45 protein-coding genes and 2 tRNA genes (1 of these 47 running past the window's edge) are annotated in these 57,671 nt (G+C 62.3%); 25 read left to right on the top strand and 22 right to left on the bottom strand.

From position 1 onward, the window contains the following. Together ACR3XE_RS00235 and ACR3XE_RS00230 are read left to right on the top strand one after the other, a co-directional pair. Positions 1–693: the 3' portion of an acyl-CoA dehydrogenase family protein gene (locus ACR3XE_RS00235; protein ID WP_473699550.1), read on the top strand. The gene continues 474 nt to the left of window position 1, outside the view; 693 of the gene's 1,167 nt are visible here — the last part of the coding sequence; its start codon lies off the left edge, out of view; its stop codon occupies positions 691–693. Positions 694–702: 9 nt separating this feature from the next. Then, positions 703–2,268, top strand: a complete 1,566-nt coding sequence (locus ACR3XE_RS00230) for an AMP-binding protein (protein WP_473699551.1) — start codon at positions 703–705, stop codon at positions 2,266–2,268. Here the strand turns inward: ACR3XE_RS00230 and ACR3XE_RS00225 are convergent. Next, positions 2,238–2,882, bottom strand: coding sequence for a TetR/AcrR family transcriptional regulator (locus ACR3XE_RS00225; protein ID WP_473699552.1), 645 nt, complete (start codon positions 2,880–2,882; stop codon positions 2,238–2,240). The two genes, ACR3XE_RS00230 and ACR3XE_RS00225, sit on opposite strands and share 31 nt — an antisense overlap. 115 nt (positions 2,883–2,997) lie before the next feature. Further along, positions 2,998–5,355 carry a TonB-dependent receptor gene (locus ACR3XE_RS00220; protein WP_473699553.1) on the bottom strand — a complete coding sequence of 786 codons (2,358 nt, stop codon included), beginning with the start codon at positions 5,353–5,355 and terminating at the stop codon, positions 2,998–3,000. Positions 5,356–5,458: 103 nt separating this feature from the next. Here ACR3XE_RS00220 and ACR3XE_RS00215 point away from each other — a divergent pair, with 103 nt between their 5' ends. From ACR3XE_RS00215 to ACR3XE_RS00185, 7 genes are all read left to right on the top strand, one after another. Beyond that, the gene (locus tag ACR3XE_RS00215; protein WP_486185821.1) at positions 5,459–6,577 is read left to right on the top strand and encodes a CaiB/BaiF CoA transferase family protein; all 1,119 of its coding nucleotides are present in this window, start codon (positions 5,459–5,461) and stop codon (positions 6,575–6,577) included. A 9-nt stretch (positions 6,578–6,586) separates the two neighbouring features. Continuing rightward, positions 6,587–8,140 carry a long-chain-fatty-acid--CoA ligase gene (locus tag ACR3XE_RS00210; RefSeq protein ID WP_486185820.1) on the top strand — a complete coding sequence of 518 codons (1,554 nt, stop codon included), beginning with the start codon at positions 6,587–6,589 and terminating at the stop codon, positions 8,138–8,140. Further along, a complete protein-coding gene (locus ACR3XE_RS00205; RefSeq protein WP_473699557.1) occupies positions 8,121–8,930 on the top strand; it encodes an SDR family NAD(P)-dependent oxidoreductase in 810 nt (269 codons plus the stop codon). Before ACR3XE_RS00210 ends, ACR3XE_RS00205 begins: the two co-directional genes overlap by 20 nt. Continuing rightward, the gene (locus tag ACR3XE_RS00200) at positions 8,927–9,754 is read left to right on the top strand and encodes a mycofactocin-coupled SDR family oxidoreductase (RefSeq protein ID WP_473699558.1); all 828 of its coding nucleotides are present in this window, start codon (positions 8,927–8,929) and stop codon (positions 9,752–9,754) included. Before ACR3XE_RS00205 ends, ACR3XE_RS00200 begins: the two co-directional genes overlap by 4 nt. Before the next feature lie 10 nt (positions 9,755–9,764). Then, positions 9,765–11,834 carry a 3-hydroxyacyl-CoA dehydrogenase NAD-binding domain-containing protein gene (locus ACR3XE_RS00195; RefSeq protein ID WP_486185819.1) on the top strand — a complete coding sequence of 690 codons (2,070 nt, stop codon included), beginning with the start codon at positions 9,765–9,767 and terminating at the stop codon, positions 11,832–11,834. A gap of 11 nt (positions 11,835–11,845) precedes the next feature. Further along, positions 11,846–13,045: a thiolase family protein gene (locus ACR3XE_RS00190; RefSeq protein ID WP_473699561.1), complete on the top strand. Its 1,200-nt coding sequence runs from the start codon at positions 11,846–11,848 to the stop codon at positions 13,043–13,045. Positions 13,046–13,504: 459 nt separating this feature from the next. Continuing rightward, positions 13,505–13,741, top strand: a complete 237-nt coding sequence (locus ACR3XE_RS00185) for a transposase (protein ID WP_473699562.1) — start codon at positions 13,505–13,507, stop codon at positions 13,739–13,741. A 302-nt stretch (positions 13,742–14,043) separates the two neighbouring features. Here the strand turns inward: ACR3XE_RS00185 and ACR3XE_RS00180 are convergent, their stop codons facing one another. Then, positions 14,044–14,883 carry a tyrosine-type recombinase/integrase gene (locus tag ACR3XE_RS00180; RefSeq protein ID WP_473699563.1) on the bottom strand — a complete coding sequence of 280 codons (840 nt, stop codon included), beginning with the start codon at positions 14,881–14,883 and terminating at the stop codon, positions 14,044–14,046. 162 nt (positions 14,884–15,045) lie between these two features. Beyond that, positions 15,046–15,121: transfer RNA gene (locus ACR3XE_RS00175), tRNA-Thr, on the bottom strand. A 202-nt stretch (positions 15,122–15,323) separates the two neighbouring features. Between ACR3XE_RS00175 and ACR3XE_RS00170 the strand changes: the two genes are divergently transcribed. From ACR3XE_RS00170 to ACR3XE_RS00160, 3 genes are all read left to right on the top strand, one after another. Next, entirely contained in the window at positions 15,324–16,721 is a 1,398-nt protein-coding gene (locus ACR3XE_RS00170; protein ID WP_473699564.1) for a PAS domain-containing protein, read from the top strand. A gap of 202 nt (positions 16,722–16,923) precedes the next feature. Next, complete coding sequence (locus ACR3XE_RS00165) at positions 16,924–21,636, top strand: NAD-glutamate dehydrogenase (protein WP_486185818.1); 4,713 nt, start codon at positions 16,924–16,926, stop codon at positions 21,634–21,636. Between the two features lie 5 nt (positions 21,637–21,641). Then, positions 21,642–22,514: an ATP-grasp domain-containing protein gene (locus tag ACR3XE_RS00160; RefSeq protein WP_473699566.1), complete on the top strand. Its 873-nt coding sequence runs from the start codon at positions 21,642–21,644 to the stop codon at positions 22,512–22,514. Here ACR3XE_RS00160 and ACR3XE_RS00155 read toward each other — a convergent pair. From ACR3XE_RS00155 to ACR3XE_RS00140, 4 genes are all read right to left on the bottom strand, one after another. Continuing rightward, complete coding sequence (locus ACR3XE_RS00155) at positions 22,511–22,756, bottom strand: ribbon-helix-helix domain-containing protein (protein WP_473699567.1); 246 nt, start codon at positions 22,754–22,756, stop codon at positions 22,511–22,513. The genes ACR3XE_RS00160 and ACR3XE_RS00155 overlap by 4 nt on opposite strands. Before the next feature lie 111 nt (positions 22,757–22,867). After that, positions 22,868–23,590, bottom strand: a complete 723-nt coding sequence (gene phbB, locus ACR3XE_RS00150) for an acetoacetyl-CoA reductase (protein ID WP_473699568.1) — start codon at positions 23,588–23,590, stop codon at positions 22,868–22,870. Between the two features lie 105 nt (positions 23,591–23,695). Next, positions 23,696–25,249, bottom strand: coding sequence for a DUF1963 domain-containing protein (locus tag ACR3XE_RS00145; RefSeq protein ID WP_473699569.1), 1,554 nt, complete (start codon positions 25,247–25,249; stop codon positions 23,696–23,698). A gap of 146 nt (positions 25,250–25,395) precedes the next feature. Continuing rightward, complete coding sequence (locus ACR3XE_RS00140) at positions 25,396–25,878, bottom strand: peroxiredoxin (protein WP_473699570.1); 483 nt, start codon at positions 25,876–25,878, stop codon at positions 25,396–25,398. A 133-nt stretch (positions 25,879–26,011) separates the two neighbouring features. Here ACR3XE_RS00140 and ACR3XE_RS00135 point away from each other — a divergent pair, with 133 nt between their 5' ends. The 9 genes from ACR3XE_RS00135 (at position 26,012) to trxA (ending at position 39,709) form a co-directional block, all read left to right on the top strand. Continuing rightward, entirely contained in the window at positions 26,012–26,575 is a 564-nt protein-coding gene (locus ACR3XE_RS00135; protein WP_473699571.1) for a YqgE/AlgH family protein, read from the top strand. Between the two features lie 177 nt (positions 26,576–26,752). Then, the gene (ahcY, locus tag ACR3XE_RS00130) at positions 26,753–28,159 is read left to right on the top strand and encodes an adenosylhomocysteinase (protein WP_473699572.1); all 1,407 of its coding nucleotides are present in this window, start codon (positions 26,753–26,755) and stop codon (positions 28,157–28,159) included. A gap of 183 nt (positions 28,160–28,342) precedes the next feature. After that, a complete protein-coding gene (locus tag ACR3XE_RS00125; RefSeq protein ID WP_473699573.1) occupies positions 28,343–30,706 on the top strand; it encodes a sensor histidine kinase in 2,364 nt (787 codons plus the stop codon). Between the two features lie 11 nt (positions 30,707–30,717). Beyond that, positions 30,718–31,152 (top strand): tRNA (adenosine(37)-N6)-threonylcarbamoyltransferase complex ATPase subunit type 1 TsaE, encoded by a 435-nt coding sequence (gene tsaE, locus ACR3XE_RS00120; RefSeq protein ID WP_473699574.1) that lies wholly within the window; start codon positions 30,718–30,720, stop codon positions 31,150–31,152. Beyond that, the gene (locus ACR3XE_RS00115) at positions 31,152–32,129 is read left to right on the top strand and encodes an aminoglycoside phosphotransferase family protein (RefSeq protein WP_473700279.1); all 978 of its coding nucleotides are present in this window, start codon (positions 31,152–31,154) and stop codon (positions 32,127–32,129) included. Before tsaE ends, ACR3XE_RS00115 begins: the two co-directional genes overlap by 1 nt. Then, positions 32,126–32,860, top strand: a complete 735-nt coding sequence (locus tag ACR3XE_RS00110) for a nucleotidyltransferase family protein (RefSeq protein WP_473699575.1) — start codon at positions 32,126–32,128, stop codon at positions 32,858–32,860. The genes ACR3XE_RS00115 and ACR3XE_RS00110 overlap by 4 nt, the downstream gene beginning before the upstream one ends. Further along, positions 32,850–35,855, top strand: coding sequence for a double-strand break repair protein AddB (gene addB / locus ACR3XE_RS00105; protein WP_486185817.1), 3,006 nt, complete (start codon positions 32,850–32,852; stop codon positions 35,853–35,855). The genes ACR3XE_RS00110 and addB overlap by 11 nt, the downstream gene beginning before the upstream one ends. Further along, the gene (addA, locus tag ACR3XE_RS00100; RefSeq protein WP_473699578.1) at positions 35,852–39,334 is read left to right on the top strand and encodes a double-strand break repair helicase AddA; all 3,483 of its coding nucleotides are present in this window, start codon (positions 35,852–35,854) and stop codon (positions 39,332–39,334) included. Before addB ends, addA begins: the two co-directional genes overlap by 4 nt. Before the next feature lie 54 nt (positions 39,335–39,388). After that, positions 39,389–39,709, top strand: a complete 321-nt coding sequence (trxA, locus tag ACR3XE_RS00095; RefSeq protein WP_473699579.1) for a thioredoxin TrxA — start codon at positions 39,389–39,391, stop codon at positions 39,707–39,709. A 120-nt stretch (positions 39,710–39,829) separates the two neighbouring features. On the opposite strand, the gene ACR3XE_RS00090 is transcribed toward trxA, so the two are convergent. The 11 genes from ACR3XE_RS00090 to ACR3XE_RS00040 form a co-directional block, all read right to left on the bottom strand. Next, a complete protein-coding gene (locus ACR3XE_RS00090; RefSeq protein WP_473700280.1) occupies positions 39,830–40,468 on the bottom strand; it encodes a YqaA family protein in 639 nt (212 codons plus the stop codon). Between the two features lie 38 nt (positions 40,469–40,506). After that, entirely contained in the window at positions 40,507–42,099 is a 1,593-nt protein-coding gene (gene purH / locus ACR3XE_RS00085) for a bifunctional phosphoribosylaminoimidazolecarboxamide formyltransferase/IMP cyclohydrolase (RefSeq protein ID WP_473699580.1), read from the bottom strand. 101 nt (positions 42,100–42,200) lie between these two features. Continuing rightward, positions 42,201–43,964: a heparinase II/III family protein gene (locus tag ACR3XE_RS00080; protein WP_486186031.1), complete on the bottom strand. Its 1,764-nt coding sequence runs from the start codon at positions 43,962–43,964 to the stop codon at positions 42,201–42,203. An 8-nt stretch (positions 43,965–43,972) separates the two neighbouring features. Next, positions 43,973–44,659 (bottom strand): ribulose-phosphate 3-epimerase, encoded by a 687-nt coding sequence (rpe, locus tag ACR3XE_RS00075; protein ID WP_473699581.1) that lies wholly within the window; start codon positions 44,657–44,659, stop codon positions 43,973–43,975. A gap of 96 nt (positions 44,660–44,755) precedes the next feature. Further along, entirely contained in the window at positions 44,756–44,962 is a 207-nt protein-coding gene (locus ACR3XE_RS00070; RefSeq protein ID WP_473699582.1) for a type II toxin-antitoxin system antitoxin, read from the bottom strand. 21 nt (positions 44,963–44,983) lie between these two features. Continuing rightward, a complete protein-coding gene (locus ACR3XE_RS00065; protein ID WP_473699583.1) occupies positions 44,984–45,886 on the bottom strand; it encodes an SPFH domain-containing protein in 903 nt (300 codons plus the stop codon). A gap of 75 nt (positions 45,887–45,961) precedes the next feature. Further along, entirely contained in the window at positions 45,962–46,870 is a 909-nt protein-coding gene (locus ACR3XE_RS00060; protein WP_473699584.1) for a haloalkane dehalogenase, read from the bottom strand. 113 nt (positions 46,871–46,983) lie between these two features. Further along, a complete protein-coding gene (locus ACR3XE_RS00055; RefSeq protein WP_473699585.1) occupies positions 46,984–47,322 on the bottom strand; it encodes an accessory factor UbiK family protein in 339 nt (112 codons plus the stop codon). A 38-nt stretch (positions 47,323–47,360) separates the two neighbouring features. Next, complete coding sequence (locus ACR3XE_RS00050; protein WP_473699586.1) at positions 47,361–47,909, bottom strand: TspO/MBR family protein; 549 nt, start codon at positions 47,907–47,909, stop codon at positions 47,361–47,363. A 63-nt stretch (positions 47,910–47,972) separates the two neighbouring features. Continuing rightward, entirely contained in the window at positions 47,973–48,713 is a 741-nt protein-coding gene (locus tag ACR3XE_RS00045) for a TlyA family RNA methyltransferase (protein WP_473699587.1), read from the bottom strand. Continuing rightward, positions 48,713–50,779 carry a protein-disulfide reductase DsbD family protein gene (locus ACR3XE_RS00040; RefSeq protein ID WP_473699588.1) on the bottom strand — a complete coding sequence of 689 codons (2,067 nt, stop codon included), beginning with the start codon at positions 50,777–50,779 and terminating at the stop codon, positions 48,713–48,715. Before ACR3XE_RS00040 ends, ACR3XE_RS00045 begins: the two co-directional genes overlap by 1 nt. 141 nt (positions 50,780–50,920) lie before the next feature. On the opposite strand from ACR3XE_RS00040, the gene ACR3XE_RS00035 reads away from it, so the two are divergent. Both ACR3XE_RS00035 and proC read left to right on the top strand, forming a co-directional pair. Further along, positions 50,921–52,546, top strand: coding sequence for an alkaline phosphatase family protein (locus ACR3XE_RS00035; RefSeq protein ID WP_473700281.1), 1,626 nt, complete (start codon positions 50,921–50,923; stop codon positions 52,544–52,546). Positions 52,547–52,574: 28 nt separating this feature from the next. Further along, on the top strand, positions 52,575–53,417 hold the full coding sequence (gene proC, locus ACR3XE_RS00030) for a pyrroline-5-carboxylate reductase (protein WP_473699589.1): 843 nt from the start codon (positions 52,575–52,577) through the stop codon (positions 53,415–53,417). Positions 53,418–53,433: 16 nt separating this feature from the next. Here the strand turns inward: proC and ACR3XE_RS00025 are convergent, their stop codons facing one another. Continuing rightward, on the bottom strand, positions 53,434–53,946 hold the full coding sequence (locus tag ACR3XE_RS00025; protein WP_473699590.1) for a MarR family winged helix-turn-helix transcriptional regulator: 513 nt from the start codon (positions 53,944–53,946) through the stop codon (positions 53,434–53,436). Between the two features lie 82 nt (positions 53,947–54,028). On the opposite strand from ACR3XE_RS00025, the gene ACR3XE_RS00020 reads away from it, so the two are divergent. Both ACR3XE_RS00020 and ACR3XE_RS00015 read left to right on the top strand, forming a co-directional pair. Next, positions 54,029–55,114, top strand: coding sequence for a branched-chain amino acid aminotransferase (locus ACR3XE_RS00020; RefSeq protein WP_473699591.1), 1,086 nt, complete (start codon positions 54,029–54,031; stop codon positions 55,112–55,114). A gap of 84 nt (positions 55,115–55,198) precedes the next feature. Then, positions 55,199–55,273 (top strand) — tRNA-Gln (locus ACR3XE_RS00015). Positions 55,274–55,434: 161 nt separating this feature from the next. Here ACR3XE_RS00015 and ACR3XE_RS00010 read toward each other — a convergent pair. Continuing rightward, positions 55,435–56,319 carry an HpcH/HpaI aldolase/citrate lyase family protein gene (locus ACR3XE_RS00010; protein ID WP_473699592.1) on the bottom strand — a complete coding sequence of 295 codons (885 nt, stop codon included), beginning with the start codon at positions 56,317–56,319 and terminating at the stop codon, positions 55,435–55,437. Positions 56,320–56,404: 85 nt separating this feature from the next. Beyond that, positions 56,405–57,661 (bottom strand): acetyl-CoA C-acetyltransferase, encoded by a 1,257-nt coding sequence (locus ACR3XE_RS00005; protein WP_473699593.1) that lies wholly within the window; start codon positions 57,659–57,661, stop codon positions 56,405–56,407. Positions 57,662–57,671 lie beyond the last annotated feature (10 nt).

Genomic DNA, 57,671 nt, shown 5'->3' with positions numbered 1-57,671 from the left:
ACCAAGGCGCTTGATTCCGAGAAGATGATCCTCGTCACGCGCACGTCCCCGCGCGAGGAATGCACCAAGCCCACCGACGGGATCACTCTTTTCCTGATCGATATCGACCGAAAGAAGATGGCGATCCGCCCGATCGACAAGATGGGCCGCAACGCGGTCGCCTCGACCGAAGTGTTTATCGACGATCTTGAAGTGCCCGAATCCGCCCGCATCGGGGATGAGGGTAAAGGCTTCCGCTACCTGCTCGACGGGCTCAATCCCGAGCGTATCCTGTTGGCACATGAGTCGCTCGGCATCGGCTATGCCGCTCTACGCCGCGCGGTTCAGTACGCAAACGAACGCGTTGTTTTCGAACGCCCCATCGGCGCAAACCAGGCCATCCAGCATCCGCTGGCGCAGGCCTATGCCAACCTCCAGGCCGCTGAGCTGCTGGCGCGCAAGGCCGCATGGCTTTATGATCGCGGTGATCCGTGCGGTGCGGAGGCGAACATGGCGAAGCTGCTGTGCGCCGACGCGGCGTTTTTCGCCGCGGACCGGGCCGTCCAGACCCTCGGCGGGCTGGGCTACGCGAGCGAATATGACGTCGAACGCTATTTCAGGGAAGCACGTCTGATGCGCATTGCCCCCATCAGTCAGGAAATGGCGTTAAATTATATCGCGCAGCAAGTCGTCGGATTGCCACGTTCCTACTAAGGTTAAACGATGACAGGCACGCTAATCGAGAGAATCGCGCGTCACGATCCCGAGCGCGCCGCTCTGATCGTGACGCATCCGCAGGGTGACCAATACGTATCCTATGGCCGCCTGCTGGATGCGGTGGAGCGCTGGGCAGGTTGGCTCGCCGGCAAGGGGCTAAAACCGGGAGCGCGGATCGGGGTCTGGCTGCCCAATGTCGCCGCGTGGCCGATCCTTGAGCTTGCCGCTGCGCGCTGCGGGCTGATCGTAGCGCCAGTCAACACGCGCTGGCGCGCAACCGAGATCACCCATCTGCTCAAGCGGACCGAACCTTCGCTAGTGATCCATCCAAGCGAGTTCCAGGACATCGACTTTGGCGGGATTCTGGCCGAGATGTCCGAAGGATCAATGCCGACAGAAACATTGGCACTCAATTCCACGGCCATCGATCCTCCCGCCGGGGAGACCGCACACGTAGCTGACGATCTCGGCGACCGCTTGCTCAACCTGCTTGCAACCAGCGGTTCGACCGGGGAGCCGAAATTCGCGAGCCACACCCAGTCGGGACTCGTAATCCGCTTTACCGCCGCCGCCGAACGCTTTGCCATCTCCGCGGGTGACCCGGTGCTGTGCGCGCTGCCAATGTGCGGCATATGGGGCCTCGGAATCACGCTGGCGACGCTTATGACTGGTGGCACGGCGGTCCTGATGCCGGTGTTCGATGCAGACGAGGCCGCGACTTCGCTCGATCGGCTGAAGGTCGCTCACGTCCACGGCGGCGACAATCTGGTGCTGGCGATCGTTCAGTCGGAGAAGCTCGCCAGAGGCGTACTCCCGAACTGGACGACCTGCTATTTCGGCGCATTTACAGGCCGCGATCCCACTGATGTCATAGCCGCAGTCGAGCCGTGCGGCGGATCGGGCTTGCGAGCGGCGCAGGCCTATGGCTCGTCCGAAGGGCTGGCCTTCGTCGCAGGCTGCGGGCCCGATGCGCCGCTCGAAGACCGGCGAAATGCCGGCGGCCCGCTACTCGACGAGGCGACGCAGGCACGGCTGATCGATCCGCAATCGGGCGCGATCGCGGCGCCGGGCGAGCGAGGCGAGATCCAGCTGCGCGGGTCCACGGTGACGGCAGGCTTTTTTGGCGATGACCTGGCGAGCGCGCAGTTACGCACCGAGGATGGCTGGCTAAGGACGGGCGACCTTGGTGAGCGGACCGAGGAGGGCTTTCGATTCATCGCCCGTATGGGCGATGCGCTGAGACTGCGCGGCACTCTGGTCGACCCCGCTGAGATCGAGGCATCGCTGTGCGATCACCCTGCTGTGGCAGAGGCGCATGTCGTAGGCGCGCAAGACCTCGAACGCGGCGACGTTGCCGTCGCCTTCGTCAGGACGGAAGCCGGAAGCGCCATGTCGGAGGACGACCTGCGCAGCTTCGTGCGGAGCAGGCTGGCGAGTTACAAAGTGCCCGAACGGGTTGTGCTCGACGCGGATATCCCGGTCACGGTCAGTGCGAATGCAACGAAAGTGCGTAAGGATGTACTGCGCGAGATGGCAGGGTCCTATTTGGCCAGTACACCGCCAACTACGTAATTGACAATCGTATCCGCAATGGCGGATCGATCCTCATCAGTCGTCTCGGGCCGGTCGACATACCACATGGTCGTCCAGTTGAGCGACCCAAGCAGCGGCTTGGCGAGAAGTTTGGGGTCGTTCTGGCGAATGGTCCCCTCATCCATTCCCTGACGCAGCGCATCGACGAAGAGAGTTTCGTAACTGCGACGGACCTTCGAAATCTCGACCATAAAATCCTGCTGCTTCTCGTTTACGAACAGGTCTGTCGTGGAAAGCAGCGTGACACGTGTGAATGCCAGATTTTCCATCACGATCAAGGCGTGACGACGCGCCATCCTGCGCAGCGCGTCGATAGGGTCGCTCGCAGCTTGGCGCTCCGCCGAAACCTGCGCAAACATCATGTCCAGCACCTGACGGTGAATATCCATGAGGATATCCGCCTTACTACGATAGTAGTGATAAATCCGGCCCTTGGTCGCCCCCATTTGGTCGGCTATCTCATCTATCGAAGCGCGGGCATAGCCAAGGCGCATGAACGCGTCGGTCGCCGCGGCAAGGATTTCCAGCCGGCCTTCCTCGTTGCGATTAGGCCTTGCCCGCGTCGCACGGTCCTTTTTTACCGGCCCTGACATATACATCCCATTCTGATCGCTTCCCCTGACACCCTCTTAACGCCCGTTTCCAGCAGACTAAAGGTCGGTGAGCCGACATCCACCCGATGGGAGGACGTCGGCCCGTATCGCAGGATCAGAACTTGAAGGCGATTTCTGCCCCGTAGGTGCGCGGTGCGCCGAAGCGGGAGACCTCGTCTTTGAGCGCGTAGTTCACGTTCACGCGATACTCCGCGTCGGTCAGGTTTCGTGCCCAGAGGGCCGCGGTCCACCGGTTGTCGAAGGTGTAGGAAAGCCGCGCATCGAGCAGGCCGTAGGGATCTTCGAACTGCGCATTGGTCGGGAACCAGTAGGTCTTCCCCTTGCCCGTGTAGTTGGTGCGGAACTTCAGCTCGTCGTTGTCGCCTACCGGCACCGTGTACTGGAAGCCGACGTTGAACTGGTACTTGGGCGTGCGTTGCAGGAACTTGCCCGTATTGTCGTTCCCCAGCGAGTCGGTGAACTCCAGGTACTTGGTGTTGAGCAGTGTCAGGCTGCCGAACAGCTCGAGGCCGTTGAACGGGATCACCTGCCCTTCAAGCTCAACCCCGCGAATGCGGGCGTCCGCCGCATTGTCGGTCACGCTGCACAGGCAGTTGCTGTCGGTCTGGGTGACCTGCAGATCGTTGTAGTCCATCTGGAACACGGCGAGGTTGAGGCGCGCGCGCCGGTTCATGAACTCCAGCTTCGCGCCAAGTTCGTAGTTGTTGACCGTTTCCGGATCGTAGCTGATCGCGGCGGCGACGGCATTGGCGGGCGTGTCCTCGAACCCGCCGCCCTTATAGCCGGTGGCGTAGCTCGCGTAGAACATCACCTGCTCGCTAGGGGTGAATTCCAGCGTGAATTGCGGCGTCAGCTTGCCCCAGCTGTCCGAGTAGCTGGCGGTGAAGGACTCGCCTTCCGCGAGGCCTGCGCCCAGCGGGGTAAGCGGCACGGTGCCGCCGGGGTTGAACCGGTCCCCGGTCTCCACGGCAGTGCCGGTGACGATGCCGGATTTCTTGTCGTGCGAGTAACGCAGCCCCGCAACCGCCTTGAACAGTGGGTTGAACTGGTAACCGACCTGGCCGAAGACCGCCCAGGATTCGGAGGTCGCATCATTGTTCCAGAGCGACTCGCCCGAGATGAGGTCGAGCGCGGCGAGCGGCACCTCACCCCAGAAATGGTCGATCTTGGTCACATCGTCGCGCTGGTGATAGCCACCCACGATCCATTCGAACCCGCTGTCGCTGGGCTGCGAGACGAGGCGGATTTCCTGGCTGAACTGCGTCGCGTCTTCCGACTCGCCGACCGGGGTGGTGAACAAGGTGGGCGAAATGACGCCGTAGCCGTTGTCGGGGCCGACGCCGGTCTGGTCGTACTGGCTGTCCGCCTTGCCGTCGCGATAGCCGATCACGACCTGCAGATCGGCGACATCGCCGAGGCCCTTGCTCACCTGCCCGATGACACTCACCGCATCGCGGGTGAGGCCCTGCGGCGTGGGCGAGACATCGCCCTTGAAGATGGGATGCTGCGGCAAAGCTTCGCGAATGGTCAGCGGCTTGCCGCGAATCTGGCCGATCTCCTTGCGCGCCGCGCTCCACGGGCCGTTCCCTGCGTCGGGGCCGTCGATGGCGATCTGTGCGATGCCGTTCGATTCGTCGTGCACGTAATCGACGATCAGGCGCGCTTCGAAATCCGATTCGGCCGGCTGGAACAGCAGTTGGCCACGCGCCTGGATGCTCTGGATGTCGTCGAGGTCGCGGTTGTTCAGGATGTCGCGCGAGTAGCCGCTATTGTTGTGCGTCTGGAATGAAAGACGCGCTGCGACATTGTCGCTTATCGGACCGGTCACGTGACCGCGCAGCAGCACATCGTCGTAGTTGCCGTAAGACGCGCTGAGCGATCCGCCGTTGGTGAACTTGGGGCTCGCGGTGATGATGTTGATCGCTCCGCCGGCCACGTTGCGGCCAAGCAGCACACCCTGCGGACCGCGCACAACCTCGACCCGTTCGATATCGTAGAGGTCGAAATTAAAGAGGCCCGGACGGCCGACGTAGACATCATCGGTGAAGATGCCGATCGACTGGTCGGCGGAGGGCGAATCCAGCCGGGTATTGGTGATACCCCGGATATTGAATTCCTGATCGAGTCCGGAAATGGCGGTGAACGAAAGCGAGGTGGTACGCTTTGCCACATCCTCGAAACTGAGGATACGATCTTCTGCCAGGGTTTCGCCCGAAAGGGCGCTGACTGCGACTGGCGCCCGCTGGAGACCGACCTCGCGGCGCTGCGCAGTAACGATAATCGTATCGAGCTGTTCAACCTGGCGGGGTTCGGCTGAAGGCTGCTCGCCTTCGGCGGCGGCATCGTCCTGTGCGATGGCCGATGCTGGTACAAGCACGGCAGCCATTGCCAGCAGTGACGGTATGTTACGTGTACGCATTTTCTTGCTCTCCCAAATCGGTTTCGGCGTCATGATCGATACCCACAACGATTAACCTACTGAGTAGTATGTCTCAGTTATCACGACTGGTCAAGAGGCTTGACGGCACATGCAGCAACATACTACCCAGTAGGATATGAACGAAAGATCCTCCGAAAATATAGACGCGCCTTTGAAGGGCGTTCGGGTCTTAGACCTTGGAATGTTGCTTCCCGGGCCGGTTTGTGCCCTGCATCTGGCGTGGCTTGGCGCAGACGTCGTAAAGGTCGAGCCCCCGGCCGGAGACCCAGGCCGCCACCTCTATGACGGGGCATTCTTCGACAGTTATAATCGTGGCAAGCGCTCGGTCGTTTTCGATTTGAAGACGGACGATGGACGCAATGCGTTACTCGGACTCGCAGGGAGGGCCGACGTCCTGATCGAGAACTTTCGCCCCGGAGTAGCAGACCGGCTCGGTATAGAGCCGGCCAGGGTACTGGCGATCAACCCCGCGCTGATTTACTGCTCGATCACGGGCTTCGGTCGTGGATCGCGTGAGGCTTCTCCGGCGCATGATCTGAATTTCCTCGCTGGTTCAGGTGCTTTGGGAGCGGCAACTACATGGTCGGGTCAGGGAATGGCATCGACGCGGCCCGCCATGCCGGTGGCCGATTTCGGCGGCGCAGCCATGGCGGTACAGGGAATTCTCGCTGCGCTCTTCCAGCGATCGCGAACCGGGCAAGGGAGGCACCTGGAAATCGCGATGCAGGAAGTCATGCTGCACTGGATGGCATGGCGTGTGGCAGCCGAGGACAGGGACGACGATCAGGCGTGGACTCGCTTCCTTGAGCCCGCGAACGACATTTACCCGACCAAGGATCGGCGCCGAATCGCAATCGGTGCGATCGAGCCGCGCCTGTGGCGGGCATTAACGGATGCTCTGACAATCGACGGGCACGAGTTGCCCGAGGGCGCGCCCGACTGGGATTGGCGGCAGAGGCGCGACAATGGTACGCAATTAGCGAATGCCCTGTCCCGAGCTTTCGCTACGCGCTCCATGGACGCCTGGATCGCGCTGCTGGAGCAGGCGGGCGTCCCGGCCGATCCGGTCGCGACTCCGGCAGAGGCTTTCGCAAGTTCATGGGTGGCCGAGCGCTCGCTAAAACATGACGACGGGTGGATCCGTCCTCCGCTGCCGGGCGTAGGTCGTCTCGCCCCTTCGCCTTCGCTCGATGCCGATAGCCAGGCAGTCCGGGCCGGGCAATTCTGGAGCTAGGACCGCGGCATGGACACAATTGATACAATTCTCCGCCATTTCGGGGCAAACGCCTCCGACCGACCTGCCCTCACTTTCGATGGCAAGACATCCACCTACCGGGATTTAGACCGTAATAGCAATCGGCTCGCCCGCGCGCTGGCCGCCGAGGGCGTCACTAAGGGAGACCGAGTAGCGTTTCTTGGCCGCAACCGGACGGAGCATTTCGAAATTATCTTCGCGGTCGCGAAGTTGGGGGCAATCTCCGTCGGGATGAACTGGCGGCTGAGTGCGGGCGAGCTCGCTGCGCAGCTGAAAGACTGCTCCCCCCGGGTGGCGCTGGGATCGGACGCGGAAATGGCGTTGCTGACTGAGGCATTGGATGGGCTGCCGGACGCGCCGCTTGCGATAGATCTGAACGATACGACCCCCGCCGGATACGCCGTCCGCCTCGCGGTACAGGCGGATGGCGATTTGCCGATGGTTTCGCGTTCCGAAGACATATGCATGATCTGCTACACCTCGGGCACGACGGGCAGTGCCAAAGGCGTCGCCTTCACCCATGGCAGCCTCGGTGCGATTTTTCCTGGTGCAGCCGAAGCATGGAACTTCAGCCCCGACAGCGTAAGCTTGGTGTGCATGCCCACCTTCCACACGGCCGGCGCCCTGTGGGGCCTGCTCGCCATGTCGCAGGGCGGGCACGATGTGTTGGTGGGGGATTTCGATCCTGCCGAGGTCGCGGACCTGATGGCTTCGCACAAGGTTACGAATGCGATGCTCGCGCCGATCATGCTTGAGCAGGTGATTGTCGCGCTCGAAGCCGGCCCTTCACGCGATCTCTCAGCCTTGCGCACAGTTTTGTATGGCGCGGCCCCGATTACCGAACCGGTCCTCGCGCGAGCGCTCGAAGCGCTAGATTGCGGCCTGGTGCAGGGCTACGGCCTGACCGAAGTCAACGGAACACTCACTATCCTGCGCTCCGAAGACCACGTCCTCGATGGCCCCCGCCGCGACCGCCTGCGCTCTGCCGGAACCCCCGTGCCATGGGGGGAAGTGCGGGTCGTCGATCCCGAGACCGGTGCCGAACGTCTCCGGGGCGAGGTCGGCGAGGTATGGGGAAAGAGCCCGGGGATGATGGAAGGGTACTGGCGCAAACCCGAAGAAACCGCAGAGACTGTTACCGAGGACGGATGGCTGCGCACCGGCGATGCCGGGTACATTGACGAAGACGGCTACCTGTTCCTCACCGACCGGATCAAGGACATGATCGTGACGGGGGGCGAGAACGTCTATCCGATCGAGGTCGAAAACACGCTCGCCGCCCATCCGGCAGTCGATGCAGTGGCGGTGATCGGCGTGCCCGACGAGAGGTGGGGTGAAGCTATCAAGGCTGTTGTCACAACTAGGGGCGAGCGCCCCTCCGCCGAAGAGCTGATCGCGTGGGTGCGCGACCACATCGCCGGGTACAAGTGCCCGAAATCCGTCGATTTTATCGAAGAAATGCCACGCAACGCCTCGGGAAAGATCCTGAAGCGCGTGCTGCGCGAAAATTACTGGAGTGGGCATGACCGCAGGATCGCTTGATACGCTGCGCCCCGGATTGCTGGAAGGTGCGCGCTGCCTCGTCACCGGCGCAGGCAGCGGGATTGGTCGTGCGATTGCGCTGCGCCTGATCGGGCTCGGTGCGCATGTCACCAGCGCAGGCCGGACGATCGAAACGCTTCAGGAGACTGGAGATCAGGCAAAAAAACTGCCGGGCTCCTACGAGCCCGTGGTATGCGATGTGCGCGATGTCGATGCGGTCGGCAAGCTGGTCGAAACAGCAGCAGGCGATCATGGACTCGACCTGCTGGTGAATAATGCAGGGGGGCAGTTTTACGCGCCCGCAATCAAGATTTCGCGGCGTGGCTGGGATTCGGTAATCGACCTCAACCTTTCGGCAGTATTTTCGATTACCTTGGCCGCGCGCCCCCATTTGGCGAAGCGGCGCGGAGCGGTTGTCAGCATCTCGCTCACCGGAACCGACCGGGGCATCATGGGCGCATCGCACGGCGTTGCCGCACGCGCGGGCGTCCTCGGTCTTACCCGCACGCTCGCGCTTGAATGGGCGGGCGACGGCATCCGCCTCAACTGCATCGGCCCCGGTATCGTGCTGACCGAGAACCTCGATCCAGACGCGCGGGAGCGCATTCTGGCACGCATGGACGCCGTGCCGCTCGGCCGAGCCACCGAGACTGCTGAGATCGCCGAACTGGTCGGCTTCCTCGCCAGTGACGGCGGCAGGCTGATCTCCGGCCAGTTGCTCCAGATCGATGGCGGCGCGCATATCGGCCCCGGGATCCACGCCTGGGAACCGGAGCGCGGACCATTATGAACAGGCGCTTCGTCGGTAAGGTCGCCTTCGTCACTGGCGCCGCACGGGGACAGGGCCGCGCCGCCGCAATCGCGTTCGCACGGGACGGCGCGGACATCATCGCCCTGGACGTGTGCGGAAAGGTAGCGCCAGATTCTCCCGCCAGCGTTCCCGCGGATTTCGAGGAAACGGTCGCCGCTGTAGAGGGCGCCGGTCGACGGATCGTCGCGCACAATGCCGATGTGCGCGATCTGGCTGCAATCGAAAAAGTACTGGCCGATGGCGTCGAGCAGTTCGGGCGGCTCGATTTCGTAGTCGCCAATGCAGGAATCGCGGGCATGGGCCCGTCGGACAAGCTGACCGAAGAGCAGTGGGACAGGATGATCGCGGTCAACCTGTCCGGCGCGTGGCGCACCTGCCGCGCCGCGATCCCGTATCTGCGCGAGACCGAAAACGGGTCCATCATTTTCACCGCATCGGCTGCAGGCCTCAAAGGCATGCCTTGGGTCTCGCACTATTCGGCGGCCAAGCACGGCGTCATCGGCCTGATGCAATCACTGGCCAACGAACTCGGGCCGAAGTGGATTCGCGTCAACGCGGTGTGTTCCACCACCGTGCGCACGCCGCTGATCGAACACGAAGAACACTTCCGCCTGTTCCGGCCAGATCTCGAACATCCCACTGCCGCCGATATCGAAAAGGCTGCATCAAAGCTCAACCTGCTGCCGATCTCGTGGGTCGAGGCGGAGGATGTCGCCAACGCGATCCTTTGGCTCTGCTCCCAAGAGGCCCGTTTCATTACCGGCGTCGCGCTACCCGTGGACGCTGGCTTCCTGATCAAGTGAGGACACCCGCATGAACCCCATAACCTCCCGCGTGCTACACGGGATAGCCCTCATCACCGTAGACCACCCTCCGGTCAACGCGCTGAGCGTAGTGGTACGCAAGGGGCTTCAAGATGCCATCGCCAAGGCTAATGCCAATCCTGATGTGGATGGCATCATCCTACGCGCAGCAGGAAACACCTTCGTCGCAGGCGCCGACATTAAGGAAATGCAGCAGGGGCGCCATCTTGAACGCCCCACCGTGCGCGAGATTCAAGACGCGTTGCAGGCAGGCAAGCCGAGCCTTGCGGCAATCCAAGGCGCGGCGCTGGGCGGTGGGTTGGAGCTGGCGCTCGCCTGTACCTTCCGCGTTGCGCTGCCAGATGCGGAGGCGGGCTTGCCCGAAGTCAAGTTAGGCCTGCTGCCCGGCGCTGGCGGAACGCAGAGGATTACCCGGCTGTGCGGCCCCGCCACTGCGCTCGACATCATCGTCTCGGGCCGCAAGGTTTCCGCGCAAGAGGCTCTGTCGATCGGCGTGTTCGATGCGCTGGTCGAGGATACGCAGGATGCGACGGTCGAGTTCTTGCGGGCACGGCAGGACGCGGACGAAATTCCGCAACCGATCCTCGAAAGGACGGACGTGATAAAAGAGGTCGACCCAGCGAACTTCGAGGCCGTGCGAGCCAAGGCCGCCAAGCGCGGTGCGAAGGCTCCCCAGCGGATCATCGAATGTATCGAAGCGGCCTGTCGGTTGGAGGGTGAGGAAGGTCTCGCCTTCGAACGAGCAAAATTCGATGAACTGAAAGGCGGCCCGGAGAACAACGCGCTGTCCCACGCCTTCTTCGCCGAGCGGGCCGCCGCCAAGCTACCGGATGGCGAGGCGCAAGACATTAATCGGGTCGGAATAGTCGGCGCGGGCCTGATGGGCAGTGGTATTGCGATCGCACTCGCCGACAAGGGCATCTCTGTCGAACTAGTCGATCGCGATGCAGGCTCGATCGAAAAAGCCCGCGGGCGCATCGCCGCGATTTACGAAGGCACGCGCAAGCGCGGCATCATGAGCACCGAGGAATGCCGCGCGGCGCAGACCCGGATCACAAGCGCCACCGATTACGGCCGGTTCGCGAAGTGCGATCTCGCAATCGAAGCCGTGCCCGAAAAGATGGAGCTGAAGGAAGCGGTTTTCGCGCAGCTCGACGAAGTTCTGCCCCCGCATGCGATCCTCGCCAGCAATACGAGCTCACTCGACATTGACCGCATGGCAGCGGCTACGGCGCGCCCGGGTTCGGTAATCGGACTGCATTTCTTCTCGCCCGCGCACATTATGAAGCTGGTCGAGGTCGTTCGGGGTAAAGCCAGCACGGCCGATGCGGTGGCGAGCGGCATGGCGCTGGTCCGCCGTATCGGCAAAGTCGGCGTGGTGGCGGGCAATTGCGACGGATTTGTCGCCAACCGCTCGCTGCAATTCTACACCGGTCAGGCTGAGTTCCTGATGGAACAGGGCGCCCGACCAGAACAGATCGACCGCGTGGCCGAGGAATTCGGCATGCCGATGGGTCCGGTCGCGATGCGCGACATGGCAGGCCTTGATGTCGCGGCGCTGGTGCGCGAAGTGCGTGCCAAGAGCTTGCCGCCGGAAGAACGCCTCTCTCCCCTAATTGAAAGGATGGTCCAGGCTGGACGGCTCGGCCAGAAGAGCGGTGCGGGCTTCTATCGCTACGAGAATCGCAAACGGGTGCCCGACCCTCAGGCAATCGCCATCATCAACGATACGGCGCGCGAACTCGGTGTCCAACAGCGCCGTTTCGACGATGTTGAAATTCGCGAACGGCTGTTCCTGCCTATCGTCAACGAAGGCGCGCGCGAGCTCGAGGAAGGCATCGCCCTGCGAGCGGGCGACATCGATGTGGCCTGGATTAACGGCTACGGCTTCCCCGCCTTTCGCGGCGGCCCGATGCATTGGGCCGAACAAGTAGGGATGGGTCGCGTGGTGGCCATGGCTGAGCGGCTCGGCGCCGACCTTGGCCCGCGCTGGCAGCCTTCCGCTCTTTTGAAAGATCTCGCTGCGACGGGTCGCGGCTGGGCCGAAGCCGGTTATTAAGGAGACGTTAGATGCGCGAAGCGGCCATAGTCGCCACTGCCCGTACGGCTATTGGCCGTTCAACGAAGGGCTCGTTTAACGCGACTGAGGCGCCAGTTCTGGGCGGCCATGTGCTGCGCGCCGCTGTCGAACGCGCAGGGATAGATCCCGAACGGATCGACGACCTCTATTTCGGCACCGCGTTGCAACACGGATCGCAAGGATCGAACCTAGGGCGGATGAGCATATTCGCCTCCGGACTTCCTATCGCGATTCCGGCCATTACGATGGACCGAAAATGCGGATCAGGCCTGTCGGCAGTGGCGATTGCCGCACGCTCGATCATGGCGGGCGATTGTGACGTATGCCTTGCGGGCGGTATGGAAAGCATCAGCCTGGCGATTCCGCAAGCCCCGCTGCCTGTGCGCAATGAATCGGTGATCACCCAGCAGCCGCATGCCTACATGGCGATGATCGAAACTGCAGAGGTTGTGGCCGAACGCTACGGCGTTTCTCGCGAGGCGCAGGACGAGTTCGCAGCAGATAGCCACCGACGCGCGGCGCGAGCGGTGAAGAGCGGTGCTTTCGCGGAAGAGATTGTGCCGATCACAGTCACTCGCGAAGTGCGCGACAAGGCAGGGAAGGTCATTGGGGAAGAAATGGTTACGGTCACCCGCGACGAAGGCGTGCGCGCCGATACGAGCGTGGACCGGCTCAGTCAGCTCAAGCCCGTTTTCCGCGACGGTGAACAGATCACTCAGGGGCAACATGTCACGGCAGGCAATGCGAGCCAGTTGTCTGACGGTGCCTCAGCCCAGGTACTGATGGACCGCGCGACTGCACAGGCCGAGGGTCGCGATATCCTTGGTATCTATCGCGGCTTCCAAGCCGTCGGATGCGCGCCGGATGAGATGGGAATTGGCCCGGTTCTCGCTATCCCCAAGCTGCTCAAGCGCGCGGGGCTGGAGGTCGGCGATATCGATCTATGGGAGATCAACGAGGCTTTTGCGAGCCAGTGCCTGTATTGCCGCGATACGCTTGGGATCGACCCGGAATTACTTAACGTGAACGGCGGTGCGATTGCGCTGGGGCATCCTTTCGGCATGACCGGCAGCCGACAGGTCGGCCATGCACTGCTGGAAGGCCGTCGTCGGGGAGCTCGCTGGGTCGTTGCATCAATGTGCACCGCCGGGGGCATGGGGGCAGCGGGGTTGTTCGAACTCCCATCCTGACGCTCAGGTTCGCTGCCGCCATCCTCTGCATTTCGCGGCAAATCGGTGTGAAAAGTTACAATGACTTCTCTTTGACTACGCTATTTTCCCACTCAGTGTGTCAACACGCGTGAGATATTGGACAAGCTGTTTCGCCTGCTGTGAGCGGGTTGTGCCTAGCTTCCGTTCAATCAAACGTTGCTAAAAATCGCGGACTAAATAGGCCTCGAAATAGGACGGTCTGCGCAGCTAATAGAGAGTTTGTGTCAGAAGAGGACTCAATAATAATTGATAACAATTTGTATTTATTTTCAAAGGGAAATTTGATTTACAAACATGGCACAACCACTGGTACTAAATAATTTTTAGGTAATGGTTCGTTTCCCGATCTCTATTCATATCATACGGCTTCATTTGGACTTGTACCGGATTTGCGCCGGTCACTTGAGAGTTTAACACTCGATCAAGGAGACCGACGAGATGAAGAAGCATACAGAAGAGTACAAACGCGAGGCTGTGCGGATTGCGCTGACCAGTGGATTGTCGCGGCGGCGTGTGGCACCGGATTTGGGTGTCGGCCTGTCGACGTTGGGCAAGTGGGTGTCGCAGTATCGGCCAGCTGATTTGGTGGCCGCGCTAGCCAAGCAGATTTGGCCCGCGAGAATGAACGGCCTCGCCTGGAGAACCGGATCCTCAAGGAGGAGAGGGATATCCTAAAAAAGGCCACGCAGTTCTTCGCGAGCCAGCGGCCGTGAGGCTCGCGTTCGTGGAGAGCTGGCGCCATATATGGCCGGTGGAGACGAACTGCCGGGTGATGCAGATCAGCCCCTGTGGCTATCGTTCCTGGCGCATGCGGCCGATCAGCCAGCGTTCCCGCACGGACGCTGGCTCATATCCGGGAGCAGTATAGTCTGAGCCTAGGCAGCTATGGGTTTGAGATGCGAGCGCTCACTCGGGCACATGAAGTCGTCCCAGCCCGAATGCTTGCGCAGCTTCTCCAGGAGAGCCAAGGACTGCCGCTACAGCGGCACACTGTGGAGTCGTCGTAGCTTGGTCCGCTCCGCCGGTATCCGCCAGACGGCATCTTCCCAATCGACCTCGGCCCATCGTCCAAAGCGAAGTTCGCCGGGGCGAAGGAATACGTGGGGCAGCAGTTGCACGGCAATTTTCACGATCGCCCCTCCTCCATATCCGTCGATCGTCCGCAGCACTTCCCCGAGCTTATGCGGTTCGAGCGCCGCGGCATGATGCGTAACCTTCGGCGTGGCCAACGCGTCCCCGAGTAACGCCGCGGGGTCATGCTTACATAGCGCCATCGCTACGCCATGGCGGAACACGCGGCTTGCGAATGCGCGAGTGCGAACGGCCGTCTCATGTTTCCCGGCGCGTTCGACTTTCTTCAAAGCGACAAGAACTTCGGCGGGTTCGATGGAATCGATAGGCCGACCACCGATGCTTGGTGTCAGATGGGACAGGAACCAACGCGCCTTATCGATCGTAGCTTCGGCCTTCCCGCTGGCCACAAACCTGACAGCAATGAAGTCCTCGGCTACGGAATTAAAGCTGTTGTCGGCAGATAACCGAGCCTTGATCTTCTTCATCTTGCGTTTGTGTGAAGGATCTTCCCCTGCCCTTATTAGACGGCGGGCCTCTTCACACTTTTCCCGTGCCTCCGCGAGCCGCACCTGAGGAAATGCGCCAAGAGCCAGACGCTTCTCCGAAGTGAGGAATCGGTACTTGAAATACCAAAGTTTTGACCCGCTAGGGCGAACCTCGATGTAAAGGCCTCTGCCATCAAATTTGCGATAGGGACGGTCGGAGGGCGTCAACGCAGATATCTGAGCGACTTTGAGGGTCATTGGGGCATCGCCTTCTTTCTGGTCGCCGTGCCCCCGAAACGCTGCCCCAAAAGTTGTGAAATCTGGGGGCATTTCTTGGAACAAAGCGAGACATCGGCTTCGGCCATTATGGCCGGAAACCGGTAGAATATCAACGATCTGAGACATTTTTGGAAGAAGTACTGGTGCCGCTTAGAGGACTCGAACCTCTGGCCCCATCATTACGAATGATGTGCTCTACCATCTGAGCTAAAGCGGCGTTCCGGCGGGGCCGTTAGCAAGGTGAGGGGCTTTGGGCAAGCGGCATTGCTGCACGGGGGGGTGACTGTGCGTGTTTGGGGCTGTCCTATCCCGTGTCCCGTGTCCCGTGTCCCGCGCTCCGCCCGCCTGTCCATCATTTACGTGGCCTTTACCATTGCGGGCGTATTGAGAGCGTTGATTATGGCGATTGGGGATATTTGATGGACAGCATGCGCGGACTGCTCTCCGGCGGCCACGACCAGGATGACGGCGCTATTGAAGCGCCGCCGACTGTCGGCATCGACGAACGCCGTATGCAGGTGCGCGCATACAATTTCTGGGCCGCCTTGTTGGAAGATCGGGCCTATCCGTCGGTCGAAGACCTTGACCTCGATCAGCTCGATGATTTCGGTACCAACGCTGTTTTGCTTGATTTTACGGCCGGTATTGAAAATCCGGGTATCGCCTTTCTGGGCGAACGGCTCCGCGCCGAATCCGGCATCGACGACGAAGTTCATTACATCAACCAGATCCCCGGGCGTTCGCTGCTGTCGCGGCTGACCGACCATTATCTTCAGATTATCGCCAACCGCGCGCCGATCGGTTTTGAAGCCGAATTCGTCAACGATAACGGCGTCACGATCATGTATCGCGGCATCTTATTGCCCTTTTCGTCGGACGACGACACGATTGATTTCATTCTTGGCGTGATCAATTGGAAAGAGGCCGCATCCACCGCGCAGGCGGAGGAACTGCAATTGTCGGTCGAACAGGCGCTGCGTAGCGCTCCGCCGCTTTCGGCACCGGCCCCGGTTTGGGCCGATGGCCCCGATTCGGAACATCTTGATGTAGAAGCGGGTCCGGGCTTTGCTGCCCTAGATGACGGCGATGCGCCGGACGAGAATCACCTGTCGTCGGCCCTTGACGCCATCGTGGCTTCGGGGTTCAAAAGTGCCGGGCCAGCAGCAGTTGTTGAGCCCGAGGCCTCATTCGAGCCCGAAGCACCACTCGACGACAGCGCCGAGTTGGCCGACTGGCTGGCGCTGGCGCGTGAAACCGCCGAACGCGCCCAAGCCGCCGACAGCCGCAGCCGCAACGCGCTATATCAGGCGGTTGGCAAGGCGTGGGATTTTGCCCTTGCCGCCGAGGACCAACCCGATGCTTTTGCCGAACTGCTCGACGATGCGGGGCTGAAGGCACAGGATCGCGCGCCGATGACCCCGGTGGTCAAGTTGGTCTTTGGTGCCAAATATGACAAAACGCGGCTGGCAGAATATGCCTGTGTGCTGGGCCATGCCCGCGAGGCCGGACTGTCGCGCGGTGCGTTGGGCGCCTATCTTGAAAGCTATCCGGGCGGCCTCAAAGCCCTGGTGCGGGCCGAACGCGCGCGTCGCAAACCCGCGGGTGAGGCAGCAAAAGCCGACGAAAAGCTTGAGGCCAAGCTGACCGCGCTGCGCGATGCACAGCCGGCTGTCATCATGGAGTATGATGCGGGCGATGCCGAATTTGTCGTGTTGCTCGCACGGCGGATGATGGACGGTCATATCGGGGTCGTGGCCCATGCCGAGGTTGATGCTGCGTTGCTTGGCAAGGTCGTGCACAAGGCCAACCCATTCTGATGTGATGCGTTCGCACACCGACTGGTTTGATCGACCTGTCGCAACGACGTAACACTCAAACCCAAAATTGAAATTATTTTACACAGCAGGGCTGCAGCCTCTTGAGCCGCCGTCGTCGTGGGCGCATAGAGGGCCATAGCGAGCGGGCTGGCTGAATAGCAGCATGGACGGCCTGCCGATTTGCCTCGGGATGCCGCCATTTATGCCCCAAAATTCAAAAGCAAAACGTCAATCCAAATTGACTGATACAGCTCGTCCGGTTGTCCCGGCGGAGCTTCAGGCCGCCTATGCCGAGGCGCTGCACGGCAGCGCATTGCCCGGCGAAGAGGATGGACTTGATAGCGAAGCGCTGAAAAGTGCGGGTGAATTTGCCGCGCGCGCCTCTTTGATGCGTAAGCCGGGGACGCCGTCCTTGCTACTCGAGGCGATGGCGAGTGACGGTGCGACGCGGCGGATGCGGCTGGCGGTTATCAATGACGATATGCCCTTTCTGGTCGATTCGACATCGCAGGCGGTCGTCGCGCAGGGATTGGTCATCGAGCGCATTCTTCACCCTGTGGTTGCGGCGAAGCGCGATTCGGGCGGAGCGTTGCAGTCGGCGTCGGCGCGGCCAGCCAAAGGCGATGGGCGCGAATCGGTTATTTATATGGAGCTTGAGCGCGGCGATGCGCGCGCGCGTCGGCGGCTGATTGACGGTGTAGAGGCGGCGCTGGCCGATGTGCGGGCGGCAGTGACGGACTGGCCTGCCATGCAGGATGCGATGCGCGCCGATGCCAAAGAGCGGGCCGAGGGCGAAGGCGCTGACCTGTTGAACTGGTTCATCGAAGGGGCGCTGACCCAGTTGGGGCATGAACATCGCAGCAGCGACGGCGCGAGCCATCAGGCACTGGGGATTTGCGCATCGAGCGCGTCGCCGCTTTTGTCCGCGACGGCGCTTGATGCGGCGTTTCGCTGGTTCGAGAACGGCGGCAAAGCGCCGTTGCTTATCAAATCAAACCGGTTGTCGGCGGTCCACCGCCGCGTCCTGCTCGATCTGGTGATTTTGCCGATATACAAAGGCAAAACAATTGAGCGGCTGTCGATCCATACTGGTTTGTGGACCAGCGCCGCGCTGTCGGCGCGACCGAATTCGGTGCCGATGCTGCGCGCCCAACTCGCCTCGCTGATGGACAAATTCGGTTTTGATCCCGGCGGCCATGCGGGCAAGGCCTTGTCACACGCGCTGACCGCATTGCCGCACGATCTGTTGGCGGCCTTCGATCCGGCGGCGCTTGAGCGGCTGGCGCTGACGTCGATGTCGATTACCGATCGTCCGCGGCCGATGCTGGTCACGGTCGAAGGCGCGCTTGGGCGTCACTTGTTCGTCTTTGTCTGGTTGCCACGCGACGAGGTCTCGACCGGACGGCGGCTGGCGATCGAGCGCATGTTGGCGCGCGAGGCGCGGGCCGGTGTCATTGGCTGGACCATTGTATTGGAAGATGGCGGCGCGGCGCTGCTTCGCTATACGCTGGATTTGCGCAGCGGCGGGGTGCTGCCCGATGCGGCGGCGCTGAATGTCCAGTTGGAACATATGGTGCGCGGCTGGCTGCCCGAGGTTGAGGCCGCCCTGATCGCACGCGGCGAAGAGAGTAGGGGCCCGGCACTGGCCGCGCGCTTTGCGCCGCTTTTCCCGCCCAATTATCGCAATCAATATGGTCCGGAAGAGGCGGCGCGCGACATCATGCGGCTGCGCGATCTGGATGCCGACCATCCGCGCGGCGTGCGTCTGGCGCGCAAGAGCGACGATCCAGACGGCCATTTGCGTCTGAAAGTTTATAGCGCGGTTGGCCCGATGGCCTTGTCGGGCATTGTCCCCGCGCTCGAACATTTCGGGTTTCAGGTGCTGGAGGAGATTCCGACCGCGCTTGATTCTGGACAAGCGCCGCGCAAGGGCGACACTCCTCCGACCTATATTCATGATTTCACGCTGCAACTTCCCGGCTCGGTCGATGAGGCCGCGCTGTTCGCACATGGACCGGTGATCGAAGAAGCGATTGCCGCAGTGCTGGACGGACGTGCGGAGAATGACGCCTTCAACCAGCTGGTATTGGTATCGCAGACCGATCCGACCGCGATTGTGTGGCTGCGCGCCTGGTTCCGCTATTTGCGTCAGGGTGGTGCCAGCTATGGCATGGATACGGTCGTTTCGGCATTGCGCAACGCGCCAGACCTGACCGCTGCGATGGTCGAACGTTTTGCCGCGCTGCACGATCCGGCGACGCAGGACGCCGATCGCGCGGCCTATCTTGATTCGGAGATTTCGGCCGGTTTCGCCGCGATTCAATCGATCGATGACGACCGGATTTTGCGGCTGTTCCATGCCGTAATCGGCGCGACGCTTCGCACCAACGCCTTTGCTCCGGCGGCGGCGGAGGCGCTGGCGTTCAAGCTGGATAGCAGCAAGGTGCCGGGATTGCCCAAGCCGCTGCCGTGGCGCGAAGTCTTTGTGTACAGCCCGCGGGTCGAAGGCATCCATTTGCGCGCCGGACCGGTGGCGCGTGGCGGGCTGCGCTGGTCCGACCGCCGCGATGATTTCCGCACCGAAATTTTGGGGCTGATGAAGGCGCAGCGGGTCAAGAACGCCGTGATCGTTCCAACCGGGGCAAAGGGCGGCTTCTATCCCAAAATGCTCCCCAATGCCGCCGATGACCGCGATGCCTGGTTCGCCGAAGGCACCGAATGTTATCGTATTTTCATCCGCTCCTTGCTGTCGATTACCGACAATCTGGTCGCGGGCGCGGTGGTGCATCCGTCCGACGTCGTCATCCATGACGGCGAAGACCCCTATTTCGTGGTCGCCGCCGACAAAGGTACCGCGACCTTCTCCGACGTCGCCAACGGGCTGGCGATGGAGCGTGATTTCTGGCTTGGCGATGCGTTCGCCAGCGGCGGGTCGCAGGGTTATGACCATAAGGCGATGGGGATAACCGCCAAAGGGGCGTGGGTCTCTGTTCAGCGGCATTTTGCCGAACTGGGCATCGATGTGCAGACCGACACGATCCGCGTCGCCGGTTGCGGCGACATGTCGGGCGATGTGTTCGGCAACGGCATGTTGCTCAGCAAGGCGATCCAGCTTGTCGCCGCCTTTGATCATCGCCACATCTTCCTCGACCCCGACCCCGATCCGGCGAAAAGCTGGAAGGAACGGCAACGCCTGTTCAACCTGCCGCGCTCAAGCTGGGTCGACTATGACGCCAAACTGATTTCCAAGGGCGGCGGGATATTCCCGCGAACCCAAAAGACCATTCCGTTGAGCCCGCAAGTGCAGGCGATGCTGGGCCTCAGCGTTGATGAGATCGAACCCGGCGCTCTGATGTCGGCGATATTGCGCGCCCAGCTTGACCTGCTGTGGTTCGGCGGCATCGGCACATATATGAAGGCGGCGAGCCAGAATAATGCCGAAGTCGGCGATCCCGCCAATGATGCGATCCGCGTCGATGCCGAGGAGATGCGCGTCCGCGCTATTGGCGAAGGCGCCAATCTGGGCGTCACTCAAGCCGGCCGCATTGCCTTTGCGGCGCGCGGTGGGCGGATCAACACCGACTTTATCGACAATAGCGCGGGCGTCGATTGTTCGGATAATGAGGTTAATATCAAGATCGCGCTCAATCGCGAAATGGCTGAGGGGCGATTGTCTCAGGCGGACCGCGATGCCTTGCTCGTCCGCATGACCGACGATGTTGCAGCGCTGGTTCTCGAGGATAACCGGCTGCAGGCGCTGGCACTGTCGATCGCAGAAAAGGGTGGTTCAGAGGCGGTGCCTTCCCTGGTTCGCCTGATGGAAACCTTTGAATCGGCGCGACGGCTTGACCGCAAGGTCGAAGGGCTGGCCGAGAATGACGAGTTGATGCGGCGGTCGCAGGAAGGGCGTGGTCTGACCCGTCCCGAACTGGCGGTGCTGTTGTCGACGGCCAAGTTGGCGTTACAGGATGCGATCGAGGCGAGCAATCTGCCTGATGATCCTGCACTGGCCAGCGATCTGGCCTCCGCATTCCCGACCGAGATGCAGCGCGATTTTGGCGTCGCCATTGCCGACCACCAACTGCGGCGAGAGATTATTGCGACCAAACTCTCCAATCGCATCGTCAACCGGCTGGGCGTTGTCCACCCGTTTGAACTGGTCGAGGAAGAGGGCTGCGCGGTCGGCGATATTGCCACTGCTTTTGTCGCGGTCGAACGGTTGATGGATATGCCGACATTGTGGCACGCGCTCGACACCGCCAAGATGGGCGAAGCAACGCGCCTGTCGCTGCTGTCGCAAGCCGCCGCGGCAATGACGTCGCAAATGGCGGATTTCCTGCGTATCACCTCGACACGGACGTTGCCGGGTCCGGTTATCGCAAGGCTCGATCCGGGTGTGGACCGGCTCACCGCAGGTGTCGACGCGCTGCTCAGCGAGTCGGTGCGCCTGCGCTGGGATGCGCTGTCGCAAGAGTTGCTCGACGCGGGTGCGCCAGAGGAATTGGCCCATGGTGTGGTTCGCCTGTTCAAGCTCGACGGGGCGATTGGTCTTGTCGATCTGGCGGCACGACGCGGCGATGATGAAATTGCCGTGACGCGCGCCTTCACCCATTTGGGCGAGGCGCTGGGACTCGACTGGGCACAAACACTCGCCGCGCATATGAGCCCGGCGGACCCGTGGGAGCGGCTGCTCGTCAACAGTCTGGCACGCGATTTCCAACAGATGCGGCTCGTCTTCCTTGGCAAACTGCCGGGCGACGATCTCGACGCGGCGGTCAGTGCATGGCTTGACGAGAACGCCCCGCGCGTCGCGCAATTCCGCGCGGTTGTTGATCGTGCGCGCACGATACCCAACCCCAATGGTGCGATGCTGTCGCACCTCGCCGGGCAAGTGCGGGGGCTGCTCGCGCGCTGATTATAATGGCTTTGATTGCGATTTTGGTACCGACGCCTGATTATGAAGAGGATTGGCAACCGGCCTTTGCGCGGAAAGCGCGGGCGCTGGAGGCGGTCGGGCTTTCGGTGGAACAACGGCTTTGGACAGACCCCGGTGATCTGGCCCCTTTCGCTCTGATTTTACCCCTGTTCGCTTGGGGCTATCAGCGGCAGGTGGCCGATTGGTATGCGCTGCTCGACCGGCTGGAAAAGGCCGCCCTGCCGGTCATCAATCCGGTACCGGTTCTGCGCTGGAACAGCGATAAATCCTATCTCGCGAAGTTGCAGGCCAAGGGCGTCGATGTGGTCCCGACGCTGGATGTCGAGGCGCTGGCGACAAGCGACCTTGCGGCGGCGCATATCTTTTTTGACAGCGACCGGCTGGTGGTCAAACCGCCGGTGTCTGGCGGCGCAGACGGCACCATCTTGTTGTCGCGTGGCGACCCGCTGCCTGACGCGGCGACCGGTCAACGGATGCTGGTCCAGCCGATGATGGCGGGGATACAGAGTGACGGCGAATATTCGCTGTTCTTTTTCGACGGCCAGTTCAGCCATGCCATCGTCAAGCGTCCGGCGGCGGGTGATTTTCGGGTGCAATATCAATTTGGCGGGCGCGAGGGCCGGTGGGAGCCGACCCCGGCAGCCCTTAAACTGGCGAATGCCGCACTCGCGGCCTGCCCTGCGCCGCCCGTCTATGCGCGCGTCGATATGGTGAGCAATGATCGCGACCGGCTCCACATCATGGAGCTGGAACTCATCGAACCCTCGCTCTTCCTCAACTTCGCGCCCGATAGCGGTGAAGCCTTTGCGCGCGCGGTGTTGGCGGCGGTGACCGACGAAGAGGTTGCGGACCGTTAATCCGCGACGCGGTTTTGCCACAGCCATTGACGGATTGCCGACGTCAGGTTCGGCGGGTCGTCCGTCTCCATCCGTGCAACGTCGATCCGGGCGACCAGTGCATTAACCGGCAAGTTCTGCCGTGCTGCCGCGACTTCGAGCGCGTCCCAGAACATCGGTTCAAGGCTGATTGACGTTGCATGTCCGGCAATCGTCACCGACCGTTTGATCGGCGGCAGAAAGGGAAGGGAAGGGTTAGCCATCGACGCCCTTTTGCCGGTCAATCCGGATGGAGTCGAGGCTGATTGACGGCTTGCATAAAGGTGGTGGCATCCCGCCGCCGCTCTCTGCGAACGGACGGGGCGCAGCCAAACTCAATACATATGCTGACCACCGTTGATGCTCATGGTCGATCCGGTCACGAACCCCGCATCTTCGCTGCACAGAAATGCGACGCCGCGGGCAATTTCATCGGCTTGACCCAGACGCCCGACGGGAATTTTGGCGACAATCTTTTCCAACACTGCTTCGGGCACAGCGGCGACCATGTCGGTGTCGATATAGCCCGGTGCGATGGCGTTCACCGTCACACCCTTTTTCGCGCCTTCCTGTGCCAGCGCCTTGGTAAAGCCGTGGATGCCCGATTTGGCAGCGGCATAATTGACCTGACCATATTGGCCAGCCTGCCCGTTGATTGATCCGATATTGACGATGCGCCCCCATTTGCGTTCGACCATGCCGGGAAAGCAAGCCTTGGCCATGTTGAAACAACCGCCCAGATTGACGCGCATCACATCGTGCCAGTCGTCATAGCTCATCCGCGACAATGTGCCGTCGCGGGTGATGCCCGCATTGTTGACGACAATATCGACCGGGCCGACGTCGGCGGAAACCTGCGCGCATCCGTCGATGCAGGCCTGATGGTCGCCGACGTCCCATTTATAGGCGGCGATGCCGGTGCGGTCGGTGAAGGCCTTTGCCCGTTCGTCATTCCCCGCATAGTTGGCGACGACGGTGACGCCAGCTTCTTTCAGCTTGAGGCTGATCGCCTCGCCGATACCGCGGCTGCCGCCGGTGACAATTGCAATGCGTGCCATAAGTTCGACTCTCCCAAATCATTCATTGGGAATGGCTTAGGCAGATGGCGGACGCATCGCAAGTTGACCGGCACGTCAATTGCGTTGCTATTCAGACCGGCGTGGTCAGTCGCAGACCTGCGCCTGCACGCTGTCAAAATCGCGCGCTGCCAGCGCGTTCTTGTGCAGCGTCAGCACCAGCTTTGCTTCGTCGCCAAAGCGCCAGCTCATCAGCCCGCTCGTTGGAAATTCGATACGCACGGTGTCAGATCCGTCACCGGTGGCCAGTATGGCGGTGCCGATGCTCGCCCTCTCGTGCGCGGCCAGCTCCTGCCACAGCGGCTCGTAATGCGCGCGCGCTGCTGCCGATAGTACCGGCGCTCCGGCGCAATAGGCATGTTTGGCATGGTCAAAATGGATCTGCTGATAATCATGGACCCACAGGTCGGCATCGCGATGATGCTCGGTGAGCGGCAGGACTTTGCTGTCCGTCGCGTCAAAACCAAGCTTGGTCCAGCGAATAGCCTGTAACGCGTCCATCACAGCGGCCGCATCCGTGGGCGAGAAATCCTCGGTCTCGGCGGTCTCACGGACAATGGCGATAATCTCTTCGGCGCGCGCGCGGGCCTCACGGTTCATTGTGATGGCGGCGGCGAGGCTTTCGTTCGTGTCGGCGAATGTTGATTCATTATCTTGCAGCGTAATGACGGCAAGGCGCTGTTCCAAGATGGCAACCATCGCCAACATGCTGCCCCAGTCAAAAGGATGGAAGGCGGGGTTGGCAATGTCATAGCCGCTCTCGAATAAATCCTGCGCTGCCGAGCCAAGTGTTTCAGCTTGCGGATCGATATCGATATTGTCGCCAGTGATGGGGACCAGATCGACAGGCCATTCGGGAAAGGCCGGGCGGGCAAAGCGCATCAGGTCGCTGTCAAAGGCTATGCCATGCGGGGCCAACCGACCGCCATCCGCATCAATCGCACGCGGTGGTTCCATCGGGGCGCCGCGTGTCGGGACATGCAGGACTTGCACATCATCGCGGTGCGGATGGACAAAAAGGGCCAGCCAGCCCGTGTCGGGACTCACATCCGCCCACAGATCGTCGGGCAGGTCGGCGCAGGATATCTGGGCCAGAAAATCGCCCGCTTCGTCCCCGATCTGCGGCCAAGCTGCCCCCTCTGAAAGCCGTGGACGTCCGCCCAGCCAGCTGCTCGCGGTTTCGCCATCGCTGATCGGGATTTGCGGAGTCAGGCACAGGGTGAAGGTTGCTGCGACTGCGGTCACTGACGAAAGCTCTTCTGTCGCACTGTCGGCCTCTATCGCGTCGACTTGCCCCACGATCTTGGTCGCTGCCGTTTCCAGCCTGGCGTCCAGTTCTGAAGGCTCTGGCAGCTCAGAAGCTTCTGCTGCGATCTCTTTGTCCGCTTCCGCTTCGTCATCGACGCACGTGTCGATTGGGCGTTTGCCGCTGATCCGCGCCAGTCGCTCGGGCGTCATCTCGATTTCGGGTTCGACTTCGCGACTTTTTCTTGAAAATCGCGGGAGCCTGCTTTCGACCGCCATTTTGGGTGCCGAAGCCTGAGCGGGCTGTCGCCGCCGCTGCCAGACGAACCAGCCGAGCAGCGCCAATGCGACTGTGGCTCCGAGCAGCATCAAAGCTGCTGATTGGACCTGATTCATGTTGCGGCCTCCGTAATCGGCGGGCGGGTGCCCGCGCGTCTTACCTGTTGGCCGTGCTATAAACTATAAACCTTGCAACAAGGTTAGGGCACACTGAAAGTTACGGGCGGCGCGGGGTGTGGCCGACGCCGCCCATATGGAATGGTTTAGAGCTGCTCGAGCATATGGTCGGCGCTCGAAACGCGGAATTCGCCCGGGGCTTCGATGTTCAGCTGTTCGACGACGCCGTCATTGACGATCATCGAATAACGCTGGCCGCGCGTGCCCATGCCGAATGCCTTGCCGTCCATCGTCAGGCCAACCGCCTCTGCAAAGTCGCCATTGCCATCGGCGAGCATGGTAACGGTTTCGCCCGCGTTGGCGTTCTTGCCCCAGGCGCCCATGACAAAGGCGTCGTTGACGGCGGTGCAGGCAATCTCGTCGATGCCTTTGGCTTTCAAGTCTCCGGCCTTATCGACGAAGCCCGGCAGATGTTTGGCCGAGCAAGTCGGTGTAAAAGCACCGGGCACTGAAAAAAGCGCAACCTTACGACCTTTGAAAAAATCGGCGGTGCCAACCTGTTCCGGTCCTTTGTCGGTCGCTTTTACCAGTGTAGTTTCAGGCAGCTTGTCTCCGGTTTTGATGGTCATGGCATCGTCCTTTGTTGAGGGAATGGGGATGGGATTGAGATTGGGACGAAGCTGGCTTCTGTCAAGCGCCCAACGGCGGAAAAACTAGAGCCTGACCCTAGACCGGAGGGGCAGTGTGCGGCATGATGTGACTATGGAAACCGATCCCTCCTGGTTCACGGGCCAATTGTTGCTGGCGCTGCCCGGCATCGGCGATTCGCGTTTTGAACATGCGGTGATCGCGATGATGAGCCATGATGAAGAGGGCGCGATGGGCATTGCCATCGCCGATCCGATCGTCGGCATGACAGTCGGCGCGGTGCTCGACCAGCTTGACATTGCGCATGACGATCCGCTTGACGACCCCGTCTATCTTGGCGGGCCGGTCGAGCCGAGCCGCGGCTTTGTGATCCACAGCCATGATTGGGATGGCGAGGCGGCGGCGCAGATTTCTGAGCGTTGGATGCTGTCGAGTTCGCACGATGTGCTGCGCGCCATCGGGCAGGGTGAGGGGCCAGCACAATGGCTGGTCGCGCTCGGCTATGCCGGGTGGGAGTCGGGGCAGTTGGAAGATGAAATGGTCCGCCATGGCTGGCACGTCACCCCGGGCAGCGATACGCTTTTGTTCGAGAAACCGGCGGAGGAACGGTGGGAAGCCGCCTATGCCGAAGCGGGTATCGACGCCCGCCTCCTCACCGCCACCGGTGGTGCAGCCTAAGCTTCGGCAAACGCTAGCTTGCGTCTGACCTTTGCAGATATCAAACGCGGCAGGCCGCCCTTATGGCGTGATATAAAGAAAAGTTTATATTTGATTGAGTCGGCAACTTAGGCTAGGCGGCGCAACATAATTACGCGGCCGGCTTTCTGCTGCACGCCGCCTGACAGGAGAAATATTGTGGCCACACTCGCCGCCGACACCCGTGACTATGTGATTGCTGATATTGGGCTGGCCGATTTCGGACGCAAAGAAATCAACATCGCCGAAATCGAAATGCCGGGCCTGATGGCGCTGCGTGAGGAATTTGGCGCATCGAAGCCGCTGAAGGGCGCTCGCATCGTCGGGTCGCTGCACATGACGATTCAGACCGCCGTGCTCATCGAAACGCTGGTCGCGCTCGGTGCCGAAGTGCGTTGGGCAACCTGCAACATCTTCTCGACCCAGGATCATGCCGCCGCAGCGATCGCCGCGCAGGACATTCCGGTGTTCGCCGTGAAGGGCGAAAGCCTCGCCGATTATTGGGACTATGTCGGGCGCATCTTTAACTGGGGTGACACCACCTCGAACATCATTCTCGACGATGGCGGAGACGCCACCATGTTCGCGCTGTGGGGCGCAAAGCTTGAGGCTGGCCAGGAATTTTCGCCGCCCGAGAATGAAGAAGAAGTCGAATTCCAGCGCGCACTCAAAGCCTTTGTCGCCGCCAACCCCGGCTATCTGACCAAAACGGTCAAGGCGCTGAAGGGTGTGTCCGAAGAAACCACGACCGGCGTTCACCGCCTATACGAAATTGCTAAGAAGGGCGAGCTGCCCTTCCCCGCCATCAACGTCAACGACAGCGTCACCAAGTCGAAATTCGACAATCTTTATGGCTGTAAGGAAAGCCTCGTTGACGCGATCCGCCGCGCCACCGACGTGATGCTTGCGGGCAAGGTCGCCTGTGTCGCCGGCTTTGGCGATGTCGGCAAGGGATCGGCGCAGAGCCTTCGCAACGGCGGCGCCCGCGTGATGGTGACCGAAGTTGACCCGATCTGCGCGCTGCAGGCCGCGATGGAGGGCTTTGAAGTCGTCACGATGGACGAAGCCGTCACCCGCGCCGATATTTTCTGCACCGCAACGGGCAATGCCGACGTCATCACCGCCGAACATATGGCGGCGATGAAGAATATGGCGATCGTCTGTAACATCGGCCACTTTGACAGCGAGATCCAGATTGCTGGCCTCGCCAATTATAAATGGACCGAGGTCAAGCCCGGCACCGATCTGGTCGAATTCCCCGATGGCAAACAGATACTTGTGCTCGCCAAGGGTCGTCTCGTGAACCTCGGCTGCGCCACCGGCCACCCGTCGTTCGTGATGTCCTCCAGCTTCACCAATCAAGTGCTGGCGCAGATCGAATTGTGGACCAAGGGCGATGACTATAAGAATGAAGTCTATGTCCTGCCCAAGCATCTCGATGAAAAGGTCGCCGCGCTTCACCTCGACAAGCTGGGTGTGAAACTGTCGAAGCTGACCAAAAAGCAGGCCGATTATATCGGCGTGCCGGTCGAAGGCCCGTTCAAGCCCGATCATTATCGCTATTGATCGGTGGCTTGGCGAAGCTCGTCTTCGCTATGACCCAAGTGAAATCCCTGCCGCCGCTGCGCCCACCGGAAGGGCGCACGCGGCGGTTGTGTGGACATGCGATTGAAACATGACCGCTTCGCCTATAGGGCAGACGGTCATGGCACATGCGCTGACGCCTCATAATCAAGTGAAATTCCAGGGATGAGCACGGCGCTTTCCCCCTTGATGCTGTTTGGCCTCGGCGGCTTTGCGGCTTTGTGGCTGTTGCTGGCGATTTGGGCGCTGGCGCGCGGGGTCGCGATGCAGCGTCGGGCGGCCTTTGTCGCCGGACAAACCGATCGTCTGACCGGCCTGATAGAGGCGTCGCCGCATTTGCCGGTGGTCATTCGCGGCGATTGGCGCGTAGAGGCGGGCGCGCGGCTCGGCAGCTGGTTGGGGCTCGAGACAACCCCAGGCAGTTTTGATGAATGGCGGGGCGTGGCCACCGGGCTTGATGCCGCTCAGCACGACCAACTGCGACAGGCAATTTTGGGCGCCCAGCGCGGGGCCAAACCGTTCACTCTTACGCTTCGTCCTCAGGGCGGAGCGCGCCAATTGATTGTCTATGGCGCTCCTGCCCCGCCAGGTGTCGGCGGGTCGGGCACGGTGTTGCTGTGGCTTAGCGACGCTACCGACAGCCAGAAACTATTGATGTCCATGCGCCGTGACCGAGACGAGGCAGTGGCGGCGTTCGAGGCTTTGTCAGGTCTGGTCGAGGCTGCGCCCTTCCCGATGTGGTTTCGCGATGCCGAAATGCGTCTGGCGCTGGTTAATCAGGCTTATGTCAAGGCGGTGGAAGCGGACAGCGCCGATCAAGTCATCGAACAGGGCATTGAATTGCTGGAAACGGTCGCGGGAATTACAGTTGTTGATGCGGCACATCGGGCGCTTGAGGCCGGGTCGGCGCAGGCGCGTGTCGTTCCTGTAACGGTGGCGGGGGAACGACAGATGATGCGCGTCGTCGATGTCCCGCTCAAACAAGAGGGTAGCTTTGCAATCGGTATCGCTGGCTATGCCATCGACGTTCAGGAACTTGAAACGGAGCGCGGTGCCCACCGCCGCTTTGCCGAGACACAGCGCGAACTGCTCGACCGTATGTCGGCGGCCGTCGCCCAATTCGGTCCCGACCAGACTTTGGCCTTTGCCAACCAGCCATTCCGCCGCCTGTTTGCGCTGGAACCGTCTGATGTCGCCGAAGCGCCCGCTTTCGCGCATATGCTCGATTCATGGCGCACCGCCGAGCGCACGCCAGAGGTGCGCGATTTCCCCGAATGGCGCAAAGCCCATATCAACTGGTTTGCGCGGCCAGAGGCAAGCGAAGAGGATTGGCTGTTGCGCGACGGCACCCATTTGCGCCTTGTTGCCCAGCCGACGCCCGATGGCGGCTTGCTGTTGATCGTCGAGGATCGCACCGAGCAAGTGCAACTGGCCTCGACGCGTGACACCTTGCTGCGCGTCCGCACCGCAACCTTTGATAATTTGTTTGAGGCGGTGGCGGTGTTTGCGCCCGATGGCCGCCTGCACCTGTGGAACCAGCGCTTCCGCCGCCTGTGGGTGGTCGCTGAACATATTTTAGCGGCCCACCCGCGCGTTGATGAACTGATGGGCGGGCTTGCCGACCGGCTGGCCAAGCCCAATTCGGTGAGCATTGTCCAAGAGGTCATCCGCTCTGCGACGCTCGAACGCCAGCAACGCAGCGGACAAATATTGTTCAAGGATGATCGCAATTTCGACTTTGCGGCGATTCCCTTGCCCGACGGCAATGCGTTGCTGATCATGCTCGACGTCACCGACAGCCGGCGGATGGAATCGGCGCTGCGCGAACGCAACGAGGCGCTGGAGGCGGCGGACAAGGTCAAGACCGCTTTCCTGTCGCGGATGAGCTATGAATTGCGCACGCCGCTCACCTCCATCGGCGGCTTTGGGGAAATGTTGCAGGCGGGCTATGCCGGAAAGCTGGGCGACAAGGCGCAGACCTATGTCGATGCGATCATGGATTCGGTGGCGGTGCTGGGGCGTCAGATCGATAATGTCCTCGACCTCGCACAGGGCGAGGCGGGGACTTTGGTGATCGAGCGCCAGACCGTCGACGTCCGCACGCTGCTCATCGACGCACTGGCCGAAATGCAAACCCATGCCAGCACCGAAAACATCGATCTGGTCGGCGAGCTGCCGGATACATTGGGGACGATTGGTGGTGACGCTGTACGCCTGTCGCGTCTGGTCGCGCAGTTGCTCGACAATGCCATCCGTTACACCGCCCCCAGTCGCCGCACCGGCGGCCGTGTGCTCCTGCACGCCAACAGTGACGAAAAAGGCGTGGATATCATCGTATCGGACAATGGGCCGGGTATGCCCGACGCCATTGCCGCGATCACCAAGGGGCATCAGGCGGGCACGTCGAGTGGCGGCATCGGCCTTGCGCTCGCGACCCAGCTTGTGGCCGCGCATGGCGGCGCGATGGAAGTGATTAGCGAAAAGGGTCAGGGCACGCTGGTTCGCGTCAGCCTGCCGCGCGGCGAATGATCGTCGAACCCATGTCTTATGACCTCGCGGCGGTCGCGCGGATTGGCGGCGCGATAGGCGCGGCGCTGAAACCCGGCGATGTTGTGACGCTGGCGGGGGATCTGGGCGCGGGCAAAACGACGCTGGCGCGCGCGATGCTCAAGGCGCGGGGTCTGGCGGGCGAGGCGCCCAGCCCGACCTTTGCGATCGTCCAACCCTATGCACCGCCAGAGGTTGATCTGCCGATCGCTCATGTCGACCTTTATCGGATCGAGCATGTGTCAGAGCTCACCGAACTCGGCCTCGACGATTATATATATGATGGCGCGTTGCTGATCGAATGGCCCGAAAGGCTGGGTGATCAGGGCTGGGCCGACGCACTGGCGCTCAACATTATGGGCGAAGGCGACGGGCGCGTCTTGACAGCCCGTGTGCCGCACGCTTGGGAAGGGCGATGGCCGCTTTGATGATTCCGCCCGCCCATGCTCCGGCTTTTCTCGCCGCCCATGGCTGGGGCGATGCACAGATTCTGCCGCTGGCGGGCGATGCCTCTTTTCGCCGTTACTTCCGCGTCATCGCCGGGGATCGGCGCGCGGTGTTGATGGACGCGCCGCCCCCACACGAAGATCCGCGCCCGTTCGTGGCGATTGCCGAATGGCTGTGCGGTCGCGGCCTCACCGCCCCCGCCATTCTGGCCCGAGATCTGGAGCAGGGGATGCTGTTGATCGAGGATTTTGGCGATACGCGACTACGCGAAACGCTCGACGCCAATCCCAAGGCAGAGGCTGATTATTATGCGGGCGTAACAGACCTGCTCGTCCATCTTCACGGCCAGCCCTCCATGGCGGGACTGCCGACCCACGGCCTCGACCAATGGCTGGACGAGGTGATGCTGTTCGCTGACTGGTATTGTCCTGCGCTCGGCGTCGAGATCGACAGCGATGCGTTTCGCGACGCATGGCAACAGGTGTTGGCGCCGGTCGAGGCCGACGGCCTGCCACGCGTTACGGTACTGCGCGATTTTCACGCCGAGAATATCATGCTGGTTCCCGGCAAAGCGGGGCTCGCCCATTATGGGCTGCTCGATTTTCAGGACGCGCTGATTGGCCACCCAGCCTATGATTTGGCCTCGGTGCTCGAAGATGCGCGGCGCGACGTCAGTCCGGCGGTCGAGGCCGCGATGCTAGCGCGCTATGTCGCGGCCACCGATGCTTCCCCGGCTTTTGAAACGGCCTATTGGGCGCTCGCGGCGCAGCGTAACACCCGCATTTTGGGCGTGTTCGTCCGGCTGTGGAAGCGCGACGGCAAACCGGGGTATCGCCAGTTTCAGCCGCGCATGTGGGGGCTGCTCGAACGCGACCTTGTGCATCCGGCGCTTGCCCCGCTCGCGGCGTGGTTCGATGCCAATATCCCCACAGCGAATCGCGCGGCAGCATGGGCATGAGTGCGGGTAAGGAACCGGCCCGCATCGAAAGCGCGATGGTCATGGCGGCTGGCCTTGGCAAGCGTATGCGACCGCTGACCGCATCGCGCCCCAAGCCCTTGGTTCGCGTCGCGGGCAAACCGCTGATCGACCATAGCCTCGACCGCCTTGCCGCCGCTGGCATCGGCCATGTCGTCGTCAACGTCCATTACCTCGCCGACGCGCTGGAGGCGCACCTCGCTGCACAAAACCGGCCGTTCAGCATCGCGATTTCGGACGAGCGCGCGCAATTGCTCGAAACCGGTGGCGGGATGGTCAAGGCGATGGCGCAGTTGCGCGGCGACCCGATCCTGATCGTCAACAGCGACAATATCTGGACCGACGGACCGCAAAACAGCATCCATCAACTGGCGCGCCACTGGGACGGTGACAGGATGGACGCCTTGTTGCTGGTCATCCGTCAGGCGAGCGCCAAGGGGCATCGCGGGCGCGGTGACTTCCATATGGATTCAAATGGCTTGTTGTCCCGCCGTAAACCCGGTCGGGTGGCGCCTTTTGTGTTCACGGGGGTTCAACTCATCTCGCCGCGCTTACTCGACGGCGCTCCCGAGGGCGCTTTTTCGACCAACATATTGTGGGATCGGGCGATTGCGGCGGGGCGGCTTTATGGTCTGGCGCATCAGGGGCAGTGGTTCGATGTCGGTACGCCGGCGAGCATCGCGCCGACCGAAGCGGCTTTGAATGTCGACTGAGGGCAGACCGACGCTCTATTCGATCCCGGTTCACCGGGCCTTTGCCGATGCGCTCGTCGCTGGCCTGATCGCGCGTTTTCACGACGGAGCATTGGGGTTGGCCGATGGCGTCATCCTGCTCCCCAGCAATCGCGCGCGCAGCGCGGTGCAGGCTGCTTTTGTCCGCGCCGGGGGCGATGGCCTGTTGATGCCGCGCCTCGCGGTCATTGGCGATGCCGATCTGGATGAAAGCGTTGCGCTGGCGCTCGATCCGATCGACGATGCAACCCCCATCCCGCCCGCGATTGATCCTTTGCGGCGGCGGCTGATGCTTGCGGAGTTGATCGAGCGTTATCCCCCCGCTGACGAACCGCCGATCACCGGCGCTGCGGCGTTTCAGCTCGCCGAGGGGTTGGGCCGCGTCATCGATCAACTCCATTATGAAGATGTCCCACCCGATGCGCTGATCGACCTCGACCTTGGCCCATATGCGATCCATTGGCAGGCCTCGCTCCAGCGGCTGCGCTTGCTCGTCGACCATTGGCCCGCCCTGCTTGTCGAGGCGGGGCGTATCGACCTGTCCGACCGGCGCAATCGCCTGCTCGACCGAGTGGCGTCGGGATGGCGTGCTGCACCGCCCGACCATTTTCTGGTTGCCGCGGGCATCACGACCGCGGCGCCCGCGATTGCGCGCCTGCTCCGCACTGTCGCCGATGCCCCGCGCGGCATGGTCGTGCTGCCCGGGCTTGATCTCGGCATGGCGGATGAAGAATGGGAGGCGCTGGGGCCGACGCGCCCCGATCCCGACCTGCCGCAGGTCCGCCCACTCGAAACCCACCCGCAATATCATCTGAAACTCCTGCTCGACCGCATCGGCGTCGCGCGCGGGGAAGTGCAGGACTGGGACGGCGCTTCGCCCTTTGACGGCCCCGCGCCGCGCGACGCCTTTCTCTCGCTGCTCTTTGCCCCCGCCAAATTTACCGCACGTTGGCAACAGGAAGGCGATGTTGCAACGGGAGTTGGCGGGATTAGCGCAGCGTCTTTCGCCGATGACGGGCAAGAGGCGCAAGGGATTGCGCTGATGATGCGCGCCGCATTGGAACAGCCGGGACGGACGGCGGCGCTGGTCACCCCCGACCGCGCACTCGCGGCGCGGGTCGCGGCGGCGCTGGCGCGATGGGACATTGGCGTCGACGACAGCGCCGGTCAGCCCTTGGGCCAGATGCCGCCCGGTGCGCTGCTTCTGGCGCTTGCGGAACTGGCCGCCAAATTTGATCCGGTGCGCCTCATCGCCCTGCTCAGCCACCCGTTGGTGCGCAAGGGGGAGGATCGGCGCATCTGGGTCGATCAGGTGCGGCGGCTCGATCTGGTTCTGCGTGGTCCCGGGCTGACTCCGGGCTGGGATGGTATCACGGGCCGAATTGCCGCGCGCGCCGGGGACCCAAAGGCGCACCGGCATGGCGAAGCGGTGCAGATCGCCGATTGGTGGGCGGGGGTCGCGCAGCAATTGGGCACGTTGCTTGCGCCCTTCACCGCTGGCGCGCCTGTGCCGCCTGCTACCCTGCTTTCGGCGCTTCAGGCGGCACTCGGCTGGCTGACGGGAGAGGCTGCATGGGCGGGAGCGGCAGGTCGCGCACTGGCTGACCTGTTCGACCGCTGGGCGCTCGCGCATGATGCGGGTCCGGCGCTGGTCGCCCCCGATGAATTTCCCGCGATGCTGGCCGATCTCTTGTCGGGCGAAAGCGTGCGGCCGCCCTATGGCGGGCATCCGCGCCTGTTCATCTGGGGTCTGCTCGAGGCGCGGTTGCAACGCGCCGACCTGATGATCCTCGGCGGGCTCAACGAAGGACGCTGGCCGCAGGACCAAAGCCCCGATCCTTGGCTCGCTCCCGGTATCCGCCGCCTCCTGGGTCTCGCCGCGCCCGAACGGCAACAGGGAATGGCGGCGCATGATTTTGCCAGCGCACTGGCCGGACGCGATATCATCGTCACCCGCGCCAACCGCAGCGGCGGCGATCCGGCGGTGGCATCGCGATTCTGGCTGCGCCTGACCGCGCTCGCGGGCGACCTGCCGGTGGCGATGCTTGATGGTCAGCCGGTAACGGCGTTGGCGGCGAATCTGGACGCGCCCGAAGGGGAGATCAGGCCCGCTGGCAAGCCCGCTCCCTCTCCCCACGCCGAGGCGCGGCCTGACCGGATCAGCGTGACCGGCGTCGATCAGCTCGCCAAGGATCCTTACGCTTTCTTCGCGTCCAAAATCCTGCGGCTGAGCGAGCTCGACCCGTTGAGCAGTGGCCCCGACGCCAAATGGTTCGGGACCCGTATCCACAAATTGCTGGAGGACTGGCAATGCGACGGTCTGACCGAGGACGGGTTGGAAAAGCAACTGGCGGCGCTACGCGATGATCCGGCGCTCGATTCGCTGGCGCGGGCGTTCTGGTTGCCGCGCATCGAACCGTCGCTGCGTTGGGCCGCCGAGCAGGTGTGGCAGGCGCGCGAAGAACGCTGGCCGGTGGCGCAAGAGGTGCGCGGCGAGATGCTCGTTGATGGTATCAAATTACACGGCAAGGCCGACCGCGTGGATCAGCTTGCCGATGGATCGCTTGCGATCGTCGATTATAAAAGCGGGGCGGCTCCATCGGGAAAGGCTGCCGCCGACGGGCTGGACAATCAGCTTGGTTTGCTGGGCCTGATGGCAGAGGCGGGCGCGCTGGAGGGGCTGGACAAGGCGCAGGTGACAACGCTTGAATATTGGAGCCTCAAATCCGACCGGCGCAAAGCCACGCAGGGAAATATTACGCCGACGCATAGCAGCAGGCGCAACTTGAAAACGGCGGAACAGGCGGTGGCGCGTGCCCGCGAGGCGCTGGCCGAATTGACCGTCCGCTTTCTGCTCGGTGACGAAGCCTTTGCCCCCGGCGATATGGGGAAACGCTATACCGATTATGACCAGCTGATGCGCCGCGACGAATGGTTCGGGCGCGGCCGCGATGACAGCGATGGGGGGACGGCATGATCGACCCCGCTCTGCTGCTCAAACCACTCGACGAAGGACAATGCGCGGCGGCGCAGCCCGCCGACCATGTCTGGCTCAACGCCTCGGCGGGGACAGGCAAGACGCAGGTATTGTCGGCGCGCGTGCTGCGGCTGATGCTCGACGGTGTGTCGCCAGAGGCGATTTTGTGCATCACCTTTACCAAGGCGGGAGCCGCCGAAATGGCGCACCGCATCCATGAACGGCTGGCGCTGTGGGTGCGCGCCGATGACTTTGACTTGCGCGCCGATCTCAATGCGCTGGGCGCTGACGTCGGACAGCCCGCGATTCTCGACCGCGCGCGATCCTTGTTCGCCACCGTCATCGATAGCTCGGGTGGCGCGGTGCGGGTCCAGACGATTCACAGCTTTTGCCAGACCCTGCTCGCCAGCTTCCCGCTCGAGGCGAAAATTCTCCCCGGCTTCCGCGCGCTTGACGATAGCGAGGCGGGATTGTTGCAGCGTGAAACCCTTGGCGCGCTGCTGGCCGAGGGCGGGGCAGAGGGTGATGCGATGCGCGCCGCAGCGGCGATGCTTTCGTTGCGGCTGGGGCAGGACGGCGCGCAGACCTTCCTGTCGCGCTGCGCCAGCGCCTTTGCTGCGCTGTTGCAACGATTGGTGCCGCCGCGTCCGCATGATCTGCGCGCCGCGCTCGACCTGCCCGATGGTGATCCCGCGCCCTGGCTGGCGGGGGAACTGGCGCGCGGGGTTTTGGCCGACGCCGATATATTGATGGTGCGGACGAGTGGTCAGAATTGGGGCACCAAAACCGGGAACGCACGCGCCGAGACGATGACGGCGTGGTTAGAGGCTGACGCTGATTTGCGCGGCCAGATGCTGGCTGGTCTGCGGTCATGCATGGTCACGGGCGACGGCAATATTCGCGCCGATATCGCCAAAGAAACCGCCAAGATGCACGATTGCCTTCCGGCTGTGGAGCGGCTTGTCGCAACGATGGATCAACTGATGGCCACCGCCACAGCAATGCAGGTCGCCGATGATCTGGCGATGGCGTGGGATTTGGGCAGCCGCTTTGCCGAACGCTATGCCATCGCCAAGCGCGAACGCGGCCTCGCCGATTTTGACGACATGATCAGCATCGCCGGAAATCTGTTGCGGATCAGCGACTTTGGCGACTGGGTGCGCTTCAAACTTGACCAGCGCACCGACCATATTTTGGTCGACGAGGCGCAGGATACCAACACCCGCCAATGGGCCATCGTCGCGGCGCTCGCCGAGGAATTTTTCAGCGGCCTGGGTGCCAAGGAAGACCGCAGCCGGACGATGTTCACCGTCGGTGATCGCAAACAGGCGATTTTCGGCTTTCAGGGAACCGAACCCGCCGCGTTCGAGGCCGCGCGCATCCGTTTTGGTGAAAAGGCCGAGGCAGGGGAAAAGCCCTTCGAGGCCGTCGACCTTGTCACCAATTACCGGTCCAGCCCTGCCGTGCTCGATGTGGTCGATGCGTGGATAGAGGCGGGCGGCGACAAGATCATGGGGCTGATCGGCGACGAGCCGCCGCATATCTCGCATAAATATGACCATCCGGGCCGCGTTGAGCTGTGGCAGCCGCTGCCCGTCGGCAGGGCGCTTGATGCCGCTGCGGATGAGGAGGCCGAGGAAGAGGGCGAAGAGGGGTTTGGTGCGGGCGGCAACGACACCCTCGCCGCCGCGAATGACCCCGCAAGTCTGCGGCTGTCGCGCGCGATTGCCGACGAGGTTCAGCATTGGATCGCCAACGGTATGGACGGGCGCAGCGTCGCGCCCGGCGATATCTTGATCCTCGTCCGCCGCCGCCGCGACTTGGCGGCGCGGATTGTGGCGCGGTTGCAATCGCTGCAAGTTCCGGTCGCCGGGGTTGACCGCTTTGCGCTGACCCAGCCGCTTGCGGTGCAGGATCTGCTGTCCGCGATGCGCTTTGCGGTCCAGCCGCTCGACGATCTCAACCTTGCGGCCTTGCTGGTGTCGCCGCTCATCGGCTGGTCGCAGGATGATTTGTTCCGCTTTGCGCATGGGCGCGGCCGCAGTGCCTTGTGGGAACGGCTGAGGGCGCGCGAAGAAGAGGTGCCGCGGGAGGGCATGGCGGCGCTGCGCAGCCTGCTCGGCATGGCCGATTTCACCACTCCCTATCGCTTTATCGAAACCATATTGTCGGGCCCGATGGACGGGCGGCGGAAACTGTATCAACGGCTGGGCACAGAGACGCGCGACCCGATTGATGAATTGCTGAGCCAGGCGCTGGCATTCGAGCGCCAAGAAGTGCCCTCATTGCTGGGCTTTCTGTCATACATCACGGCGAGCACCGCCGACATCAAGCGTCAGAATGACGCGCGCAGCGACGTGGTGCGGGTGATGACGGTGCATGGGTCCAAGGGGCTGCAGGCCCCCATCGTCATCCTCGCCGACGCGACCGACGATCCGGGCCAGAGCCGGATGAGCTTTGACCTGCCGCTGGAGGGCTGGGACAGTTTGCCCATATTCCCGCTGGGCAAAGACGAACGACAAGGCCGGATCGCCAAGGCGCATGACGACAAGGCAGAGGCGGACCTGCAGGAACATTGGCGGCTGCTCTATGTCGCGATGACCCGCGCCGAGGAGTTGCTGGTCGTCACCGGCATCACCAAGACCACAGATCTCACTTTGCCCGAAAATTGCTGGCACAGCGCCATCGACACGGTGATGACGGGTATGGGCTGCGACTGGCAGGATGCAGGGCCGCGCTGGGGACAAAAGCGCATTCATGCGACCAACGGAAAAAAATGGACGCGCCCCACGGATAAAAATGCGAAGGCGGCGGTGCGGCCGGTCGCGATTCCCGCTTGGGCATCGCAACCCGCCCCCGAAGAGGCGCGCCCGCCGCGCCCGCTGGCTCCCTCGTCGCTCGGCGAGGATGATGTCGCCACGCCGCCGCAGGGCGGCAATCGCGGGGCAGCGGTGGCGCGCGGTTTGTTGCTCCATGCGCTGTTCGAACGTCTGCCCCCTGTCGCACCCGAGCGGCGACGAGCGGCGGCAGAACGCTGGATCGAGGCGCAGGCGCCCGACCTCGACGCCGCAACCCGCGCCGCGATGGTTGGCGAAGTGCTGACGGTGATCGAAGACCCGGCCCATGCCGCGCTTTTCGGCCCCGACAGTCGCGCCGAAGTTCCCCTGTCGGCAGTGGTCGATGGTGTGGTGGTCGCCGGAATCGTCGACCGCTTGCTGGTCACAGAGGATGAAGTGACGGTGATTGATTATAAAACCGGCCGCCATATCCCCGCCAGCGCAGCAGAGGTGGCACCCGCCTATTTGCGCCAAATGGCGGCCTATCGCGCCGCGCTCATGGTGATTTTGCCGGGGCGCAAAGTCCATGCGGCCCTGCTCTATACCGCCGCGCCGCGCTTGATTGCGCTCAGCGCCGCCGATCTGGAACCGCACAAGCCCGGCTTGGATGCGACCAAGGCGAATTTGTCCGCAGCCCCTTGAGCCGGAGCCTGCAACTCCCTAGCTTGATATTAAGTGATTTTCAGGAGACCGAATATGGGTACCAAGGCCATTACCGACGCCAGCTTCCAAGCCGATGTGATCGACAGCGACACCCCTGTGCTTGTCGACTTTTGGGCCGAATGGTGCGGGCCGTGCAAGATGATCGGCCCCTCGCTCGAGGAAATTTCCGACGAACTGGGTGAAAAGGTCGTGATTGCCAAGCTCAACATCGACGACCATCCCGATGCTCCCGCCAAATATGGTGTGCGCGGTATTCCAACGATGATCCTGTTCAAAAATGGCGAAATCGCCGACACCAAGGTCGGCGCCGCCCCCAAGAGCGCTCTCAAGGGCTGGCTCGAAAACGCACTGTAACGGATGATGCGGATATTTTGAATCGTCATTGCGAGGAGCCGAAGGCGACGCGGCAATCCAGCGCGTGCGTAAACCGCTCTGGATTGCTTCGCTACGCTCGCAATGACGAGCGCATCTGCTCTAAACCATCGTTTCCATCGTCGCGGTTGCGCATTTGTCCGTTTTGCTATCGCCGCCACCCGACAGCGCGCTGGCGATGATAAATCCGCCAACCACCAGCACGATAAAACCGCCCGCGACCCACGGCAGATATTTGTCGATGAACGCCTTGATCGGCGCGCCGAACAGGCGGAACAAAATCCCCACCACAAGGAATGAAAAGCCGCGGCTGGCGATGCTCGCCCAGATAAAGGTGAACAGGTTCATCTGAATGAAGCCTGCGGTGATGGTGATCAGTTTGAACGGGATGGGCGTCGCGCCCTTCACCAGGATGATCTCGGCGCCAAAATCGCGCAGATAACAGGCGGCTTTGGGAAAGCTGTCGGTCAGCCCCAGCGCCGACAAAATGGACGTGCCAAGGCTTTCATACAGATAATAGCCGATGGCATAGCCGAGCAGCCCGCCGAGCACCGATGCGATGGTACAGATAATGGCATAGCGCACGGCCTTTTTCGGATTGGCGAGGCACATTACGCCCAGAAAAGGATGCGGCGGAACCGGGAAGAAGCTGGCCTCCATAAAGGCAAAGGCCGCGAGCCAATATTCGGCGTGCGCGTGCTGCGACTTGGCCATCATCCATTCGTACAGACGGTGGAGCATCGAGGGCTTCTTGCCGGGAATGATGACGCTCATCGCAATCAGTGCCGGAAATGACGCATACCGGTGAACAGCATCGCGAGCCCGGCCTCATCGGCGGCGGCAATCACTTCGTCATCGCGGATCGATCCGCCGGGCTGGATCACGCAGGTTGCGCCTGCCTCTACGGCGGCGAGCAGGCCATCGGCGAAGGGGAAAAAGGCATCGCTGGCGACCGCACTGCCGACGGTGCGCGGTTCGGACCAGCCGTGACTTTCCGCCGCCTCGCGCGCCTTGACCGCGGCGATGCGCGCGCTGTCGCGGCGGTTCATCTGGCCTGCGCCAATACCGGCGGTTGACCCACCCTTGGCATAGACGATGGCGTTGGATTTTACATGTTTGGCGATGGTCCAGGCGAACAGGGCGTCGGTCAGTTCCTCCTCGGTGGGCGCGCGGGCGGTGACGATTTTCAGGTCGCCGCGCGTGATCCGGCCATTGTCGCGGGCTTGCGCCAGCCAACCACCGGCGATGCTTTTCATCGCCAGCCCGCCGCGCGTCGGATCGGGCAGCTCCCCGGTCAACAGCAGGCGGAGATTCTTCTTCTTGGAAAACACAGCGCGGGCGTCGGCATCTGCGTCGGGGGCGACCACAACCTCGGTGAAAATACCGCTGATCGCTTCGGCTGTCGCGCCGTCGAGCGCGCGGTTGACCGCGATGATGCCGCCAAAGGCCGACACATCGTCGCATTTCAACGCCGCGTCATAAGCGTCGGCAATCGTCGCACCGCTGGCCACGCCGCACGGGTTGGCGTGCTTGACGATGACGCAGGTCGGGCCAGCTTCGCGGAATTCGGCGACCAGTTCCAATGCGGCATCGGCGTCGTTGATATTGTTATAGCTGAGTTCCTTGCCCTGCACCTGCTGCGCCTGCGCGATCCCGCGCACCGTCGGGCCGACGGGCAAATAAAGCGCGGCCTTTTGATGCGGATTTTCACCATAGCGCAGCTCGTTCGCCAGCTTGGTGGTGATCGGCAGCGTGTCGGGGAACATCTTGCCCTGGTCGGCAAAGGCAAACCATTGCGCGATCATGCCGTCATAGGTTGCGGTGTGGGCAAAGGCGGTGGCGGCCAGCCGCTTGCGTAACGCCAATGTGGTTGCGCCGTCATGGGCGTCGAGTTCCGCAATCACCGCCGTATAATCTTCGGGTTCGGTAATGATGCCGACAAAGCCATGATTTTTCGCCGCCGACCGCACCATGGCGGGACCGCCAATGTCGATATTTTCGATGATGGTGTCGCGGTCGGCGCCGCTCGTCACCGTCTGTAAAAAGGGGTAAAGATTGACGACGACAAGGTCGATGCCGCCCATGTCATGTTCATCCATTGCCGCAACATGAGCCGCGTCATCGCGCACCGCCAATATACCGCCATGAACGGTGGGGTGCAGCGTCTTGACCCGGCCATCCATCATTTCGGGAAAGCCGGTCAAATCGGCGACGTCGCGGACCTCATGTCCGGCCTCGCGCAAGGCCTTGGCGGTGCCGCCGGTCGAAACCAGTTCGATGCCATGGCGCGTCAACGCGGCGGCGAGTTCGGCAAGACCCGCCTTGTCACTGACAGACAAAAGCGCGCGGCGGACGGGAACGAGGTCGGTCATTGGGGAAACCTGTGGATGCAATGGAAAGGTCGGCTTCCCCTAGGGGCAGGGCGTGCCAAGGGCAAGTGGGGTGGGGAATTTGGTGGCGGCGATGGTGCCAGTCATCCGATATGTTTGAAAATCCAGCCGATGCTTGCGCCGCCCGCCGGGGAGGCGCCGCTCACGACGAGTTGTTCGGTCGGGTGGGGACGACCATCGCCATCGACCCACAGGCTCTCCTCAATCTCCAGATTACCCTCCGAAGTGCGAAACTGCCACAATGGTCCGCCGTCGATACGGAGCAGCGCGCCAAGCTTGTCGGCGGTCAGGCTCGCCGAAATCGCGCGTCCCAGATGAAAGCGCAGCGTAAATTTGGTCTCGCCCTTGCGGCGGCTGCGCGGAGCGGGGAGCAGTAAATCCTCCCCCCGCAACTCGCGGCCATTGGGCGACAGAATGACAAGGCGGCGGTGGATTAACCCATGGCGGCGGGCATAGCCGTCGTGGCTCATCTCCAACCGGCTGCCTTGCGGCGTTTCGTGGCGGTCGAGTTCGACCTCGGTGACGCCCTTGCCCAGCGACCCATTGGGCAGGATGGCTGTCGAATTGGTATCGCCCAGCACCAGCGTTGAATGGGCGGCGGTGGTCCGCAGGCCGCGCGCCAGTTCGGCGGGGATGGTCGCTCCGGTCAGCGCCGCGCCGCCGCAATTGACGATAATGCGATTGTCGCCGTCAGACAGCTCGATCGCCAGCGTCGAAGCGCAACCCGCCTCGGTGACGCGGGCGATTGGCGGTGGCGCGCCGTCGGCCAGTAACACGACCTTGTTTGCGACAAGCCGCTGATAGCCCCAGTCGCGCGCCTGTTTGAGCGGGCGGGTGCGCACCGCGCTGGCCGCAACAATGGCTTGCACCTGTGCCGCGCTGGTCGCTCCGCTGCCCTGCCAGCTCGCCATGCCGCCATCGCTATGGGTCAGGCCCAGCAGCGCGGGGACGGCGCGGGCGAGCACTTCTTTCAGATAGGGCGGCACCTCCATCTTGCGCATGTCAAAGACACGAACGAGCATGGAGAGCGCCATGATCGCGTCGAGCTGCGCCTGCGGCGAGCGCGAGATATTGCCGCCATCGGCATAAAAGCTGGTCTCCAGCACTTTGCGTAGGCCAGCTTCACCAAAAATCTGTCGCGGTTCGCCGCCGGGCATCAACAGCGACGCCGCGACAATGCCGACCCAGGCGACCAGTTGCCCGATGCCGGGGCGGGTCTTGTCGGCCACACGATCAAGATGGCGCGCGGCACGGGCGACATGGTTGAGGACGGCGGAGCGATAAACAAGATCACTCGACGACAGGATGAGGGGGGCGTGGGCGGCCCAGAACAGGATTCGCCAGGCGGTGTTATCGGCACGCCAAGCCGGTTCGCTGACCGTCTCGCCATGCGCGGCCATCCATTTGCGCACCACCATTTCGGCGATCGGCGCCCCATCGGCGCGTGTGCCCGTGGTCGATAAATCACGCAGCCAGGCAAAGCTGTGCAAATAATCGGTAAAGGGTGGCGGCACCGAGAGCGCGGCAAAGTCGAGGTCGGCGAGCGGCAGTTTCAGACCGCGATGGAGGAAATGACCGGCGCGGATCGCGATTCCAGCGCGCAAATCGCCGGGCACGGGGTCTTCGGGAACGCCGAGCAGCTTGAGCGGGAAACGACCCTTCAGGCGAAAGCTGTGGAGGGGTGTACGCCAGGTCAGCCGCGTGAAATGATTGGCAATCCGGTCGCCCAGCGACAGCCCCTTGTCGGTGGGCAGGCGGATCAGGCGCTTGCCGGGCTCGATGCTGTCATCGACGGGTTCCGCAAGATCCAGCGGCGGTTCGGCAGAAGACGAGGCGGCCGGTCCCATGTCCACGCTCAGGCCCCGCGTAACCGTCGGATATTATTGGCATAGGCATCGGGTCCGCCCTTGAAGGTTGCGGTTCCGGCGACCAGCACATCGGCCCCCGCGGCAATGGCTTGCGGGGCTGTGACGGCGTCGACGCCGCCGTCAACTTCCAGCCTGATATCGCGGCCCGATTTGTCGATCATCTTGCGCACCGCCTCGATCTTGCGAAGCTGGCTGGTGATAAAGCTTTGACCGCCGAACCCGGGATTGACGCTCATCACCAACACCAGATCAATATCGTCGATCAGATAGTCGAGCATCTTGGCCGGCGTCGCGGGGTTGAGCGACACGCCGGCTTGCTTGCCCAGTGATTTGATGTGCTGGATACTGCGGTGCGTGTGCGGCCCCGCTTCGGGGTGAACGGTGATGATGTCGGCACCGGCTTCGGCAAAGGCATCCAGAAACCCGTCGACGGGTGAAATCATCAAATGGACATCAAAGGGCAATTTGCTGTGCGGGCGCAGGGCTTTGACCACGCCGGGGCCGATGGTCAGATTGGGGACGAAATGGCCGTCCATCACGTCAATATGCACCCAATCGGCGCCCGCTGATTCAATGGCGCGTACTTCTTCGCCCAATCGTGCGAAATCGGCGCTCAGAATCGACGGTGCGATGCGAACAGGGGCGGATTGTGACGATGGAGTGACGGCGGTCATGCCCTTTGCCATTAACCATCAACCCCTTGTGGGGCAAGCGATAGAGAGAGGGCTAGGGGTGGTTTGCACAAATAAACTGGTGATTGGGTTCTGACCCTAGCTATCCTGCTTCGGTGGCCGACCGCGTTTGGCAGCAGCAGCGGGCGGTTTGACACTGATCCCGCGCCGCGCCAGCGCCTCGCGCAGCAACACCTCGATCTGGGCATTGGCGCTGCGTAGGTCAGCCGCTGCCGCCCGTTCGATCGCGGCATAAAGGGCCGGATCGACACGGAGGGCAAAGGCTTTTTTGACAGGAGGCGACATGGTTTCTGGCCGTGGCACAGGTCAATAAAGCGACCCGGCGTTGACCACCGGTTGGGTGTCATGTTCGCTGCACAGCACGACCATCAGGTTCGATACCATCGCGGCGCGGCGTTCATCATCCAGATGGACGACGCCCTTGGCGCTCAACTGCTCCAGCGCCAGTTCGACCATGCCGACCGCGCCTTCGACCAGTTTGCGTCGCGCGGCGATGACCGCTTCGGCCTGTTGGCGGCGCAGCATGGCCTGCGCGATTTCCTGTGCATAGGCGAGGTGGGTCAGCCCGCATTCGTCGACCGTAATCCCGGCGACTTTCAACCGTTCGATCAGCGCGGCGCGAAGTTCCACCCCGACCTCGTCATGGTTGCCGCGTAGCGTGATTTCCTGATGCTCAATGTCGTCATAGGGATAGCGCGAGCCGATCGAGCGCACGGCGGCTTCGATCTGCGCCATGACGAACTCTTTATAATCATCGACATCGAACAGGGCCTGCGCGGTGTCGGTGACGCGCCACACCACCTGCGCCGCCATCTCGATGGGGTTGCCGCGCAGATCATTGACCTTGATCTTGTCCGAAATGACATTGTTGGACCGCACAGCGATTTTCTTGCGGGTCAGCCAAGGCAGAACCCAGCGCAGCCCGGCGTTGCGGTCGGTGCCTTTATAGCTGCCGAAGAGTTGAATGGCCGCCGCTTCATTGGGGTTGATGAGGTAAAAGCCGCCTAGGACAAGCGTGCCGAGAACCGCACACAGAATCAGCAGCGCCAATATCATTGGCCCGCCCGCATCATTGGCAAGCGCGACGCCGCACAGGATGCTGACGGCCAGCAGGATCAGCCAGACGAGCAGCATCGCATAACCGCTGGCGGTCGCTGCGCGGACTTCGCGCGTCGGGTTCAAATTGGGGTTGATAGACGAATCACTCATAATGCTCTCCGATATAATTATGATATCATATTTATATCAAATCGGTCGGCAGTCAAGGAGATTCGGATGCGGTGGTCAGCCGCCGTCGAAATGCGCCAGCGCGGCCTTGGCAATCTCTTCGCCCCATTCCTGAACGAAATGGCCACCGTCGGGGATGATCAGCGGTTCGGGACAGCCGCGAATGACGCCGCGCAATTTGTCCATCACAGCGGGGCCAAGCACCGGATCGGCGGCGCCGACCGCCATAAAGCTTTTGCCCTTCCACTCGGTTGACCAGAATTGGGCGGCGGCACGGCTTTCGGTTACGCCGTCCATATCGGGCGAGACGGGAACGAGCGCGGGAAAGATTTGCGCGCCCGCTTTATAGTCCGGTGACGGAAAGGGCGCGTCATAGGCGGCGATTTCGGCGTCGGTCAGATGTGGGGTGCCGCGCGCAATCAGCGACCCGATGGGAAGGTCGGGGGTCGACATGGCGTAATTTTTCCATGCGATGAAGCCATCACCGGGGGGCGTCCCCACACCCAGCCCCGTGTTCATCACAATCAGTCGTTCGAGCCGTGGTTTGAAACCGGCATCGACCGGCAGGGTCAGGCCCAGCAGCCCACCCCAATCCTGCACAACCAGCGTGATGTTGCGAAGATCCAGCCGCTCGACGAGCGCCAGCAGGGCGTTGCGGTGAAAGGTAAAGCTGTAATCGCTCTGCTCAGCGGGCTTGTCGCTGCGGCCAAAACCGTAAAGGTCGGGTGCAATCACGCGCGCGCCGCTGGCGAGGAAGGGCGGGATCATCCGGCGATAGAGAAAGGACCAGCTCGGTTCGCCGTGGAGGCATAGAAAGGTGTGCGGCGCATCCTTTGGCCCCGCATCGACCCACGCCAACCGCAACCCGTCATAGCCCGGAAAATCCTCGGCATAATGCACCGGATAATCAAAGTCGGGGATCGCGGCAAAGCGATCATCGGGTGTGCGCAGCGCTTTGATGGTCATGGGTTTGTCCTGTCCGGTTGTGGGGGGCGCAAAGCGTGTCATTTGCGCCCGACAGCGTCAAGGCGCGCATAGGCACCGAATGGCCAACATAGCCGAACTGGACAGGTTGGAGCCTAACTGGCCTTGGGTTTGCGGACTGGAGCTTTGCGCGCTGCTGGCTTGCGTGCTGTGGGTTTGGCCGCCGGTTTCGCCGCCGCCTTGGCAGCGGGCTTGGTCACGCCTTCCAGCTTGTCGAGCCGCACCTTTAAGGCATCGGCTTCGGCGCGCGCCTTGGCGGCCATTTGCTTCACCGCGTCAAATTCTTCGCGGCTGACAAAATCCATGCGACCGACAAATTCCTTGGCGCGCTCTCGCATGGCCGCCTTGGCCTCGCGCTCGGCACCAGCGACGGTGCCGGCTATACCGTTCACCATCTTGGCCAGATCATCAAAAAAGCGGTTTTCGCTCTGCATCACTCATTCCTTTTCGGGATCGGGTCCCCTTGCCTGACCTATATTTGGGTGCTGGCGGCGACCGGGACAAGGGTTTCGGCATCGGGATTGCGCGCATCAATCTGAAAATTCAGTATCGCCGCAAAGCTCAGCCAGACCATATAGGGGACGAGCAACCACGCTGCGGCCTTGCGGATCGGGGCAAAGGCAAAGGCCGTGGCAATGGTCATCAGCAAGATGAAAATGATCAAATAGAGCGCCGTCGTCACCTGATGCTGGCCGAAAAATAGCGGCGACCAGACGAAGTTGGCGATCATCTGGGTCAGGAACAGTGTCAGAGCTGTTCCGCGCCCCTTGGCCCCGCGCGCATTGAGCACCATCGCCAAGGCAACGCCAAGGCCGACATAAAGCAGCGTCCAGACGACTGCAAAGACCCAACCGGGCGGCGTGATGGCGGGCAGGTCAAGGGCGGCAAACCAGCGATTATTATAGCCGCTGTTCGACATCAGGCCCGACAGGCTGCCGATCAGCACGATGGCCGGTACGGTCAGCATCGCCCAGCGCATATAGGACATGCGTAGCTGGCCTGCTGTAGCAATCTCGGTCATGCGTCTAATGTCCCCGCTGGTCGAATCTTCTGGCGACGGGTGTTGCGGCTGGCGGGCAAGGCGTCAAGTCGCGCGGCGTTCTGCGGCAATCAAAAATTCGACATTACCCTCTGGTCCCGTAATCGGGCTTTGGACCAGATCGATGACGTCCCAGCCGCTATCCTCCAGCCAATCGCGAACCTCACCGCACACCCGATCATGGACCGCCGCATCGCGGACGACGCCCTTTTTGCCGACTTCGTGGCGCTCCGCCTCGAATTGCGGCTTGATCAGCGCGACCAGCCGCGCACCGGCGCGGGCAAAACCCATCGGCACCGGCAACACTTTCGCCAACCCGATAAAACTGGCGTCACAGACGATCAGGTCGACGGGTTCGGGAATATGCGTCGGCGTCAAAATGCGCGCGCTGGTTTGTTCATGGACGATGACGCGGTCATCCTGCCGCAATTTCCACGCCAGTTGGTTGGTCCCCGAATCAACAGCATAAACGCGCACCGCGCCGCGATGGAGCAGGACGTCGGTGAAGCCTCCCGTTGACGACCCCACATCAATGGCGACCGCCCCGTCCGCGTCCCAGCCCAGATGCGCCAGCGCATGGTCGAGTTTGACCCCGCCGCGCGACACCCACGGATGGTCACGGCCCTTCAGGCTGATTTCGGCGTCGTCGGGCAGTTGTTGTCCCGCCTTGTCGATCTTGCGGTCGCCAATAAAAGCCAGCCCCGCGAGGATCAGCGCCTGCGCGCGTGTCCGGCTTTCAACCAACCCGCGATCGACGAGCAACTGGTCTGCGCGTTGTTTGGCCATTAGCGCCCCGCCGCCTTGGCGGCGAGCAGGCTGGGCGTCAGGATCTGCGGCAAAATCTCAGGCTCGACAGCGCCCGGTGCATACCAAAGATATAGCGGCACGCTGTTGCGGCCATGCTCGGCAAGTGTGCGGGTGATGGCGGGATCGCCGTTGGTCCAGTCGCCGACCAAAGTCGTCACGCCCGCCGCGTCAAAGGCCTTTTGCGTGGCCGCGCGTTCGATGGCCCCGGCTTCATTGGCCTTGCATGACAGGCACCAGTCGGCGGTGAAATAGACGAAGACGGGCTTGCCGGTGGCGCGGGCCGCAGTCAGTGACGCGGTTGAATAGGTTTGGCCCGCCGACTCTGCTCCGACGGCGGGCGGCTTTATGTTGGCGAGCGGAATCGCCAGCGCGGCGCAAACAGCCACCACGATTGGCAGGAGCGGAAGGGCGGACCGCGACCGCCGTTGTGGTCTCCCGGCTGACCAGCCGATCACCGACAGGCTCAGGAGCGCCAATAGGCCGCTGGCAAATCCCTGTCCGCCCGCTTGCCGCCACAACAGCCAGACCAAGGCTAGCGCGGTCAGCCCCATCGGCACCGCCATCCATCTGCGAAAGCGCGTCATCCATGGTCCCGGCTTGGGCATCCGGTTGCGCAGCGCGGGGATGAATCCAATGGCGAGGAAGGGGAGGGCGAGGCCTAGTCCCAGCCCGCCGAATATCGGTAAGGCTGCCCAGGCTGGCAGCGCCAGCGTTGCGCCCAGCGCCGCGCCAAGTAGCGGTCCGCTGCATGGTGTCGCGACAAAAGCGGCGAGCGCGCCGGTCCAGAATCCGCCTGCCGCTCCGCCTTTGCCCGCCAGCGCCTGTCCGCCACCAAAGCCGCGCAGCTCATAAACACCGAGCAGGTTGAGCGTGATCGCAATGGCGAGCGCGAGCAGGATGAAAACGCTCACCGGATGCTGCAACTGGAAGGCCCAGCCAATCTGTTCGCCTGCCGCGCGCAAAGCCAGCAGCACACCACCCAGCGCGAGCGCGACCAGCACGGCACCTGCCATATAGGCAACGGCCTCGACTTTGGCTTCGCGGGGCTGTCCGCCCGCTCGCGCAAGGCTGAGCGCTTTCAGGCTTAATATCGGAAAGACGCAGGGCATCAGGTTGAGGATGAGGCCGCCCAATATGGCACCCGCCAGCGCGGTCCAGAACAGGCTGGCGTCGATGGACGCCGCGGGCGCGGCGGCGATCGGTTTGCCGGCTTGCGGGACCGTTCCGGGTTCAAACCGGACTTCCAGTCCGCGCCCGTCGTCGAGTTTGAGCAGTCCGTCAATCGGGCCTGCCGCATCCCCATCGCTCCGGCTTTCGATGATGATCCTATCGCCCCGACGGCTGAAGCTTTGCGCGGCGGCATAGGCGATGACATTTTGCGTTTTCAGGAACAGGTGCGGCGCGTTGAGTGTGGTGCTGGCGGGCAGGGGGATGGCGAAGCGTAGCCGGTCGCCCTGCCGCTCCCAATGTCCCGCGCGGTCAAGCGGCTGCGGCAGATGCGCGCGCCAGCCGTCGAATTGCGCGCGCGACGGCTCCGAAATTTTCCCGTCGCCGGCTTTCAACTTGACCGCAATCACCGCTTGTTCGGGGACGCAGACTTCGTCGGTGCAGGCCAACCAATTGGCGACGCCGGACAGCGTCAGGTCGGTGCCGGGCGTGACGGACTTATCGACATGCAGGTCGGCGAGCAGCGCATAGGGATGCTCATAGACATGGTTCATCAGCCCCGAAATCACCAGCGTCTGCGGCACAGGATAGCGAAAGGGCGACAGCGTCACGCCGTCGGGCAGGTTCCACTCGACGGTCAGCCCGAATCCGGCATCGCCGCCATTGATCCAATAGCCATGCCAGCCCTTGTCGGGCATCATCGACAGCGCGAGGCTGGTCGACCCGCCGGGTGCGGGCGCGCTGCTTTCGGCCAGCAATTGAGCACGGACATGGGTGGGCTGTTGCGCCGCCGCGGGCAGGGCAGACGCACAGGCGGCGATCAAGGCCAGCATGAGCGCCATGCGTTTCAGCCAGCCATGAAACGGTAACAATGCCACGCCTATTCCCTTGTCCATTGTCGCTCTGCGCTTGCCATATAGGCGGCTTTCGCCGACAGGACAGCCCATAGTCTATTCCTTTCATGGAGGTCAGCTTTGTCACTGAAACATCTTTCGACGGCGCTTGTTGGTGCCCTTTGCCTGACGGCTGCGGGTGCGGTGTCTGCTCAGGATTCGAGCTCCGAAGCCCGAAATGTGACAGCCCAGACACCCCCGCCCAAGCTGATTATCGCGATTTCGGTCGATCAATTTTCGGCCGATCTGTTCGCCGAATATCGCAGCCATTTCACCGGTGGACTGGCGCGGCTGGCCTCTGGCGTTGTGTTCCCGTCGGGGTATCAATCGCATGGCGCGACCGAAACCTGCCCCGGCCATTCGACGATCCTGACCGGAAACCATCCGGCGCACACCGGCATTGTCGCCAATGACTATTATGACCTTGGCATCAGCCGCGAGGACAAGCGCGTCTATTGCGCCGAAGATGAAACCGTCCCCGGCACATCGTCCAGCAGCGGCAAATATGCCGCATCGGCCAAGCATTTGCTCGTCCCGACGCTCGGCGATTTGATGAAAGCGCGCAATCCGGCGACGCAGGTTGTGTCTGTTGCAGGCAAGGACCGCGCCGCGATTATGATGGGTGGTCATCATGCCGATGAACTGGTCTGGCTCGTGCCAGCGGGACTCACCAGCTATCGCGGCACGACCTTGTCGCCCACCGCAGCGCAAGCGGGCGGTGCGATTGCCGCCGCGATTGCGGCGGGACGTCCGGCGATGGAACTGCCCGCCGACTGCAAGTCGCATGATATTGCGATTCCGATTGATAATGGCGCCACCGTCGGCACCGGCCGGTTGGCGCGCGAGGGCGGTAATTTTCGCGGCTTCATGGCATCACCAGAAGCTGACGGGGCGGTGCTGGCTGCGGGCGCGGCGCTGCGTCAGGCGCGCAAGATGGGCGAGGGTGACACCACCGATCTGCTCATCCTCGGGCTTTCGGCAACCGATTATGTCGGTCATACTTATGGGACCGAAGGCAGCGAAATGTGCCTGCAACTTATGTCGCTCGACCAGGAACTCGGCGATTTCTTCGCCCGGCTCGACGCGACCGGCATCGATTATGCGGTGATGCTGACCGCCGACCATGGCGGCCATGATCTGCCCGAGCGTAACCGGCAAAATGCGATTGCCGACGCCCAGCGGGTTGATCCGTCGCTGTCGCCCGATGTGATCGGCAAGGCCGTGGCCGAAAAACTCGGGCTGCCGCAACCCTTGCTTTATGGCGGCAGCTTTGGTGACGTCTATTTATCCAAGACGCTGACGCCGGTGCAGCGTAAGGCCGCAATGACCGAATTGCTGGCAGAGATACGCGCAAAGCCGCAAGTCGAGGCGGTGTTCACGGCTGAGGAACTGGCGGCGCACCCCCTTTCGACCCTCTCCCCCGAACAATGGAGCATCGAAGACCGCGTGCGTGCATCCTATAATGCCAAACGGTCGGGGGACTTGCTCGTCGTCCTCAAACCGCGCGTGACGCCGATTCCCGATACCAGCCGGGGCTATGTCGCCACCCACGGGTCGGTATGGGACTATGACCGCCGCGTCCCGATCCTGTTCTGGCGCAAGGGAATGACGGGTTTTGAACAGCCGAATCCGGTGATGACAGTCGATATTCTGCCCACTCTGGCCGGTTTGATCGGCTTGCCGGTTGACGCGAGCCATATCGATGGCCATTGCCTCGACCTGCTCTCGGGAGCAGCGAGCAGTTGCCGATAGGGGCAACACAAAAACGGAATCAGGAACAATGGCGACTATATTACGGGATTTTCCTGGCCAGCTTTTGCTGGTTGGTTGTGGCAACATGGCGGGTGCCATGCTGACGCAATGGCTGGCGGCCGGACTTAAACCGGCGCAGGTTACGATTGTCGATCCCATTGCAAAGCCGCGCGACGGCATCACCCAACATGCCAGTCTTGACGAATGGCAGGCCGCAAATGGCACCGCCGACTGGATCATGGTGGGAATGAAGCCGCAGCAATTGGGCAGCGTGGCCAAGACGCTGGCCCCCGTGTTGAACGGCGAAACGCGCCTGTTGTCGATTCTGGCCGGCGTATCGCTTGCCGATCTGGCGGCCCGTTTCCCTACCGCGAAGTCGCAGGTTCGCATCATCCCCAACATGCCCGCGAGCATTGGTCAGGGCGTGACCGCCGTTGCATCGCTCGGCAGCGACAGCGCGGATGATCAAACCGTCGACGCCATGATGGGTGCGCTGGGTGTGATGATCCGGCTCCCCGATGACAGCAATATGGATCTGGTCACGGCCTTTACCGGCAGCGGCCCCGCCTTTGTATTCCGATTGATCGAATCCTATGCGGCCGCCGGTGAGCGGCTGGGCCTGTCTGCTGATGATGCTTTGAAATTTGCCAATGCCACCTTTGGCGGCGCAACGGCTCTGCTTGCTGATAGTGGGCAGACACCAGCGGCGCTGGCGGCGCAGGTTGCGAGCAAGGGCGGCACGACACAGGCGGGACTGGATGTTCTCGACAGCGCGGGCGAACTGGTCGCACTGATGACCAATGTCCTGCGCGCTGCGCGTGATCGCGGGCGGGAACTTTCCGATATTGCGCGGAGCGACGGCGAGGGCTGACAGGTCCCGCGCCCAATTAGTCGGGCTGCTGACCCAATCGTGCGACCCGGCTGCGTTCACGCGGCGGGATCAGCGCATCGCTGACCTGCCAGAATCCTGTCACCGCCTGTTGTCCGGCCTGCGAATAGGCTTGGCTCATCGCATCACGAAGCAGCGTAAAGATCGACGATTCGAGTGCACGCCCCGCCTCGGTCAGGCGCAATTCCTTTTGGCGGCGGTCGCGGTTTCCGGGGCGGGTGGCGATCATGTCGCGCGCCTCCAATTCCTTGATCACGCGGCCCAGCGATTGCTTGGTGATGCCCAGAAGCGCCAGCATGTCCGATATGGTGATCCCCGGCTGACGCGCGATGAAATAAAGCGCGCGGTAATGTGCGCGGCCAATGTCCTGTTCCGCCAATTGCGCATCGATACTGCGCCACAAGGCCGCATGGGAAAAGAACAGATATTCGATGCCGCGCCGCACTTCGTCAGCACGCAAGAAAAGCGCAGAGGCAGCGGAGACTTGTGAGGGAAAATTATCGTCGGCCATGGCCAGCTACGTTGCGCTGACGGTCATGCTTTGGCAAGAGGCCCAAACTTCACACCGCTTTTCATTGTCCCAAGGCCCTTTCATGCCCGAAACCAACTTTGCCCATGAACCGCATCCGGCTCCCCAGTCCGACGCTGATCGCGCCGCGCTGATCGCCGACCCCGTCTTTGGACGCGTCTTCACTGACCATATGGTCAGCATCCGCTATGTCGAGGGCAAGGGCTGGCACGATGCCAAGGTGATGCCGCGTGGGCCGCTGTCGCTCGATCCGGCGACCGCCGTGCTCCACTATGCGCAAGAGATATTCGAGGGGTTGAAGGCGTATCGACTCGATGACGGGTCGATGGCGCTGTTCCGTGTTGAGGCCAACGCCGCGCGCTTTCAGGAGAGCGCGCAGCGCATGGCGATGGCCGAACTGCCGCAGGATATGTTCATCGACGCGGTGCGCGAAATGGTGCGCGTCGATGCCAAATGGTTTCCGCCGGTAGAGGGCGGGGCGCTTTATCTGCGGCCCTTCATGTTCGCCAGCGAAGTGTTTCTGGGCGTTAAACCGGCCGCCGAATATCAATTCCTCGTCATCGCCTCTCCGGTCGGAAATTATTTCAAATCAGGCGCCCCGGCGATCTCGCTTTGGGTGTCCGAAGATTATACCCGCGCCGCCGCAGGCGGGACGGGGGCGGCCAAATGCGGCGGCAACTATGCCTCCAGCCTGATCGCCCAGCGCGAAGCCATTGCCATGGGGCATGATCAGGTGGTGTTCCTCGATGCGGTCGAACATCGCTGGATCGAGGAACTGGGGGGCATGAACATGTTCTTTGTGTTCGACGACGGCAGTCTGGTAACGCCGCCGCTTGGCGGCACGATTCTACCGGGCATTACCCGCGACACAATTATGACGCTGGCCCGCGACGCCGGATTGACGGTGCGCGAGGAGCGCTATGCCATCGACCAGTGGCAGGCCGATGCGACCAGCGGCAAGCTGACCGAAAGTTTTGCGTGCGGAACGGCAGCAGTAGTGACTTCGGTGGGCAAGGTGACGCGCGGCGACACCAGCTTTACCATCGGTGCCGGTGGGCCGGGACAGGTGACAGAGAGGCTCAAGAAACAGCTGGTCGATATCCAGCGTGGCCGCGTCGATGACCGTTACGGCTGGGTAACGCGCCTATAGGATTGCGTCCGCGACACAAAAGCCGCTCCGCTTGCCTTGCCAATCATGGCGCAGAGGTTATAGAGCGCGCTCGCACCGGCCCGATGGGGCGTAGCCAAGCGGTAAGGCAGCGGCTTTTGATGCCGCCATGCGCAGGTTCGAATCCTGCCGCCCCAGCCAGGTGTGAAGATGTTTTCCGAATTTGAAGGGGATTGGTGCGCGTTCTATGGGCGCGTTGACCGGCTAAAGCCTTTTTCCCCCGTCCGCCGCCATAGGCAGCTGCAACGGGGGAACAGGTTTGCTGTGCACAAGAAGAACATTAGGGGAACATTGGCCGAATGTCAAGCCTGCCCTATCGCCTCTGCAATTGCGACGAGGCGGCGCGCTTCGTCGAGGTGGAGAAGCTCGGTCATCTTGCCATTGACCTTTAGCACCCCGACCCCGGCATTGGCAGGATCGGCGAAGGCGGCGATAACCGCTTGCGCCTGTGTCACGGCTTCGGCCGAAGGCGAGAAGGTGCGGTTGCAGGTCTCCAGTTGCGATGGGTGGATCAGGGTCTTGCCATCAAACCCCATCATCCGCCCTTGCCGACATTCGGCCGCAAGGCCGTCGGCATCGCCAATGTCATTATAGACCCCGTCGAGCGCGGTTAGCCCGTGCGCGCGGGCGGCGGTCAGTGTGAGCGCGAGGGCGGTCGTAAAGGCCGCGCGGTCAGGGGTGGTTTCGGCGCGCATTTCCTTGGCCAGATCGTTGGTGCCCATAACAAAGGCGGCCAGTCTGGTGTCGGCAGCACTTGCCGCAATGGCCCCGATGTTCAGGATCGCGAGCGGCATTTCGATCATCACCCACAGCGCGCAATCGCGCGAAGCGCCGGCGGCATCAAGGGCGGCATCGATGGCGTAAATATCGGCGGCGGTCATCACCTTTGGCACCAGTATCGCGTCGGGTGATGCGGCGACGGCGGCGGTCAGGTCATTCTTGCCCCAAGGCGTATCGAGTCCGTTGATCCGCACCACCACTTCACGTCCGCCAAAGCCGTCGGCGGCAACCGCAGCGGCCACTTGGTCGCGTGCCATGGCCTTGCTGTCGGGTGGCACCGCATCCTCCAGATCAAGAATGAGCACATCGGCAGCAAGGGAGCGCGCCTTTTCCAGTGCGCGGCTGTTGGAACCGGGCATATAAAGGCAGGATCTGCGCGGGCGATAGGTGGGAGAGGTATCAGGCATAGCGAGATGTAAGGCGCTCTGGCGCGTCAGGGCAAGGGCGCAGCGTGAGCTTTTGGCACTGCGCCCTTATCCCCGCGTCGCGATTCTAGCTATCGAGCCGCTCGATGATGATGGCCGGTGCCATACCTCCGGCCGCGCACATGGTGACAAGGCCATAGCGACCCTTGGTGCGTTCGAGCTCGTCGAGTATGGTCCCGATCAGAATCGACCCGGTGGCGCCGATCGGATGACCGAGCGCCATCGCGCCGCCGTTGACGTTGACCTTGTCGCGGGGCAGGTCGAGGTCGCGGATGAATTTCTCGGCGACCACGGCAAAGGCTTCATTGATTTCCCACAGATCAATGTCGTCCTTGGTCAGACCCGCCTTCTCAAGCACTTTCTTGGCAGCGGGGACCGGCGCGTTGAGCATTAGCGTCGGGCAATCGCCGACATTGGCATAGGCGACAATCCGCGCGCGGGGTTTGAGACCCGCCTTGTCGGCATACTCCTTGGACGTGATGAGCAGCGCCGCGGCCCCATCGACGACGCCCGAGCTGTTGCCTGCATGATGGACGCCTTCCCACTCAAGGCCGGGGTAGGCGCGCTGGATCTGCTTGCCAAAGGTGACGCCGCCGCCAAGGTCAAAATCCTTCATCGCGCCAAAGCTGGCTTTGAGGCCTGCCAGTCCTTCGGCTGTGGTTTGCGGGCGCGGGAATTCTTCATGGTCGAGCGCGATGCTGCCGTCTTCATTATAGACCGGCACCACGGATTTATCGAAGCGGCCTTCCTTGATGGCGACGGCGGCGCGCTGCTGGCTGACGAGGGCGAGGGCGTCGACCGCCTCGCGGTCAATGCCTTCCCTTGCAGCAATGGCGTCACCGCAGACGCCCTGATGCGATTGCGGATGGATTGCGTCGAGCGCGGCATTGCCCGACCCCATCATGCGCGGCGGCTGCCCCGCATTGGCGCGCTCGGCGGCTAGCTGAGAGGTATAGCTCATCATTTCGGTGCCGCCGGCGATGACGCAATCTTCCATGCCGCTCATCACCGTCGCAGCGGCAAAGTTGACCGAGCTGATCCCGCCGCCACAAAAGCGGTCGAGCGTCGTTCCCGACGCCTTGGTGTCATAGCCCGCCGCAAGCGCGGCCATGCGGCTGAGGTCGCCGCCTTGCTTGCCTTCTTGCGTTGACGTCGACCAGATGATGTCGTCGACTTCGGACGTGTTCAGATTGTTACGGTCCTTCAGTGCCTTCAGCACCGTCGAGGCCAGATGCTGCGGATGAAGGTGCGACAGCGCGCCCTTGCCGGGCTTGCCAATCCCGCGCGGCGTGCGGACGGCGTCGATGATATAAGCGTCGGTCATGATGGGGTTC

The organism is Sphingopyxis sp. 10G20-10 (assembly GCF_057365075.1).
Note: the sequence above shows the minus strand (reverse complement) of the source record. Positions and strands in the feature narration are given on the sequence as shown.

Bases quoted from the DNA above. Each gene is read 5' to 3' on its own strand.
- ACR3XE_RS00230 (WP_473699551.1), top strand. From the start codon at position 703: ATGACAGGCACGCTAATCGAGAGAATCGCGCGTCACGATCCCGAGCGC.
- ACR3XE_RS00225 (WP_473699552.1), bottom strand. From the start codon at position 2,882: ATGTCAGGGCCGGTAAAAAAGGACCGTGCGACGCGGGCAAGGCCTAAT.
- ACR3XE_RS00220 (WP_473699553.1), bottom strand. From the start codon at position 5,355: ATGACGCCGAAACCGATTTGGGAGAGCAAGAAAATGCGTACACGTAAC.
- ACR3XE_RS00215 (WP_486185821.1), top strand. From the start codon at position 5,459: ATGAACGAAAGATCCTCCGAAAATATAGACGCGCCTTTGAAGGGCGTT.
- ACR3XE_RS00210 (WP_486185820.1), top strand. From the start codon at position 6,587: ATGGACACAATTGATACAATTCTCCGCCATTTCGGGGCAAACGCCTCC.
- ACR3XE_RS00205 (WP_473699557.1), top strand. From the start codon at position 8,121: ATGACCGCAGGATCGCTTGATACGCTGCGCCCCGGATTGCTGGAAGGT.
- ACR3XE_RS00200 (WP_473699558.1), top strand. From the start codon at position 8,927: ATGAACAGGCGCTTCGTCGGTAAGGTCGCCTTCGTCACTGGCGCCGCA.
- ACR3XE_RS00195 (WP_486185819.1), top strand. From the start codon at position 9,765: ATGAACCCCATAACCTCCCGCGTGCTACACGGGATAGCCCTCATCACC.
- ACR3XE_RS00190 (WP_473699561.1), top strand. From the start codon at position 11,846: ATGCGCGAAGCGGCCATAGTCGCCACTGCCCGTACGGCTATTGGCCGT.
- ACR3XE_RS00185 (WP_473699562.1), top strand. From the start codon at position 13,505: ATGAAGAAGCATACAGAAGAGTACAAACGCGAGGCTGTGCGGATTGCG.
- ACR3XE_RS00180 (WP_473699563.1), bottom strand. From the start codon at position 14,883: ATGACCCTCAAAGTCGCTCAGATATCTGCGTTGACGCCCTCCGACCGT.
- ACR3XE_RS00170 (WP_473699564.1), top strand. From the start codon at position 15,324: ATGGACAGCATGCGCGGACTGCTCTCCGGCGGCCACGACCAGGATGAC.
- ACR3XE_RS00165 (WP_486185818.1), top strand. From the start codon at position 16,924: ATGCCCCAAAATTCAAAAGCAAAACGTCAATCCAAATTGACTGATACA.
- ACR3XE_RS00160 (WP_473699566.1), top strand. From the start codon at position 21,642: ATGGCTTTGATTGCGATTTTGGTACCGACGCCTGATTATGAAGAGGAT.
- ACR3XE_RS00155 (WP_473699567.1), bottom strand. From the start codon at position 22,756: ATGGCTAACCCTTCCCTTCCCTTTCTGCCGCCGATCAAACGGTCGGTG.
- phbB (WP_473699568.1), bottom strand. From the start codon at position 23,590: ATGGCACGCATTGCAATTGTCACCGGCGGCAGCCGCGGTATCGGCGAG.
- ACR3XE_RS00145 (WP_473699569.1), bottom strand. From the start codon at position 25,249: ATGAATCAGGTCCAATCAGCAGCTTTGATGCTGCTCGGAGCCACAGTC.
- ACR3XE_RS00140 (WP_473699570.1), bottom strand. From the start codon at position 25,878: ATGACCATCAAAACCGGAGACAAGCTGCCTGAAACTACACTGGTAAAA.
- ACR3XE_RS00135 (WP_473699571.1), top strand. From the start codon at position 26,012: ATGGAAACCGATCCCTCCTGGTTCACGGGCCAATTGTTGCTGGCGCTG.
- ACR3XE_RS00125 (WP_473699573.1), top strand. From the start codon at position 28,343: ATGAGCACGGCGCTTTCCCCCTTGATGCTGTTTGGCCTCGGCGGCTTT.
- tsaE (WP_473699574.1), top strand. From the start codon at position 30,718: ATGTCTTATGACCTCGCGGCGGTCGCGCGGATTGGCGGCGCGATAGGC.
- ACR3XE_RS00115 (WP_473700279.1), top strand. From the start codon at position 31,152: ATGATTCCGCCCGCCCATGCTCCGGCTTTTCTCGCCGCCCATGGCTGG.
- ACR3XE_RS00110 (WP_473699575.1), top strand. From the start codon at position 32,126: ATGAGTGCGGGTAAGGAACCGGCCCGCATCGAAAGCGCGATGGTCATG.
- addB (WP_486185817.1), top strand. From the start codon at position 32,850: ATGTCGACTGAGGGCAGACCGACGCTCTATTCGATCCCGGTTCACCGG.
- addA (WP_473699578.1), top strand. From the start codon at position 35,852: ATGATCGACCCCGCTCTGCTGCTCAAACCACTCGACGAAGGACAATGC.
- trxA (WP_473699579.1), top strand. From the start codon at position 39,389: ATGGGTACCAAGGCCATTACCGACGCCAGCTTCCAAGCCGATGTGATC.
- ACR3XE_RS00090 (WP_473700280.1), bottom strand. From the start codon at position 40,468: ATGCTCCACCGTCTGTACGAATGGATGATGGCCAAGTCGCAGCACGCG.
- purH (WP_473699580.1), bottom strand. From the start codon at position 42,099: ATGACCGACCTCGTTCCCGTCCGCCGCGCGCTTTTGTCTGTCAGTGAC.
- ACR3XE_RS00080 (WP_486186031.1), bottom strand. From the start codon at position 43,964: ATGGGACCGGCCGCCTCGTCTTCTGCCGAACCGCCGCTGGATCTTGCG.
- rpe (WP_473699581.1), bottom strand. From the start codon at position 44,659: ATGACCGCCGTCACTCCATCGTCACAATCCGCCCCTGTTCGCATCGCA.
- ACR3XE_RS00070 (WP_473699582.1), bottom strand. From the start codon at position 44,962: ATGTCGCCTCCTGTCAAAAAAGCCTTTGCCCTCCGTGTCGATCCGGCC.
- ACR3XE_RS00065 (WP_473699583.1), bottom strand. From the start codon at position 45,886: ATGAGTGATTCGTCTATCAACCCCAATTTGAACCCGACGCGCGAAGTC.
- ACR3XE_RS00060 (WP_473699584.1), bottom strand. From the start codon at position 46,870: ATGACCATCAAAGCGCTGCGCACACCCGATGATCGCTTTGCCGCGATC.
- ACR3XE_RS00055 (WP_473699585.1), bottom strand. From the start codon at position 47,322: ATGCAGAGCGAAAACCGCTTTTTTGATGATCTGGCCAAGATGGTGAAC.
- ACR3XE_RS00050 (WP_473699586.1), bottom strand. From the start codon at position 47,909: ATGACCGAGATTGCTACAGCAGGCCAGCTACGCATGTCCTATATGCGC.
- ACR3XE_RS00045 (WP_473699587.1), bottom strand. From the start codon at position 48,713: ATGGCCAAACAACGCGCAGACCAGTTGCTCGTCGATCGCGGGTTGGTT.
- proC (WP_473699589.1), top strand. From the start codon at position 52,575: ATGGCGACTATATTACGGGATTTTCCTGGCCAGCTTTTGCTGGTTGGT.
- ACR3XE_RS00025 (WP_473699590.1), bottom strand. From the start codon at position 53,946: ATGGCCGACGATAATTTTCCCTCACAAGTCTCCGCTGCCTCTGCGCTT.
- ACR3XE_RS00020 (WP_473699591.1), top strand. From the start codon at position 54,029: ATGCCCGAAACCAACTTTGCCCATGAACCGCATCCGGCTCCCCAGTCC.
- ACR3XE_RS00010 (WP_473699592.1), bottom strand. From the start codon at position 56,319: ATGCCTGATACCTCTCCCACCTATCGCCCGCGCAGATCCTGCCTTTAT.
- ACR3XE_RS00005 (WP_473699593.1), bottom strand. From the start codon at position 57,661: ATGACCGACGCTTATATCATCGACGCCGTCCGCACGCCGCGCGGGATT.